Source organism: Acinetobacter sp. YH12231 (genome assembly GCF_013417755.1).
Classification (GTDB): Bacteria; Pseudomonadota; Gammaproteobacteria; order Pseudomonadales; family Moraxellaceae; genus Acinetobacter; species Acinetobacter amyesii.
In genome coordinates this window covers 1-42,397 of record NZ_VPDJ01000023.1, presented here as the reverse complement: position 1 = coordinate 42,397, position 42,397 = coordinate 1, and the positions used below count along the sequence as shown (strand labels likewise).

The 42,397-nt window shown below is 40.5% G+C and carries 41 protein-coding genes, 1 rRNA gene and 1 pseudogene; 22 read left to right on the top strand and 21 right to left on the bottom strand.

Annotated elements, in window-relative coordinates; translation table 11 throughout:
- Positions 1–266 precede the first annotated feature (266 nt).
- Positions 267–611 carry a hypothetical protein gene (locus tag FTV11_RS13895; RefSeq protein WP_257223261.1) on the top strand — a complete coding sequence of 115 codons (345 nt, stop codon included), beginning with the start codon at positions 267–269 and terminating at the stop codon, positions 609–611.
- 129 nt (positions 612–740) lie between these two features.
- Here the strand turns inward: FTV11_RS13895 and FTV11_RS13890 are convergent, their stop codons facing one another.
- Positions 741–1,079 carry a DMT family protein gene (locus FTV11_RS13890; RefSeq protein WP_180074186.1) on the bottom strand — a complete coding sequence of 113 codons (339 nt, stop codon included), beginning with the start codon at positions 1,077–1,079 and terminating at the stop codon, positions 741–743.
- Positions 1,080–1,353: 274 nt separating this feature from the next.
- On the opposite strand from FTV11_RS13890, the gene mpl reads away from it, so the two are divergent.
- Positions 1,354–2,718 carry a UDP-N-acetylmuramate:L-alanyl-gamma-D-glutamyl-meso-diaminopimelate ligase gene (gene mpl / locus FTV11_RS13885; RefSeq protein ID WP_180074185.1) on the top strand — a complete coding sequence of 455 codons (1,365 nt, stop codon included), beginning with the start codon at positions 1,354–1,356 and terminating at the stop codon, positions 2,716–2,718.
- 59 nt (positions 2,719–2,777) lie between these two features.
- On the opposite strand, the gene FTV11_RS13880 is transcribed toward mpl, so the two are convergent.
- The 4 genes from FTV11_RS13880 to FTV11_RS13865 all read right to left on the bottom strand — a co-directional run bounded on the left by FTV11_RS13880 (position 2,778) and on the right by FTV11_RS13865 (position 4,795).
- Complete coding sequence (locus FTV11_RS13880) at positions 2,778–3,248, bottom strand: BLUF domain-containing protein (RefSeq protein ID WP_180005550.1); 471 nt, start codon at positions 3,246–3,248, stop codon at positions 2,778–2,780.
- Positions 3,249–3,408: 160 nt separating this feature from the next.
- Positions 3,409–3,594: a hypothetical protein gene (locus FTV11_RS13875; protein WP_180005551.1), complete on the bottom strand. Its 186-nt coding sequence runs from the start codon at positions 3,592–3,594 to the stop codon at positions 3,409–3,411.
- Positions 3,595–3,849: 255 nt separating this feature from the next.
- Entirely contained in the window at positions 3,850–4,176 is a 327-nt protein-coding gene (locus FTV11_RS13870; protein ID WP_257223260.1) for a GNAT family N-acetyltransferase, read from the bottom strand.
- Between the two features lie 313 nt (positions 4,177–4,489).
- Positions 4,490–4,795, bottom strand: coding sequence for a GNAT family N-acetyltransferase (locus tag FTV11_RS13865; RefSeq protein WP_373684168.1), 306 nt, complete (start codon positions 4,793–4,795; stop codon positions 4,490–4,492).
- 132 nt (positions 4,796–4,927) lie between these two features.
- Here FTV11_RS13865 and FTV11_RS13860 point away from each other — a divergent pair, with 132 nt between their 5' ends.
- Positions 4,928–6,121: a sugar transporter gene (locus tag FTV11_RS13860; protein WP_180036059.1), complete on the top strand. Its 1,194-nt coding sequence runs from the start codon at positions 4,928–4,930 to the stop codon at positions 6,119–6,121.
- A gap of 302 nt (positions 6,122–6,423) precedes the next feature.
- On the top strand, positions 6,424–7,389 hold the full coding sequence (locus FTV11_RS13855) for a TerC family protein (RefSeq protein ID WP_078189519.1): 966 nt from the start codon (positions 6,424–6,426) through the stop codon (positions 7,387–7,389).
- Positions 7,390–7,453: 64 nt separating this feature from the next.
- Here the strand turns inward: FTV11_RS13855 and FTV11_RS13850 are convergent, their stop codons facing one another.
- Positions 7,454–8,044 (bottom strand): nucleotidyltransferase family protein, encoded by a 591-nt coding sequence (locus FTV11_RS13850; RefSeq protein ID WP_180074183.1) that lies wholly within the window; start codon positions 8,042–8,044, stop codon positions 7,454–7,456.
- A 254-nt stretch (positions 8,045–8,298) separates the two neighbouring features.
- Between FTV11_RS13850 and guaD the strand changes: the two genes are divergently transcribed.
- The 3 genes from guaD (at position 8,299) to FTV11_RS13835 (ending at position 10,804) form a co-directional block, all read left to right on the top strand.
- Entirely contained in the window at positions 8,299–9,615 is a 1,317-nt protein-coding gene (gene guaD, locus FTV11_RS13845) for a guanine deaminase (RefSeq protein WP_180074182.1), read from the top strand.
- A gap of 225 nt (positions 9,616–9,840) precedes the next feature.
- On the top strand, positions 9,841–10,368 hold the full coding sequence (hpt, locus tag FTV11_RS13840) for a hypoxanthine phosphoribosyltransferase (RefSeq protein WP_180074181.1): 528 nt from the start codon (positions 9,841–9,843) through the stop codon (positions 10,366–10,368).
- A 178-nt stretch (positions 10,369–10,546) separates the two neighbouring features.
- Entirely contained in the window at positions 10,547–10,804 is a 258-nt protein-coding gene (locus FTV11_RS13835; RefSeq protein ID WP_078189516.1) for a GlsB/YeaQ/YmgE family stress response membrane protein, read from the top strand.
- Positions 10,805–10,881: 77 nt separating this feature from the next.
- On the opposite strand, the gene FTV11_RS13830 is transcribed toward FTV11_RS13835, so the two are convergent.
- Together FTV11_RS13830 and dmeF are read right to left on the bottom strand one after the other, a co-directional pair.
- On the bottom strand, positions 10,882–11,580 hold the full coding sequence (locus FTV11_RS13830; RefSeq protein ID WP_180074189.1) for a DsbC family protein: 699 nt from the start codon (positions 11,578–11,580) through the stop codon (positions 10,882–10,884).
- Positions 11,581–11,696: 116 nt separating this feature from the next.
- The gene (gene dmeF, locus FTV11_RS13825) at positions 11,697–12,647 is read right to left on the bottom strand and encodes a CDF family Co(II)/Ni(II) efflux transporter DmeF (RefSeq protein ID WP_180074180.1); all 951 of its coding nucleotides are present in this window, start codon (positions 12,645–12,647) and stop codon (positions 11,697–11,699) included.
- Between the two features lie 56 nt (positions 12,648–12,703).
- On the opposite strand from dmeF, the gene FTV11_RS13820 reads away from it, so the two are divergent.
- Together FTV11_RS13820 and FTV11_RS13815 are read left to right on the top strand one after the other, a co-directional pair.
- The gene (locus FTV11_RS13820) at positions 12,704–12,970 is read left to right on the top strand and encodes a metal/formaldehyde-sensitive transcriptional repressor (RefSeq protein ID WP_180074179.1); all 267 of its coding nucleotides are present in this window, start codon (positions 12,704–12,706) and stop codon (positions 12,968–12,970) included.
- A gap of 115 nt (positions 12,971–13,085) precedes the next feature.
- Positions 13,086–14,267, top strand: a complete 1,182-nt coding sequence (locus FTV11_RS13815) for an MFS transporter (RefSeq protein WP_257223259.1) — start codon at positions 13,086–13,088, stop codon at positions 14,265–14,267.
- A gap of 15 nt (positions 14,268–14,282) precedes the next feature.
- On the opposite strand, the gene FTV11_RS13810 is transcribed toward FTV11_RS13815, so the two are convergent.
- The 6 genes from FTV11_RS13810 to rpmH form a co-directional block, all read right to left on the bottom strand.
- A complete protein-coding gene (locus tag FTV11_RS13810; RefSeq protein WP_180036054.1) occupies positions 14,283–14,723 on the bottom strand; it encodes a hypothetical protein in 441 nt (146 codons plus the stop codon).
- Between the two features lie 13 nt (positions 14,724–14,736).
- Positions 14,737–16,092 (bottom strand): tRNA uridine-5-carboxymethylaminomethyl(34) synthesis GTPase MnmE, encoded by a 1,356-nt coding sequence (gene mnmE / locus FTV11_RS13805; protein ID WP_180036053.1) that lies wholly within the window; start codon positions 16,090–16,092, stop codon positions 14,737–14,739.
- Between the two features lie 92 nt (positions 16,093–16,184).
- On the bottom strand, positions 16,185–17,951 hold the full coding sequence (yidC, locus tag FTV11_RS13800) for a membrane protein insertase YidC (protein ID WP_180036052.1): 1,767 nt from the start codon (positions 17,949–17,951) through the stop codon (positions 16,185–16,187).
- 5 nt (positions 17,952–17,956) lie between these two features.
- Complete coding sequence (yidD, locus tag FTV11_RS13795) at positions 17,957–18,277, bottom strand: membrane protein insertion efficiency factor YidD (protein ID WP_078189510.1); 321 nt, start codon at positions 18,275–18,277, stop codon at positions 17,957–17,959.
- 9 nt (positions 18,278–18,286) lie between these two features.
- On the bottom strand, positions 18,287–18,679 hold the full coding sequence (rnpA, locus tag FTV11_RS13790) for a ribonuclease P protein component (protein WP_078189509.1): 393 nt from the start codon (positions 18,677–18,679) through the stop codon (positions 18,287–18,289).
- 31 nt (positions 18,680–18,710) lie between these two features.
- Positions 18,711–18,845 carry a 50S ribosomal protein L34 gene (gene rpmH / locus FTV11_RS13785; protein WP_000831329.1) on the bottom strand — a complete coding sequence of 45 codons (135 nt, stop codon included), beginning with the start codon at positions 18,843–18,845 and terminating at the stop codon, positions 18,711–18,713.
- A 660-nt stretch (positions 18,846–19,505) separates the two neighbouring features.
- Between rpmH and dnaA the strand changes: the two genes are divergently transcribed.
- The 5 genes from dnaA to FTV11_RS13760 all read left to right on the top strand — a co-directional run bounded on the left by dnaA (position 19,506) and on the right by FTV11_RS13760 (position 26,311).
- Positions 19,506–20,891 carry a chromosomal replication initiator protein DnaA gene (gene dnaA, locus FTV11_RS13780; protein WP_180074178.1) on the top strand — a complete coding sequence of 462 codons (1,386 nt, stop codon included), beginning with the start codon at positions 19,506–19,508 and terminating at the stop codon, positions 20,889–20,891.
- A 108-nt stretch (positions 20,892–20,999) separates the two neighbouring features.
- Complete coding sequence (gene dnaN, locus FTV11_RS13775; RefSeq protein WP_078189507.1) at positions 21,000–22,148, top strand: DNA polymerase III subunit beta; 1,149 nt, start codon at positions 21,000–21,002, stop codon at positions 22,146–22,148.
- 23 nt (positions 22,149–22,171) lie between these two features.
- Positions 22,172–23,254 carry a DNA replication/repair protein RecF gene (gene recF, locus FTV11_RS13770; protein WP_180074177.1) on the top strand — a complete coding sequence of 361 codons (1,083 nt, stop codon included), beginning with the start codon at positions 22,172–22,174 and terminating at the stop codon, positions 23,252–23,254.
- Between the two features lie 43 nt (positions 23,255–23,297).
- A complete protein-coding gene (gene gyrB, locus FTV11_RS13765; protein ID WP_180074176.1) occupies positions 23,298–25,766 on the top strand; it encodes a DNA topoisomerase (ATP-hydrolyzing) subunit B in 2,469 nt (822 codons plus the stop codon).
- 170 nt (positions 25,767–25,936) lie between these two features.
- Complete coding sequence (locus tag FTV11_RS13760; RefSeq protein ID WP_180036050.1) at positions 25,937–26,311, top strand: hypothetical protein; 375 nt, start codon at positions 25,937–25,939, stop codon at positions 26,309–26,311.
- Between the two features lie 529 nt (positions 26,312–26,840).
- Here FTV11_RS13760 and FTV11_RS13755 read toward each other — a convergent pair.
- On the bottom strand, positions 26,841–28,778 hold the full coding sequence (locus tag FTV11_RS13755; protein WP_180074175.1) for an ATP-binding cassette domain-containing protein: 1,938 nt from the start codon (positions 28,776–28,778) through the stop codon (positions 26,841–26,843).
- A gap of 196 nt (positions 28,779–28,974) precedes the next feature.
- Between FTV11_RS13755 and FTV11_RS13750 the strand changes: the two are divergent.
- The 4 genes and pseudogenes from FTV11_RS13750 (at position 28,975) to erpA (ending at position 32,925) form a co-directional block, all read left to right on the top strand.
- Positions 28,975–29,978: pseudogene (locus FTV11_RS13750) on the top strand (putative solute-binding protein).
- 257 nt (positions 29,979–30,235) lie between these two features.
- The gene (locus FTV11_RS13745; RefSeq protein WP_180074174.1) at positions 30,236–31,246 is read left to right on the top strand and encodes a putative solute-binding protein; all 1,011 of its coding nucleotides are present in this window, start codon (positions 30,236–30,238) and stop codon (positions 31,244–31,246) included.
- Positions 31,247–31,447: 201 nt separating this feature from the next.
- Positions 31,448–32,455, top strand: a complete 1,008-nt coding sequence (locus FTV11_RS13740) for a putative solute-binding protein (protein WP_180074173.1) — start codon at positions 31,448–31,450, stop codon at positions 32,453–32,455.
- Between the two features lie 134 nt (positions 32,456–32,589).
- Positions 32,590–32,925: an iron-sulfur cluster insertion protein ErpA gene (erpA, locus tag FTV11_RS13735; RefSeq protein ID WP_078194440.1), complete on the top strand. Its 336-nt coding sequence runs from the start codon at positions 32,590–32,592 to the stop codon at positions 32,923–32,925.
- A gap of 68 nt (positions 32,926–32,993) precedes the next feature.
- On the opposite strand, the gene FTV11_RS13730 is transcribed toward erpA, so the two are convergent.
- The 4 genes from FTV11_RS13730 to grpE form a co-directional block, all read right to left on the bottom strand.
- Positions 32,994–33,371: a hypothetical protein gene (locus tag FTV11_RS13730; protein WP_171263823.1), complete on the bottom strand. Its 378-nt coding sequence runs from the start codon at positions 33,369–33,371 to the stop codon at positions 32,994–32,996.
- 120 nt (positions 33,372–33,491) lie between these two features.
- Positions 33,492–34,403: a matrixin family metalloprotease gene (locus tag FTV11_RS13725; RefSeq protein ID WP_180074172.1), complete on the bottom strand. Its 912-nt coding sequence runs from the start codon at positions 34,401–34,403 to the stop codon at positions 33,492–33,494.
- A 215-nt stretch (positions 34,404–34,618) separates the two neighbouring features.
- Complete coding sequence (dnaK, locus tag FTV11_RS13720; RefSeq protein WP_078194438.1) at positions 34,619–36,559, bottom strand: molecular chaperone DnaK; 1,941 nt, start codon at positions 36,557–36,559, stop codon at positions 34,619–34,621.
- Positions 36,560–36,713: 154 nt separating this feature from the next.
- Positions 36,714–37,253: a nucleotide exchange factor GrpE gene (gene grpE / locus FTV11_RS13715; protein ID WP_111885723.1), complete on the bottom strand. Its 540-nt coding sequence runs from the start codon at positions 37,251–37,253 to the stop codon at positions 36,714–36,716.
- 939 nt (positions 37,254–38,192) lie between these two features.
- Between grpE and FTV11_RS13710 the strand changes: the two genes are divergently transcribed.
- On the top strand, positions 38,193–38,420 hold the full coding sequence (locus tag FTV11_RS13710; protein WP_228144800.1) for a hypothetical protein: 228 nt from the start codon (positions 38,193–38,195) through the stop codon (positions 38,418–38,420).
- 181 nt (positions 38,421–38,601) lie between these two features.
- On the opposite strand, the gene FTV11_RS13705 is transcribed toward FTV11_RS13710, so the two are convergent.
- A complete protein-coding gene (locus FTV11_RS13705) occupies positions 38,602–39,171 on the bottom strand; it encodes a hypothetical protein (protein WP_180074171.1) in 570 nt (189 codons plus the stop codon).
- A 201-nt stretch (positions 39,172–39,372) separates the two neighbouring features.
- On the opposite strand from FTV11_RS13705, the gene FTV11_RS13700 reads away from it, so the two are divergent.
- The gene (locus tag FTV11_RS13700; protein WP_180005530.1) at positions 39,373–40,443 is read left to right on the top strand and encodes an alpha/beta hydrolase; all 1,071 of its coding nucleotides are present in this window, start codon (positions 39,373–39,375) and stop codon (positions 40,441–40,443) included.
- A gap of 63 nt (positions 40,444–40,506) precedes the next feature.
- On the opposite strand, the gene FTV11_RS13695 is transcribed toward FTV11_RS13700, so the two are convergent.
- Positions 40,507–41,178, bottom strand: coding sequence for an acetoacetate decarboxylase family protein (locus FTV11_RS13695; RefSeq protein ID WP_180074187.1), 672 nt, complete (start codon positions 41,176–41,178; stop codon positions 40,507–40,509).
- A gap of 101 nt (positions 41,179–41,279) precedes the next feature.
- Here FTV11_RS13695 and FTV11_RS13690 point away from each other — a divergent pair, with 101 nt between their 5' ends.
- Both FTV11_RS13690 and FTV11_RS13685 read left to right on the top strand, forming a co-directional pair.
- Complete coding sequence (locus FTV11_RS13690) at positions 41,280–41,849, top strand: peptidylprolyl isomerase (protein WP_180005529.1); 570 nt, start codon at positions 41,280–41,282, stop codon at positions 41,847–41,849.
- 423 nt (positions 41,850–42,272) lie between these two features.
- Positions 42,273–42,397 (top strand): 16S ribosomal RNA (locus FTV11_RS13685); the annotation flags it as partial.

Sequence of the window (42,397 nt, the reverse complement as noted above, 5' to 3'; positions counted from 1 at the left end):
TGTCTTTTATACGTAATTTAAGGGTTTTCATGTACTTATATTAACAATCAAAACTCAAGGAAAATAGTCCTTAGTTAAATCAAACGACACTTCATGTCGTGTCGCTTATATCTCTGACCTGAAGGACAGAGTTTTACGCTCCATTTGATAAAATTTAACGGTTGTCTTTAAAGAGAAAACTCCATAATATTTTTATAAAATTATTTTTATTTTTTTCAATTTTATAAAAACTTTTATTAAATCAATATTTATAAGACACTTTAAACATGAAAAAGATCATTATCTTGCTCACTTTAGCCCTAAGCTCTCCGAGTTTTGCCCAACTCGTTCAACTCAATACAAGCCAATTTGAAAAAGACTTTAACCTCTTACAGAAACAAAAAGGCTATAACGGCCAAATTAAGAGTAATGGCTACATCCACGAAAAATTTTTAGTCACCGGAAAATCTATTATTGATGAACGTAAGCCGGTCAAGATGACAGGCTATTACAAAGCAGATGATGGCCGCGATAAAATGTATTCAATTTCAGAATATCGTGTGTATTGTGATGACCAAAGCTTTGGTTTTGCACTCATGGACTTTGAAGCAGACGGTCAAAGACTGTACTAACCAATGAGAGTGATTATGCCTTTGACTATGAAGATCCCACTCCACGAGACCGTGAGTTTAGTAAAGTCCTCAAAAATGCCTGCAAACACGCCTCACTTAAATGATCAGAGCCATGCAGCATTGGATCAGTTAAGCACTGCGAAACACGAAATAGACACATCCAAAAAGGCATAAACCTGCCCACAAATAGTCCAACTTAAAGGGTTGTTTAAAAAGGAAAATCATAAATGGAACGAAGACCAATAGCGTCACGACTTCTTGTGTGATTTTCATTTGACCCAAAGACCACCCATGTTTGGCCAACAGTCGCGTTGCTGGGATCATAAAACTATATTCGAGTAATGCTATAGCCCATCCAAATAAAATCGCTTGCCAAAGCGGTGCATCATGTAAAAACTTCAGATGTCCATACCAGGCCAAAGTCATAAAAAAGTTGGAAATAATCAATAAAAACAGGGCAAGTGACATAAGCAATCAAGATCGCAAAAAATTGCGCATATTGTACGTTTTTCATCAGGATTTCGCGCCTATTTTCCGTGTTTTTATCATTAAGAAAATCACACACATTTGATCAGTTACGAGCTCAATCTTTTTATACGATCTCATACAAAAAAATCTATCTTTTCGCTAAGACCCTTGCTATGGTTGCTCTCAAATGAAATTAACTTTTTCAACCAAATCTATAATGACAACACCACAATAACAAAGTGATGTGTCGGTAAAAGCAGTGGAGTTAGAACGAATGCATCTGCATATCTTGGGTATTTGTGGCACCTTTATGGGTTCATTGGCGCTCTTGGCGCGCGATTTAGGACATAAGGTCACGGGTTCAGACCAAAACGTTTACCCACCAATGTCTACCCAATTGGAAAATGCAGGCATTACCTTAATGCAAGGCTATGACCGTAGCCATCTTCAACCACATCCAGATCTCGTGATTGTCGGCAATGCCATGAAACGTGGTATTGATGCTGTGGAATACATGTTGAACGAAGGCCTGCCTTATATTTCTGGCCCACAGTTCCTTGCAGACCACGTCCTACAAGGCAAACATGTGTTAGGTGTTGCAGGCACACATGGTAAAACCACAACCACAACCATGCTGGCGTGGGTGCTCGATCAAGCAGGTTTAAATCCAGGCTTCTTGATTGGCGGCGTACCTTTAGGCTTTAGTGAAAGCGCTCGCTTAGGTGGTGGTGAATATTTCTGTGTAGAAGCCGATGAATATGATTCGGCATTTTTCGACAAACGTTCTAAGTTTGTGCATTACCATCCTAAAACAGCGATTTTAAATAACCTTGAATTTGATCATGCCGACATCTTCGATGACTTGGCTGCGATTCAAAAGCAATTCCATCATCTAGTGCGTACTATTCCAAGTGAAGGCCGTATCATTGCGCCCATCACTGAAACAAATATTGATGAAGTCTTGGAAATGGGCTGCTGGACACCTGTGGTGCGTACATCTTTAGATGCCAATGACAAATCTGAATTGTATGCAGAACAATTGTCTGCTGACGGTTCACATTTCAAAGTGCTACAGCATGGTGTCGTGAAAGGCGAAGTCAAATGGAATATGACTGGGCAACACAGTGTAGCCAATGCTTTGGCAACCATTGCTGCGGCTGAACATGTCGGTGTTTCGATTGAAACGGCGTGTGAGGCACTTTCAAATTTTGGCGGTGTAAAACGTCGTATGGAGCTTTTGGGCACAATCCGTGGCATTGAAGTTTATGACGACTTTGCACATCACCCAACGGCGATTGATACCACACTGGAAGGTGCACGTAAGCGTCTCGGTGAGCGTAAATTGTGGGCAGTAATTGAACCGCGTTCGAACACTATGCGTATGGGTAGCCATAAAGATGGGCTTGCACATTCTGCACGCTTAGCAGATGAAGTGATTTGGTATCAACCTGAAGGTTTGGATTGGGATTTACAACCTGTGATTGAAGCTGCTGCGAATAAAGCTGTGGTGGCTCGTTCACTGGATGAGATCATTCAAACCATCGTAAGCGAGGCAGGCGAGGGCGATGCTGTGGTGATTATGTCGAATGGCGGTTTTGGTGGTTTACATCAGAAGTTGATCAGTGCATTAAAAGCCTAAACCCACTAGATAAAATAAAAAAAGCCCGCTGCGCGGGCTTTTTTTTATTCACACTCAGCTTAAAAATAATGCTGATAGCCTCGGTTTTTATAGCCTGAATCCAGCTTAACCGGCTGTTCAACATTTTCTAATCTTAACAATGTCGTTAAAAACGCCTGAATTTGTTCCGTATTAAGCAGGTTTGGTTGAAAGCTTGAATGTCCAAAGCGCTGGAATAAACTGGCAATTTCACTATGTCGATTTACATATTTCATCGACCATTTTGAAAAATCGATTTGATCAATAGTTTGATCAGGATAACGCACAATATCCCGATGCCGCGTATCTTGCATAATATGCTGAAAAAGCTGTTCGAGTGCCGCTTGCTCACCTTGCAGGCATTGGAAGAACCGGCCTTCTGCATAGTACAGCACGCCAAAAATATTTTTTTCAGTATTAAAGCTGCGGGCTCTCACCAAAATATCACTTAAATCTTGTATTAAATCAAATTGTTGTTCTACACGTGTACTGGCATAACAGAGTTGTATCATTGTGTTTATTCTTAAAGTATTTGCACGATTTTAACGTAGAAAGTTCTACAGGATGAGTAAATATTTGTATATTTTTTAATCAAATGTGCTTTTTAACTTACAACAGAAAACCAAGATCACGTATACCGATATCACCTTCATTTTTTTAAACTTATACATATTAAAACAATGAAATTATTTCCATTTGAAGATGAATAAAGAGGCCGACCATGCTTAAAAATTTACTCATTTTTTTATCGATCACTTGTGTATATTTTGCTGCCTTGATCATACTGAATAATTTTGGCGTTTCAGATTTTTTTAATGTCGTTATTTGCTCATTTATTTTAGGAATAACACTGCGCACCGTGATTCCTCACTATCTTATTTATTTATTAATGATGATGACCATTGGCAGTATTTATTTCGTGCTGAATGATTTTGCTTTATTAAATATCATGTGTTTAAGCTTGGTTTTAGGAATATTGATCTGCTCGATTTTGTTACAATTGTGGCCACATATCGTCAAAACACCATCAACGGTGTTGAAACTCAAGCTCAATTGAGCACAAAGCAGTTTTTAAATTTTCATACTGATAAAACGCCCGCATCGCGGGCTTTTTTAGGCTTGAACATCGGCTAATGTCTTGTCTCGGCGAAACATCACCTCTACATAAGAACAGGTTGGGATAATTTTTAAGTGTTTGTCACGAGCAAATTCCACCAAATGATCCAATAACACACGAGCAACCCCTTGCCCGCGTAAGGAATCATCTACCCACGTGTGATTTGCCACAATGCTGTGTTCATCACGCCATAGATAACTCATTTCTGCGAGGCGTACACCCTCAGCATTTAACTGAAAAAATTCACCTTTTTGACCATTATCTTGATGTTGCATAGTCACTGTTTTTTCTTCCTTTTTATGAAAAAATACACCGTGTAACAAACGAGAAAGTGATTGGTACAGAACTTAAACGACCTATATTCAACTGTAGGTGATAATAAATCCGTACACCTTTCACATTAATTAAAAAACAATTAAATCACATTTGCCGGATATTTTTATTATGGACCTTTATATCATCGCCATCTTTGTATTACTGATTGCTGCAGCATGCTTGGTTGTATCGCTGTATAAATCACGATCTTAATTCAACTTCACAACTAGATTTCAAATAAAACAGCCTGATTGCAATACGATCAGGCTGTTTTTATTTATCCAAATGATTAATTCACATCACGCTATACAATTTAGCGTATTAGCGTAGAACATCACGAATCGATTCATCTTTATCAAATACAGATTTTGCAAAAGGGCAGAGCGGAATAATTTTCACGTTCTTTTCCCGAGCAAAATTCACTGCTGCATCGAGGAGATGTCGTCCAACACCTTGTCCTCGCAAGCTGTCACTGACATCGGTATGATCAATAATAAATTTATCATCGCCTGCCCATGAGTAAGTCATCTCTGCCAAACGGTCCCCATCTTGCTCAACAAAAAAAGCTCCTTTTTTTTGATCATCATCTTGTTGTACAAACATCTTAAATTTCCTCCATTTTTTTATAAATTGGCATGTAATGCAGGTCAACTCTGTTGTTTTTGTATTAATTTAAACCGCATGCACAGGGCTTAAATCTGTTCCTGCTCGTGTATAGAGCATAGTAAAATAAGCCACTTTATTTATTTGAAGACACTCATGTCTGCCTCTCCCTCCGAAACGGCTTCTTCTGGCTCTTGGACGGCTGTGATTGCTTTGGCTTTCGCAGCATTTATTTTTAATACCACTGAATTTGTACCTGTCGCTTTACTCAGCGATATTGGCAAAACCTTTAGCTTGGCAGCGACCGATGTCGGCATCATGATTACGCTCTATGCATGGGTGGTTGCTCCGATTTCTTTGCCGATCATGTTATTGACCAAAAATATTGAACGTCGTTCACTCCTGATTTGCTTATTTATGGTGTTTATTGTCAGCCATATTCTGTCGTATTTCGCATGGAGCTTTAATACTTTATTGCTCAGTCGAATTGGCATTGCTTTCTCGCATGCACTTTTTTGGTCAATTACTGCGTCGCTGGCAGTTCGTGTTGCACCGAAAGGCAAAGAATTTCAAGCCTTGGGACTTTTAGCCACAGGCACAGCTTTGGCAATGGTTCTCGGTATTCCGTTTGGGCGTATGGTCGGAGAAGCCTATGGTTGGCGAAATACCTTTGCTCTGATTGGCATTGGCGCCAGTATCGTTTGCCTGATTTTAGCCAAAACGCTGCCGATACTGCCGAGTTTGAACTCTGGCTCGCTGAGCAGCCTAAAACAGTTTATTCGCCGTCCAAGCTTAATGATGGTCTTTGCATTAACCATTATCGTAATTAGCGCGCAATTTACCGCATATAGCTATATCGAACCGTTCTCGCTCAACATTGCTGCATTCAGCTCCATGCAAACCACCACGTTGTTATTAATCTTTGGTGCAGCAGGCTTTCTAGGTTCTTATCTCTTTGGAAAATTTGGTGGGAAATATCCCAAAGTTGCGATTCCTTTAAGTACAGCCACACTGGCTTTATCCATGCTGCTGTTGCTTCCTGTTTCTTTCAGTTTTGCAGGTGTAAGTGCAGTGTGCTTATTGTGGGGCATGAGTATCATTGGATTTAGTCTCGCATTACAGTCAAAGACACTACATCTCGCATCCGACGCCACCGATGTCGCCATGGCTATTTATTCGGGACTTTATAATGTCGGGATTGGCGGTGGTGCACTCTTGGGCGGTATCGTCAGCGTTCATTTCGGTTTGAGTTATATTGGTGTGATCGGAGGAATCATCGCCGTGATCGGCACACTTTTAGCCTTAGCGTTAGTACACCGTGGTGATTTTAACCCTCCTGTGGCACATTAAATGAATTCGCAAATTGCCGATTGCACTTTGTACTAAAAACTGTCATGCTTTGCCGCATATTTGGACAGTGTCCAAAACAAAATTTGAACAAGGGGAGTAGCCTCCTCCAAACGTAAACCTTGTTTTACGTGTCAGAATATCGTCATTACACTTTGCAAAAAGTCGGTATCTGAGCATCGCTGCTGCAAATCATTACAGTACGATGTAGGCAAGACCTTGATCATGTTGTCTCAGGCGTTTTATTTCGTCTGGCAACTGGTCGAGGTTTTTTTATGGCTGGTTGTTAGATGTGGAGAATACACATGGAAACGATTGGCTCATTATGGCTATATCTGGCATTTTTCGGTTTAGTCACCATCATGCTACTCATCGACTTTTTAGGCTTTAAAAATAACAAAGGCCAAGAAATCAAAGTCAAAACCGCTGCCTATTGGAGTATTGCATGGGTCTCTGTGGCTACCTTATTCGGTGGTGCACTGTGGCTCTACTTACAGCAAACCGCTGGTGTCGCTGTTGCAAACACCAAAGTCATGGAATATTTCGCTGGTTATCTGCTCGAAAAATCACTCGCAATTGATAACGTTTTTGTCTGGCTCATGATCTTTGCTGCCTTTGCCATTCCACCTGCTTTGCAGCGTAAACTGTTACTCTACGGTGTCCTTGGTGCAATTGTGCTGCGTACCATCTTTATTTTTATTGGGGCATGGTTCGTTCAAGAATTCTCTTGGGTGCTGTACTTCTTCGGTGCGTTCTTGGTGTATACCGGCTTTAAATTCCTTAAGGGTTCAGACGAAGACGACAAAGATATCGAAGATATGGCAATTTTGAAGTGGCTACGTAAACACATGCGTATTACCCCTCAAATGCATGAAGATAAATTCTTCGTTCGTCAAAATGGTGTCTTGTGGGCAACGCCGCTCTTTTTAGTGTTGATCTTGGTTGAAGCATCGGACGTGATTTTTGCGGTGGACTCAATCCCAGCAATCTTTGCGGTTACCTCTGACCCGTTTATTGTACTGACTGCAAACTTGATGGCGATTTTGGGTCTACGTGCCATGTTCTTCCTCTTGTCTGGTGCTGCATCGAAAATGCATTACTTGCCGTATGGTCTGGGCATTATCCTGGTGTTTATTGGCGCTAAGATGCTGTTGCTCGATGTGTTCCACATGCCAATTTGGATTTCACTCGGCTTTATTGTGGTGACCTTAACCATCACTGCGTGGTTATCGATCCGACACAGCAAGAAGTACCATGAAACCACGCTTTAAAACACTTAGATGATTAAAAGCCTTCTTTCGAGAAGGCTTTTTTATTCTGCAACGAAAACTTGGACTAAGCTTCAGGCGTCATCAAGAGTTTGAGTTTCGGCCAGCGCTGTAAAAATTGTTTTTGCTGCACACGCTGCAAAAAAGTCGCCTGACTGACTAAGCGTGGGTTCCAGCGGACATTTAACTCAAATAAATCATCTAAGCCCAAAGGAGCAATCAGCTGTATTTGCTGTTGATCATCCAATTTAACAGCGATGGCAGTAGCAGTTTCTGGCCACAACGATAGGGCATGCTCAATCGACTTGAGCGCCTGTATCGGCTCACCATTTTCCAAGCGATACCACTGGTGTACTGTCGCTTGGTTGGTGACATCCCAATGAATGTGAGGAAAATCCAACTGCATCTGCTGTTGAATTCTTTGACCCTGTGTTCCATCATCATGTTCCGCATAATAAATCACATCCACTTCTGTGCCTTCCAGTGCATAGTTTTGTTGATGTCGCTGTGACCAAATCAAATTACGAACTACGCCTGCAGCCAAATAAGCCTGTGTATCTATGGCATACAGGGCATGTAAAATCTGCATGATGCCTTGATGCTGAAGCAGGTTATGCTTTAATTGGTCTGAATAGCTCATGTTCACTAAAGGGTTCATTATCGTTTTTTAAAGGGCGCTCTTGAGATCAATATAGCAAGCGTTGCGACTCATGGTCTTTATTCATTCATCGATGCAATGTATACAGCTCAATGCTTTTGTATTATTCAAATCAAATACAATGAACAAAAAAACAGAATCACTCATAAACATCTGTTCTATTTTTTAGAACACATTTTCACAATTACTCTAACGGTATTTTGAACCAAATTGGGCTACAATCAACCGAAAAAATTCTAAACTGCAGGTATGTCATGTCTTCTGTTATCGCATCTACAGCGATCCGTGGTCGCTTTCTAGATATTCAGAATACAGTTGCCCAAGCACGTGAAATTCACGACCAAGTGCGCTATTTCGAAGATGGTTTGCTGATTACGCAAGCCGGAAAAATTCAATGGTTCGGTCCATGGTCTGAGGGACAACACCATCTCCCAGATCAGGTTGACGTACAGCATTATCCAGATCAATTGATTGTTCCGGGTTTCATCGACACCCACATCCATTATCCACAAACGGAAATGATGGGGGCTTATGGTGAACAACTGCTGGAATGGCTTGATACTTATACCTTCCCAACCGAAATCCAATTTGAAGATCCGGCTTATGCAGAGCAAATTGCACAGTTCTTCGTAAACGAGTTACTCAAAAACGGAACCACAACAGCCTTGGTTTTTTGTACCGTTCATCCACAATCGGTCGATGCTTTATTTAAGGCTGCAGAACAGCATCAGATGCGCTTAATTGCCGGTAAAGTGATGATGGATCGACATGCACCTGAAGCATTATGTGACACTGCAGAGAGTGGCTATAACGACTCCAAAGCACTCATCGAAAAGTGGCATGGCAAGGGCCGTAACCTTTATGCCATCACGCCTCGCTTTGCCCCAACCTCAACGCCTGAACAATTGGCACGGGCAGGGGAGCTAAAAGCCGAGTATCCTGATGTTTATGTACATACGCATTTGAGTGAAAATAAAAATGAAATTGCGTGGGTCAAATCATTATTCCCTGAGCAAAACGGCTATTTAGACGTTTATCATCATTATGGTCTGACCGGATCACGTTCCGTGTTTGCACACTGTGTGCATTTGGAAGATGCTGAATGGGACTGTATGCATCAGACCAACTCTGCCATTGCGTTTTGTCCAACCTCGAATTTGTTCTTAGGCAGTGGTTTATTTCCATTAAAGAAAACATGGGAAAAACAGGTGAAAGTCGGCTTAGGCACAGACATTGGTGCAGGCACCTCATTTAACCAACTACAAACCATCAATGAAGCCTACAAAGTTCAACAACTTCAAGGCGATAAACTGTCCGCATTTGAAGCGCTGTACCATGCCACGTTAGGGGGGGCAAAAGCCTTAGACCTAGAGGACAAACTTGGAAACTTTGATTTGGGCAAAGAAGCAGATTTTGTGGTGCTCGATTTAAAAGCCACGGCTCTACAAGCCCTACGTCAACAACGTGCCAAAAATCTGGAAGATGCTTTATTTGCCCTGATGCTGATGGGTGATGATCGTAATATCCATGCCACCTATGTGTTTGGACAATGTGCCTATGTCAAAGCATAAAACGGCTCGACCAAGACGAAAAACAGCGTTGAAAATTGGACTGATTGCCGTCGCTTGTCTGTGCTTACTCAAGCGTGACAGCACTTCCAAGAAAAACTGATTACATTTTCAACGGCAAAAAAGATGCATCTGCGAGCCAGATGTATTAAAATTGGTTCATCTTTAGAGGTGTTGCAAGTCAACACCTTTTTTATTTTTTTGATTTGCTTTTTTAGGTATCTACCCATGTCTGTTCAAATGAGCGTACTGATTTCCACTGAAGAAATTCAAGCTAAAGTGAAAGAGCTTGGCGCAAAAATTGATGCATACTATGCTAACAGCGACAAAGAGTTGGTGTTAATCGGTCTATTACGTGGTTCCGTTATTTTTATGGCTGACCTTTGCCGCGCGATTTCAAAACCGCATGAACTCGATTTCATGACCGTTTCAAGTTATGGCGGTGGGACCGTATCTACTCGTGATGTAAAAATCTTAAAAGATTTAGATGGCGACATTAAAGATAAAGATGTCTTGGTGGTTGAAGATATTATCGACTCAGGCAATACCTTAAGCAAAGTCTTAGAAATTTTACAGACGCGTAATCCAAACTCAATTGAGCTTTGTACTTTGGTCAGCAAGCCTTCACGTCGTGAAATTGACCTCGATGTAAAATTTTTAGGTTTTGAAGTCGAAGATAAATTTATCGTGGGTTATGGTCTGGACTATGATCAAAAATATCGTCATATTCCTTTTATTGGCGAAATTGGTCTCTAAGCAAGATCAGATACTTAAGAGTGGCCGAAGGCCACTTTTTTTTATTTTTTGGTTTGTTTTGAACAAAAAAACAACAGTTTTTTGCATGTTTAGGCTATAGCTATGCGCAGTTTTGATTAAAGATAAAGATTGAACATGTCGTAAAAAACAAATACATGATAACAAAAGGAGAGTTACTATGTGGTCACTCATTGTTGCGATTGTTGTTGGTTTTATTGCTGGTTTAATTGCACGTGCGATCCATCCTGGAGATGACAAAGCGGGTTTCATCATGACCACCATTCTCGGGATAGCAGGTTCCTTACTTGCGACCTATGGCGGACGTTTATTAGGTCTGTATGGAGAAAATTCTGCTGCAGGATTTATCGCTTCCGTCATTGGTGCGATCATCGTGTTATTTATCTATAACCTTGTAACGAAAAAAACCCGCGTCTAGTTTTTTATAACGCCATTAAAATACCCGCCTATAGACGGGTATTTTTTTTATATTTTATTCATGCCGTACAGCTGAAATTATTTGATCTCTTTTAACATCGATTCTAATTCAGCAGCAGGGTAAGCACCAGTTAAGATCGAACCGTTGGCAAAAACGATTCCCGGTGTACCACCTAGTTTTAAGCTTTTAGCTAATTTTAAATTTCGCTCAATCGGGTTTGCACAGCTTTTCGCTGACTTCGGTTGAATTCCCTTATTGATTAAATTATTCCAGGCCATAGCAGGGTTTGACTCACAAAAAATCTGCTTCGATGGCGCCAACGACTGTGGTTTTATCGCTGTGACAAAAGTATAAATGGTCACATAATTGAGTTTTGCCAGTTCTACTTCAAGCTTCTTACAATATGGGCAATTTGGGTCAGAAAAGATCGCGATTTGGCGCTTCCCATTCCCCCTGACTGTTTTAATCGCATCTTGTAATGGAAGTTTATTCCACTCAGTTTTTTGCTGACTGAGGATCAATTGTTTGGTCAGATTTTTTTGATCTTTTAAACGAATCATAGAACCTGCGATCACATAATCCGCATTTTCACTCAAATACAAAACTTGATCTTCAACAAAGCCACTATATATGCCCGGCATTTCGGTACTTTGAATATTTTCAATTTTTAAACTGGGGTGCTTTTCTGCCAAGAGCTTTTGAACCTGTGCCGCATCTGCTAAAGCAAAAGTCGAAAGGGTGGTACTCAACGCCAACGCACATATTTTTTTCAACATAGACCGAACAACTTCAACATTTAATTGATTCAGCATTCTAAGCCTTAACACGTGAAAGTCTTGGGCTTTTTTCAGTTCATTACGCAATAGCTACATGCCGTTTCACGTGGAACATATTAAGCTGCATCAGGTGAATTAATTTCAACAGACACATGTACTATTTCTTCATGAATCGACAGCTCTTGACGCACTTCATCTGCGCTCAATGCCTGACTGGTTTCTAAAGCCACAATACATGAAAACTGACCTTTACCCACTTTCCACACATGTAAATCGGTCACATCGACGTCGACAGGCAATTGCATTAAAACTTCTCGAATCTCATCAACGACAGGGTGATCCATTTCCGCATCCAGTAATGTTTGTCCAGTTTCTTTCATCAAGCCAATGGCCCATTTGCCAACTAGAACTGCACCGACAATCCCCAATAGCGCATCTAAAAAACCCCAGCCCATCCATTTTCCGGCAAATAAAGCCACAATCGCCAACACCGAAGTCACCGCATCAGCAACCACATGCATGAAGGCTGCTTTCTGATTGAGGTCGTGATGATGATCATGCTGCTCCTCATGGCTATGCTCATGATGGTGATGGTGATGGTGATGGTGATGGTGATGGTCATCATGCAATAACCAAGCACAGATCAAGTTCACCACCAGACCTAAAATCGCAATAGGGATTGCTTCGTTATAATGAATTTGGACCGGGTTGAATAAGCGTTCCACCGAATGAAAAGCCATAAATGCAGCAACAACCATCAATAATATCGCGCTGCTATAGCCTGCCAAAATTTCAATTTTCCAAGTCCCAAAGCTAAAACGAGCGTCTTGGGCATAGTGGCGTGCCGCACGATAGGCAAAATAGGCCAAGCCTAATGCCAACATATGTGAACTCATATGCCAGCCATCTGCCAATAATGCCATCGAATTAAAAATCCATCCGCCAATGACTTCTAACAACATCATGACTGCCGTTAAAATAGTGGCAATTAAGATCCGTTTTTGTGCGAGTGGATTACCTTCATCAAATTGATGATGATGAATTCGGATGGATGGGGAAGTTTTCATTAGGTTCTATGCTTAAATATACTCCCCCATAGTATATTTATTTTCGGGAGAAAGTGTTGAGTCATTTACATCAGGACAAAAAGATTTTAAATCGGGTTAAACGTCTACAAGGTCAGGTCAATGCGGTTGAACTGGCTTTACAGCAACCCGAAGCAGGGTGTATCGAGGTTTTACAACAGGTTGCGGCCATCAAAGGTGCTGTAAATGGATTAATGAATGAACTCATCGAAGCACATTTACGCCATCATGTATTGCCTCAAGATGTTGAAATCAATGAAGTAGAACTGGAAGAATTTGTAAAACTGCTTAAACGCTATGGATAAAGTTACATCTGTGATTTGACCATGGAAAACAATCGGCATTAAACTGAGCCCATATTTCCTTCTTTCTCATGCAGCACAATATTGACCCTATTGACTGTACCTCTGCGACTTTAAAATGACCACATCTCCCTCTTGGCGACCGTTTATCATGGTGAGCCTTGCACTCTGTATGGGCACTATTGGTACAGCGCTAGCTAGTCCTCTGTATCCCATTTATCAGCAACTTTGGGGACTGCTGCCGAGTCATATCACCTATATCTTTGTTGCCTACATGTTTGGTTGCCTAGCGACCTTGCTGTTTTTAGGTCGTACCAGTAACAGTTTTGGTTTTTTAAGAACCCTGCAAATCGGTATGGCGTGCATCATCTTAGGTTTAAGCTTGTCGGTGTTTGCCAGTAATGCGCTGTGGTTATCTATCGGGCGCTTTATTATCGGGATTGCCTCGGGTTTAATCAGCACCTCAGCCATGCTGGGCTTGGTCTATACCATTCCTGAACAGCATAAAAATAATGCTCCACAGTTGAGTTCAATCATAACCGTGATTGGTTTTGGTCTTGGCCCATTTATTGGTGGAGTGATTGCTCAATTTTCGGAACAGCCTTTAGTCACCCCTTATATCCCTGTGATCTTTGGGGGTTTGGCGTGTCTAATAGGGTTATTTTTTATTCGCACACCGAATTTTGAGCCACAGCCTTTTTCAGTGGCACCACATTTGGAATTGCCTGAAAAGCGTGATCATTCACGATTTTATATCGCCGGACTGACTGCCTTTTGTGCCTTTGGCTCCTTCAGCTTATTTGCATCACTCGCACCCTCTTTCGTTAAAGATGCAATCCCATGGCATGGCCCTTTGGTCAGTGGTAGTGCCATTGCAAGTATCTTGCTGGTTTCCGCTGTCGTGCAATTTATGGCGAAATCGATTCCTTCTGCAAAATGTGTAAATACCGGCTTAATGGTATTAATACTGAGCTATGCGCTCCTTGCGCTATGTATGACCCAACACTGGAGTGCATTGTTTTTTATTAGCGATATTCTAGTCGGTGTAGGGCATGGCCTGGGGCTTTTAGGCGCATTTGGCTTAGTTCATCAAATGACCAACAATCAAAACCGTGCTGCGGTGATCTCGACCTATTTATTTATTGGATATCTAGGCACCATTATTCCAATTATTGCAGCCGGCTATTTATCTGATCATTTTGGTTTAATCACAGGGGTACTGGGCTTTTGTATTGGTGTCGGCTTGCTGTGTTTATATTTACTGTATCAAAATTTATCGATGAAGAAATTTACAGTATGAAACCCTTAGATACGATTAATTTTCTTCTCTATACATCCATGCCTGTTCAGGAGGAATTTCATCTATTTGATCCTGAATGTAAAAAATCAAATTTTTAGTTTTTGATATTGCGGTCATTTTTTTATAGTCAACCTGCATTTCAGGATCTTCTTCCCATTGTTTTAAAAAGGATTCTTTGGGGTTCTGTTCGGTTGTTTCATGAAAATAAACCACACCACCATCAGATGTTTGTGGATCATGGTTGCCATCTAAAGATAAAATTTTGACATGAATAAAATATGCTTTTAATTCAGAATTTGTATCTTTAGTAGCGTTAGCAAGATTAGGATCTATATCCATTTGATGCTGAGTTTGTATCTGTGTTGATGTTGCAACATCATCAACAGAAGTTAAAGCCGCTTCCTCCTGAGAACAAGCGGCAAGCATCCATGCAAAACAAATCATGATTTTTTTCATATTTTTAGCGCATTTATTTACCAATACAAAACGATCCGAAGATCTTGCCGAGTAAATCATCCGCACTAAAGTCACCCGTAATTTCACCTAAAGCATTTTGCGCCAACCGTAGAGACTCGGCTACCAACTCACCCGCATGATAAACTACCAACTGCTCACGTGCTTCTGCAAGATAGCGCTGAGTGCGCTTCATTGCATCTAAATGGCGTGTTCGAGCAATAAAGGTATCTTCTTCTGGTTGAAAGCCTGCATGCGCTGTAATCGCATCAATAAGCGCTTGAACGCCAGTTTCTTGTTTAGCCGAAACCCTAATATGTCGAAAACCGTTTAAATCGGTAATTTCCGCGGTAGATCCCGTCAAATCGCATTTGTTACCAATCAACATCAACCGCTTCGGTTCAATATGATCGGCAAAGTATGCTTGAGCCAATTGTAGTGGATCTTCGCCCTGACTTAAGTCATAGACCAAAAGTAACAAGTCAGCTTGCTCAATTTCTTTAATTGCGCGGCGAATCCCTTCTTTTTCGACGATATCACCGGTTTCACGTAAACCTGCAGTATCGGTCAAGGTAATCGGCAAACCATTGAGGCTGATTTTTTCATGTAAAACATCACGTGTCGTACCCGCAATATCCGTCACAATCGCACGTTCAACACCCGCTAAAGCATTGAGTAGAGAAGACTTACCTGCATTAGGTTTGCCGGCAATCACCACTTGTAGACCTTCACGCAGTAGCTGACCTTGACGGGCAGACTGCTGCACAGCATGGACCGAGCTTGCAACTTCATCTAATAAGCCCAAAATCTTACCATCTGCCAAAAAATCGATTTCTTCTTCAGGAAAATCAATCGCTGCTTCCACATGCAAACGCAAATGGATAAGTTTTTCTAGCACTGTATTGACCTTGCTCGAAAAAGCACCTTGTAATGAACGTACCGCAGAACGTGCCGCCGCTTGAGAGGTAGCATCAATCAGGTCGGCAATCGCCTCGGCTTGCACCAAGTCCATTTTGCCATTTTCAAAGGCACGCATCGAAAATTCGCCCGCTTTTGCAGCAATAGCACCCAATTCAAGTAACCGTGCCAATAATGCATTTTGAATAACCGGTCCGCCATGACCTTGAAGTTCAACAACATCCTCACCCGTAAACGAGTGCGGATTTGGAAAGCAAATCACCAAACCTTCATCCATGATTTCATTCGATGCATCATAAAACTTACGGAAACCAGCAAAACGTGCTTCTGGTAAGGATTGCTGCGTTAATGCTTCTGCAATGGCATAAGATTTGGGACCAGACAGGCGAATCACGCCGACACCACCACGACCCGGCGGTGTGGCAATTGCTGCGATGGTGGTTCGGTTTAACATAAAATTTACCTAAAAATTTTCAAACGACAGATAAAGAAAAATCCGCCTAAGATTACCATCTTAAGCGGATTTATTCAGCCCATCAGCAATGCTTAGTTTGCTGAGTCAGCTGCTTCACGTTTTAAACGTTCTTTTTCAACAGATTTGTTAATCAAACCTTGTTGAAGAATAGTAATACTGTTGTTACAGATCCAGTAAAGCACAAGGCCCGCAGGGAAGAACAACATAAATACCGTAAAGATCACTGGCATGATTTTGAAGACTTTCGCCTGCATTGGATCAGCCGGTTGTGGGTTCAAACTTTGCTGAATGAACATGGTCAAGCCCATTAATAGCGGCAAAATAAACCATGGATCCATCGCAGATAAATCTTGAATCCAACCTAACCATGGCGCATGACGTAGTTCAACAGACTCCATCAATACCCAGTACAAAGCAAGGAAGATCGGCATTTGGAGCAATAACGGCAAGCAACCTGATAGTGGGTTCACTTGTTCACGTTTATACAATGCCATCATTTCTTGCGAGAAGCGCATACGGTCTTCACCGAACTCTTCTTTCATGCGTTGCATTTCAGGTGCAATCACACGCATTTTCGCCATAGAGCGGTAGCTCTTCGACGACAATGGCCACAAGATCAGTTTCACCAGAATCGTCAATAGAATAATTGACCACCCCCAGTTACCCACTAAACCGTGGAAAAACTCAAGACCGACAAACAATAATTTCGCAATAGGCCATAACCAACCGTAGTCTACAGTTTGGTTTAAACCAACCGCCAATTCTTTTAATTCAGATTGGATTTTTGGACCTGAATAGAACGTTGCATCTACTTCTGCCACAGTTCCTGCAGGAACATTGATTGCAGGTGAAGTGAACTGAATAATGTTCATATCATCGGTAGATTTACGTGACTCAAGTTTCGCAGCATAAGGTTGACCATTGGCTTGCGTTAATTTGATCTGTCCAGGAATCCACGCACTCACGAAGTAATGCTGAACCATTGCAACCCAACCGCCAGTTGCTTCAACATTCAATTTTTCTTCATTGAAGTTAGCAAATTTAAGTTTGTTGTAATGTTCTTCAGGCGAACCCCATGCACCACCAAGGAATGTACCTAAAGTGAAAATACCTTGATCAGATTTACCTGGATCTTCAGAGTTGTCGCGTTTAAGCTGACCAAACATCTGACCTTGCCAGTTCTGAGCACTGCGGTTCACGATTTTATGATTCACGACAACAGGGTATTCACCTTCAGTGAAGTTAAAGGTTTTAATAACCTCTACACCATCTGCTGTTTTATAAACCATTGGTACTGACAAAACTTTTGCTGTTTGGCCATCTTTACCCTTCACAGCTTTTGCGTCATTCAACGTATATGAAGATTTTTCAATCTCATACGTCGGACGTCCTTTCGGATTGCTGTCCGGGCCATTGAGACCAATTAAGCCAGACTGAGCAACATAAGTCCGTTTTGCATCGCTTTCAAGCATTACAAACGGTTCGTCGCTGTCTTTATTTTTGTCATGATTGAGTAATTCAATACGAACAATATCGCCACCCTTTGGATTAATCCAAAGATGGTAAAGGTCAGTTTGTACTGAAATTAACTGTTGACTAACAGGTGCAGTGGCATCTGTTGTTTGTTGTGTAGCAGCATTATTTGCTTGCGGCACATCAGTAGCAGCCGTAGCTGTCTGGCCATTTGGTAAATCGGCAGATACTTCATGCGTTACCACCGCAGCATTTTGCTGAGGTTTTTGTTCCGCATTTCCATAATCTTTCTGCCAAGCCAAAATGAGCAAATATGCGACAACAAACATGGCCCCTAGAATTGCAATCCTGGCCCATTGTTGCATAGGTATTACCCCAAGTGGTTAGAGTGATTTTGGTTCAATAAACGTTCACGAAAGGGTACAGCAACGTGAAGCGTTTGAGAATCTATTTGCTGAAATGAAATAAAACGAATTGCTTTTGATGGAACAGGATCATAGCCTGAACCGCCCCAAGGATGACAACGGCAAATACGCTGAACAGCTAGACACACTCCACGTACAGCACCATGTTGATGGACTGCTTCCAAAGAATATTGAGAACATGTTGGAATATAACGACAGCGTGGTCCCAATAAAGGACTAATCGCAATCTGATAGAAACGAATGAGCCAATGCAGTAAACGAACCATTGGTCATCTCTACGCTTGTGGGGAGGTAGCTATTTTTTTATGCTTATTTGCAAGGCGCTGCAATTTTTGCCAAGCAAATTGTAATTGCTGATGTAACTCTGCATTCGGTACGGCCTCTATGCCCATTTTTGGCATAACGACAATATCTAATACATTAGACTGCTGTTGATGCAGGCGAAAACTTTCGCGTGCAAGTCGTTTTACTCGATTTCTTTCATGTGCGCGGCGCACTTTTTTCTTAGCAACAACAATACCCAAACGGCTATTCGGCTGTTCGGAGATTTTTGCTAGAAATAAGAAATGGGGTTGATGCACTTTAAAAAGCGCACCATCGAACACACTTTTATAATCGGCAGCACAGTGTATTCGCACATCTGTGCTAAAGCCGTAAAGTGTTGTCATAACACCCAAGTCTTGACAGTCTTAACTGAAATTAAACAGTTAAGCTGTGACGACCTTTTGCACGACGACGCGCTAATACTTGACGGCCAGCTTTAGTAGCCATGCGAGCACGGAAACCATGAACGCGTTTACGTTTCAACTCAGAAGGTTGGAAAGTACGTTTCATATCGAAACTCCAAAAATGATCTTTCAGTAAAGGTTCGCGATTTTAGTGCTCATTGCTTGAGCTGTCAATGAAAAACACGCTTTCTTTCAAAATCTAGGCTGTGATATATCAAGATAATATAAGGATTAGAAATCAGTCAGAAAGTTTTAAATTAAAATATTCACAAACTAAATCATTGTATATGTTAATTATTTAAGTTATCTTCAAGTTTACTCACAGATTTATCCACAATCCCAAATTTGTGAATTGGTTTTTATGAATTTAAATTTGAATTTAAACCAACCATCAAGTTATCCCCAGAATGGGTCAATCTTATAAATAAATTCAAATTTTAAAATTTAAATTTATTACTATTAGTGTTGATATTTTCTGTGGAAAACGCATTTTTAGATTTAAAAAACAAATAATTAAATTGTGGATAACGATGTTTTTATAATTTTGATAGTTTGTGGATAACTTTGTGCTACAATTTATCCACAGCTTGCGGATAAACTTATCCACACGTGATTTAAATTTAAATTTAAACTCAATTTGCGTTTTTTTGATCGATTTCGACTGATTTGTTCATGACAGATGTGGATAAGATGGTTAGAATGGCTGCCCGCTTAGGCGGGGTTGAATTATTTTTTTACGTACAATGGACTGAAATAGGGGTTTCACATGCTTTGGACAGACTGCTTAACTCGCTTGCGACAAGAGCTTTCAGGAAATGTCTATACAATGTGGATACGCCCACTAGTGGCAGAAGATGCAGGTGATACTTTAAAACTCTATGCACCGAATCCGTATTGGACACGCTATATTCAAGAGCACCATTTAGAACTGATCTCTATTTTAGCGGAACAGTTGTCTGAAGGTCGGGTACGTAAAGTCGAGATTTTGGTTGATTCACGGCCTGGTGCAATTTTATCTGCAGCTGAACAACCTGCAACAACCACCGCAGCATTAGAGTCAACGCCGCAAGTGTCTGCACCGAATCGTCCTAAAAAAGAAAAAGAAGAGACGTCTTCAAAAAATAACCGTAAGCGTCAGCTTAACCCATTATTTACCTTTTCCTTGTTTGTTGAAGGCCGTTCCAATCAGATGGCGGCAGAAACCTGTCGTAAAGTTTTGACGCAGCCCGGTGCTTCACAGCATAACCCGTTATTTTTATATGGACCGACTGGTTTAGGTAAAACCCATTTAATGCAAGCCGTAGGTAATGCATTATTACAAGCGAAGCCGAATGCACGTGTGATGTACATGACGGCTGAAAGTTTTGTACAAGACTTTGTGAGCTCGTTACAGCAAGGTAAGGTCGAAGAATTTAAGAAAAATTGTCGTTCGCTAGATTTGTTATTGGTGGATGATATTCATTTGTTGGCGGGTAAAGAGGCCAGCTTGGTTGAGTTTTTCTATACCTTCAACGCGTTATTAGATGAATCTAAGCAAATCATTTTAACTTCGGATCGTTATCCAAAAGAACTGACTGAGTTGGATCCACGTTTGGTTTCACGTTTTTCGTGGGGCTTATCGGTGGGTGTGGAACCACCAGATATCGAAACTCGTATTGAAATTTTACTGAAAAAAGCGGAAAGCAATGGCGTGGAACTTCCACGTAATTGTGCGCTGTTTATTGCTCAACAGGTGGTTGCCAATGTTCGTGAACTAGAAGGTGCGCTGAATAAAGTTGTAGCCATTTCTCGTTTTAAAGGTACCCCAATCGATCTAGATGTAGTGCGTGAATCGTTAAAAGATGTGTTGGCGATTCGTGCGCGCACCATTAGTACTGAAAATATTCAGCGTGTGGTGAGTGAATATTTCCGTATTCCACTGAAAGAATTGGTTGGTCCAAAACGTACACGCATTTATGCACGTCCACGTCAGTTGGCTATGGGGCTAGCACGTGAGCTGACAGGGGATAGTTTCCCTGAAATTGGTATGGCTTTTGGTAATCGTGACCACAGTACTGTGATGCATGCCTGTGAAAAAGTACAAAGCCTGCGTGAAGAAGATCCAATCTTCAATGAGGACTATAAAAACTTGCAACGTCTGCTGCAAAGTTAAGTCTTTTCGTTCAAATTCTGTTCTTGCAATGCGGTATATTCTGCCGCATAGTACACTGCTAAAAAATTAATTTATTTTGTCTGTCTTCAGTTTTTAGAGGAATGTATTGTGCGTTTAAAAATCGCGAAAGAAAGCTTACTGAATGTTCTATCACATGTCGTAGGAGCGGTTGAACGTCGCCATACCTTAAATATCTTATCCAATGTCAAAGTACAGGTAACAGAGCAAGCTTTGACCATTACCGGTTCAGATCTTGAAGTTGAACTGGTTGCAAGTACACCACTTACTGAAGGTGCATGTTTACAAGCAGGGGTGACAACTGTTCCTGCACGAAAATTGATGGATATCTGTAAATCATTACCGTCAGCGGCATTGATTGATTTGCAAATCACTGAAGATCAGCGCTGTATTTTAAAATCTGGAAACAGTCGTTTTGTATTGGGTACTTTGCCTGCAGAAGACTATCCATTATTAACCACTGAAAATACTCAAGGCACTCAAGTCGGTGTGACTCAACGTGAGTTAAAGCGTTTATTTGAAAAAACGTCTTTTGCTATGGCGGTTCAAGATGTGCGTTTCTATTTGACGGGTACTTTACTTGAAATTGATGAGAATCAATTGCGTGCAGTAACGACCGATGGTCACCGTTTGGCGATGTGTGAAACAGCGGCAAGCTCGAATGCGACACAAGCAATGCAAGCAATTGTTCCACGTAAAGCCGTAGGTGAATTGCAGCGTCTATTGAGTGTTGAAGACGAGCAATTATCGTTGTTAATTGGTCGTGAATTATTAAATGTAACGATTACCATTGCCAGTCGTGACAAAGAGCAGGGTGATATTACCGTGAGATTTACTACAAAATTGATCGATGGTAAATTCCCAGACTACCGCCGTGTGATTCCACGTGGTGGCGATAAAAACGTGCGCATTGCACATGATGTATTTAAACAATCACTACAACGTGTAGCGATTTTAAGTAATGAAAAATTGCGTGGCGTATTCTTGAAGTTTGATGCGGACACTTTACAACTTCGTGCCAATAACCCTGAGCAAGATGAAGCGATCGAAGATCTTGCGATTCAATATGCAGATGCACCGATGGAAATGTCGTTTAATGCACAGTACTTATTGGAAGTTCTGAATGTATTGGATGGTGATGATGTTGCAATGACCATGACAGAAGCGAACCAGTCGGTATTGGTACAAGATCCACAACAACAAGATCAAACCTATGTTGTGATGCCAATGCGTGTTTAATTCGGACTGACGTCTCAATTATTATGCATATCACGCGTTTACATGTAGAACGTGTTCGAAATTTAAAGACGGTTGCACTCTCTGGGTTGCAGCCGTTTAATGTCTTTTATGGGCAAAATGGTTCTGGCAAAACTTCTGTATTAGAAGCAGTACATTTGCTGGCAACCGGCCGTTCTTTTCGAACCCATATTCCGAAAAACTATATTCAAAATAATAGCCCTGACGCTGTTGTCTTTGCGCAGTCTGCAACAGACCGCATTGGTATGCAAAAAATGCAGTCGGGCGAGCAAGTGATTAAAGTCAATGGCGACCTTGTGGGGACACAAGGGCAGTTGGCTAAGATTTTACCACTACAACTCATCGACCCACAAAGTACCGATATTATTGATCATGGTGCGAAGCCACGACGTCAACTTTTAGATTGGTTGATGTTCCACGTGGAACCGGAGTTTTACCATGCATGGCAATATTATGCGCGGGCATTAAAACAGCGGAATAGTTTGCTGAAATCACGACGTCATTTGAGTTTGTCTGACTTAGAACCGTGGAACAAAATGCTCAGTGACTATGGTGAGATATTACATAGTCTACGCAGCAATGTGGTGGAACAGTGGACTCGATATTTTCAACAAGATCTTGAAGCATTATTGCCTGATTTAACAGTGACATTGGAATATAGTGCAGGCTTTCATGCTGAAACAGGACTGCTGAATGATCTGACCAATCAGCATTTTAAAGACTGCGAGCGTGGCTTTACTGAGTATGGTCCGCACCGTGCAGATTTAAGGTTAAAAACTGCTATGGGTGATGCAGATGTTGTGCTCTCTCGTGGGCAAAAAAAGTTATTGATCATGGCGTTAAAACTGTCACAGATTGCAATGCTACATGCTTGTAATAAGGAAACTGTGGTATTATTAGATGATCTGACAGCAGAATTAGATTTAACCGCACAACAGCGTTTAATTGAGCGTTTAAGCCATCTTGGTAGTCAAGTTTTTATTACCACTTTAGACCATGATTCAGTGCAAAAACACTTACATGATTTATCTATTTCTTATCAATTATTCAAAGTTGAAAATGGTACGGTGCAGGCTGTTGTGCAATGAAATACCACCTTTGGATAGACCTATTTTTCACTAGGGAGAAACCATGAGTTCAGAAGATCAAGCTGCTTCTCAAACAGAACAAACCATAGAAAAAGCTTATGATTCCTCTAGCATCAAAGTATTACGTGGTCTAGACGCTGTACGTAAGCGTCCGGGCATGTATATTGGTGATACTGACGATGGTACTGGCCTACACCACATGGTGTTTGAAGTTGTCGATAACTCAATTGATGAAGCGTTGGCAGGTCATTGTGACGAAATTCAAGTCACCATCCATGAAGATGAATCTGTAAGCGTATCGGATAACGGCCGTGGTATTCCTACCGACATTCACCCAGAAGAAGGTGTTTCTGCAGCAGAAGTGATTTTAACGATTCTGCATGCGGGCGGTAAATTTGACGATAACAGTTATAAGGTTTCAGGTGGTCTTCACGGTGTTGGCGTTTCAGTTGTAAACGCTTTATCAGAAAAGCTCCTATTAAATATTCGTCGTGCGGGTAAGAGCTATGAGCAGGAATATCGCCATGGCGATCCTGTCTATAAATTACGTGAAACTGGTGTGACTGAAACTTCAGGTACAACAGTCCGTTTTTGGCCAAGTTCTGAAACCTTCAGTCAAACGATTTTTAATGTCGATATTTTGGCGCGTCGTTTACGTGAATTATCTTTCCTGAATGCAGGTGTGCGAATTGTACTACGTGACGAACGTATCAATTTAGAACACGTTTATGACTATGAAGGTGGTTTGTCTGAGTTTGTAAAATATATTAACCAAGGCAAAACCCATCTGAATGATATCTTCCACTTTACTACTCAAGCGGATAATGGCATTGGTGTAGAAGTTGCATTGCAGTGGAATGATTCTTATCAGGAAAATGTTCGTTGCTTTACCAACAACATTCCACAAAAAGATGGTGGCACGCATTTAGCGGGTTTCCGTGCTGCATTAACTCGTGGCTTAAACAGCTACATGGAAAGCGAAAACTTACTCAAAAAAGAGAAAGTAGCAGTTTCTGGTGATGATGCACGTGAAGGTTTAACTGCGATTGTTTCGGTGAAAGTGCCTGATCCAAAATTCTCTTCGCAAACCAAAGAAAAATTGGTGTCGAGCGAAGTGAAAACTGCGGTTGAGCAAGCGATGAATAAATCATTTGCTGAATATCTTTTAGAGAACCCACAAGCCGCTAAATCGATTGCAGGCAAGATTATTGATGCAGCACGTGCGCGTGATGCAGCACGTAAAGCACGTGAAATGACTCGTCGTAAGAGTGCGCTTGATATTGCAGGCCTGCCAGGTAAATTGGCCGATTGTCAGGAAAAAGATCCTGCATTGTCTGAACTTTACTTAGTCGAAGGTGACTCTGCGGGCGGTTCTGCAAAACAGGGCCGTAACCGTAAGATGCAAGCGATTTTGCCGCTGAAAGGTAAAATCCTCAACGTGGAACGTGCACGTTTTGACAAGATGATTTCTTCTCAAGAAGTGGGAACATTGATTACCGCTTTAGGCTGTGGTATTGGCCGTGAGGAATATAACCCAGACAAACTGCGTTATCACAAAATCATCATCATGACCGATGCCGACGTCGATGGTTCGCACATTCGTACGCTACTGTTGACCTTCTTCTTCCGTCAAATGCCAGAACTTGTGGAACGTGGATATATTTATATTGCACAGCCACCGTTGTATAAGCTGAAAAAAGGCAAGCAAGAACAGTACATCAAAGATAATGATGCGCTTGAGACTTACCTGATTTCAAATGCAATTGATGAGCTTGAATTACACATCAGTGCAGAAGCACCAGCCATTCGTGGTGAGGCTTTAGCGGGTGTGATTGCGGATTATCAAACCTCTCAAAAGAGCTTGCATCGTCTGACTGTACGTTATCCTGCAAGTGTGTTGGATGGTTTATTGGCAGTAGAAGGCTTTAAGTTAGATCAAGCAAATAACCAAGACTATGTACAGACTTGGGGTGAGCAACTACGTGCCAATATTGAGAAAACTCAACCTAGCCTACGTCCTGAATTAAGCTTAGAAACTTTTGAGCATGAAGATACTGAAGGCAATAAGTCAGCGACCTATTTCCCGCGTATTACCATCTATGTTCATAATTTACCGCACCAATACTTGTTAGATTCAGGTCTATTGGGTTCAGGTGAATATGCGCGTTTACTCAAAAATTCGAAGAGTTGGTTCACCTTATTGGAAGAAGGTGCTTACCTACAAAAAGGCGAGCGCAAAATTCCAGTGAGCAGCTTCCATCAGGTTTGGCAAAACATCTTACAAGACTCACGCCGTGGCATGATGATTCAGCGCTATAAAGGTTTGGGTGAGATGAATGCTGAACAGCTTTGGGAAACTACAATGGATCCTGAGAACCGTAACATGCTGCAAGTAACGGTACAGGATGCGATTGAAGCTGATCGTATGTTCTCTTGCTTGATGGGTGATGATGTGGAACCACGTCGTGCTTTCATTGAAGAAAATGCGTTAAATGCGGATATTGATGCCTAAATTCTGATTACAGAATCATTCAAAAAAGCACTCTTCGGAGTGCTTTTTTTTGTGCTATCTTAAATAAAATTGAATATTAAATCGCCAATTTGTGTTTTATTAAATTGACTTATTCTGATGCTAAGCTCAAATCAATTTGAACTTAGCAGCTAAAAATAAGAGGTCTATATATGATGGACAATCAACTTGAACACATTCGTGACATTTGGGTAAATGCATTTTTTACCGGAAATTATACTGTTTTAGCCGAATACGAAGATGAGCACTTTAAGGTGGTTTATGAGCAAGACGGGCGTGTCGAAAGTAATTATGTCCGCTATGAACGTATTGCACATGCAGTGAAAAATGGGGTTTGGAAACCACAAAAACCAGACGTAGAATTTGAAGATTATGAGTTTAATCGTGACCAAACTGAGTGCAAAATTTTAATTGGTTTAGCTGAAACACAGCAGCAAATACAGGAAATCTGGCATTTTGATCAGACCTGGAAAATACAAGAATTACGTTTTTTAAAGGCAAAAACCCATCCTTCTGCCTTATCTTAAACAATAAAAAGTTTAAATTGATGTCGTGAGTGGAGATAAAATGCATCCATCTTGCAAATGTGGATAAGTTTTGTGAATTTTCACATTTAATAGTGTTCAACATCAAAGTCATTTATAATTGTGGATAACATCATTTAAAAATATTTATCCACAAAAAGGTGGTTCGATATTTTGAATTTAAAAAATAAAAATGAATTTAAAACTAAGATTTGAATTTAAAAATGGCTTTTGTGGATAACTGCGGCAATGAGTTTGATGTGAAGTATATTTTTTGAATTCATTTACAAAATTAGGGTAATAGCGATCGCTGAATTTTTAGATTCTTTCCGAATAGAAATGCCTAACGATGCAATAACCAGTTGGATATGAACATTCGATTTTTTAAATATTTTTTAGATTTATAGTGTGATTATTATTGTGAAGTATAAATAAAAAATCGCCGTGGAACATTTAAACTTCACGGCGATTGATTTTTTGAGCTTAAGTTAGGTTTTCTTAATAATGCAAATCTAGGGTTTTGCTTTTTAAATTAAGCTTCAAAACTACTTTCCATTTCTTCTAATTCCATCATTAATTCAAGCATTTGCTCTTCGACAGATTCAAGTTTGGCTTTTAATTCTGTTTGCTCATTCATTAGTTTGAGTAAGTCATCTTTACGACTGGCTTCATATAAAGCACTGTCTGCCAATAATTCCTCGATTTCGTTTAAGCGTGGCTGAATTTTGCTGATTTGCGCTTCATTTTTTTCAATGTTTTTACGAATCGGGCGGGTCAATTCACGCTGACGTGCAGCTTCTTTACGTTGCGCTTCTTTATCGACTTTAGAAATCGTCTGTTTAGTTTCAACTTGAGATTTGATGGGAGTCGGGGCTTGTTGGCTATTTTTCATCATGTCAATCCGTGCTTGACGCAGCCAATCGGCATAAGCCACAAGGTCGCCATCAAATTCACGACATTTTCCATGATGTACCAACAATAATTCGTCACAAACACTAGCAATCAATTGACGTTCATGCGAAACCAAAACCACAGCGCCTTCAAAGTCTTGTAATGCCATAGTCAGGGCATGACGCATATCAAGGTCTAAATGGTTGGTCGGTTCATCTAGAATTAAAACATTGGGGCGCTGCCAAACAATCAAAGCCAAAGCCAATCGTGCTCGTTCACCGCCTGAAAAGCCTTCACTTGGCGTATCCATGCGTTCGCCACTAAAACCAAAGCTACCTAAGAATGAACGTAATGCCGCTTCACTGATTTTTTTGTCAGCAATTCGAGATAATTGCAACATAGGGCTGGCATTGCCATCTAAAGCATCCATTTGATGCTGCGCAAAATAGCCAATATTCAACAGTTCCGAGGCTTTGCGTGTCCCTTGTAATAAGGGAAGGTCTCCAACCAAGGATTTAATTAAGGTTGATTTACCCGCACCATTCATTCCCAGTAAACCAATGCGACTGTTTGGGGTAATCTGTAAATTTACATTGGTGGCAATCAGTTTGTCACCATAGCCAATATCGACATGTTCCATTTGTAACAGTGGTGAGCTCATTTTGGTTGGCTCACGGAAACTAAAGGTAAATGGCGTATCGACATGTGCGGCAGAAAGTTCTTGCATGCGTTCTAATTGCTTAATACGGCTTTGCGCCTGCTTAGCTTTAGTCGCTTTGGCTTTAAAACGGTCAATAAATTTTTGGAGATGCGCACGGGTTTCGAGTTGTTTTTCATAGGCTTGTTGCTGTTGTGCCAAGCGCTCAGAACGGGTGCGTTCAAAGGTCGAATAGTTGCCGGTGTAAAGCGTCAGCTCTTGATTTTCGATATGTAAAATATGATCAGTCACCGCATCTAAGAAATCACGGTCATGTGAAATCAAGATCAGTGTGCCTTCATAAGCTTTTAACCAATCTTCTAACCACAAAATCGCATCTAAGTCTAAGTGGTTGGTTGGTTCATCGAGTAATAATAGGTCAGAACGGCTCATCAGGGTACGCGCAAGGTTTAAACGCATACGCCAACCACCAGAAAAGCTTGAAACATTGAGTTGGGACTGATGTTCAAAGAAACCCAGGCCGGCCATCAGTTGTGAGGCTTTTGATGGAGCTGTATAGCCATGGATTTCATCAAATCGGCCATATAAGTGTGCCAGCGCTTCATTGTCTAATTGTTCTGGATGTTCAAGTTTATGTTGTATTTCCCAATATTCTTCATCGCCTGAAAGAACGAAATCAATCGCTTTCATATCGAGCGCTTTGATTTCTTGCGCCATATGCGCGACGGTCCATACCGCAGGACGAGTTAATGAACCACCATCAGATTCCATTCCACCTAAAAGTGCAGAAAAAAGAGTCGATTTACCTGCACCATTTACACCGGTTAAGCCGATTTTCCAGCCTGGATGCAATTGCATAGATGCTTTTTGAAATAAAACACGCCCACCGCGACGAATGGAAAGTTGGTCTAACTGAATCATGGAACTAACTAAACAAGAAGAATGTGAGGCTATTCTAATGGATGGCTTTGCAAAAGAAAAAACAAAGCATCGCAACCATCTGAAAAAATGTGACAGATTCCACGTATTTAGGTATATTGAATGGGCTTTAGTATTAAAAAAATATTTCAAGTTGTTGTTTTAAATGGATTAATAAAACATATTGGGAATATAAGAAATGAGAAAAGGAATTTTAATTTTATCGCTTCTTTCAGGTGTGATGTCTGCACAAAGCTATGCCAATCAGAAGGTCTGTGTGTTCGATTTACTTGGAAAAGCAGGGGAATCTTATAAGCTAATGGAAGAGTGGTCTCTAGCCAGTAAGGCATGGGAGCACAAGTTCAACTGATTTCATATCAAGATGAATCCAAAGTCGATAAAGATTTTAAAGAAGGGAAATGTGACGCATTTTATATGACCTCGATGCGGGCACGTGCGTATAACAAATTTGCTGGTTCGATTGATGCCATTGGCGGTGTACCGAACAATACCATCGCACAAAAAGCCATTACCTATGTCTTAGATAAGCGGAACAGTAAGCGACTGATTACCAATTCAGGTAAAGATAGTTATGAAGTGGCAGGGATTGGGCAAATTGGTTCAGCCTATATTTTTGTCCGTGATCGCAATATCAATAATTTAGAAAAAGCTGAAGGTAAAAAATTTGCCATTTTGCATTATGACTATGCACAAAAAGTGATGGTCGACCGTGTCGGTGCTGTGCCAGTCATGTCTGAAATTTCCAATTTTATTCGCAAGTTTAATCAGGCTGAAGTTGAAATTGTGGCTGCGCCGGCTTATGCCTTCAAGCCACTCGAAATTTCAAAAGGCTTAGGTACTACTGGGGCGATGGTGAATTTTCCTGTGGTGAATGTAACGGCAGACTTGATTATTCGTAATAATAAATTCCCAGAAGGTTTTGCAGAGCCTTCTCGGTAATGGTTCGTTAAGCAATTACCAAAAAGTTTTGCCATGGTAAAACGCATGGAAGCTGAAATTCCTGCCAAATATAAGATGAATCTCAGCAAAGATGATCAGTTGAAATATCAGAAAATATTGCGTGAAGGACGGATGGATTTAACCAAACAAGGGATCTATGACTCCACTATGATGACGGTACTAAAAAAAGCCCGTTGTACGATTGAGCGAACCAATTTTGAGTGTTCAGTGGCGGGTGAATAAGCTTTTTTCTGTATTTCTTTGTAAATTTTGATGCAATCGCTGTAAATGTAAAAAGCCTTTTTTGCAAATATAAGATGATGATTATATTTATAATTTCACTTTGAATAAAAAGTGATATGCATCACAGAAAAACAGAATATGCCAAAATGACATAAATAAATGGAGTAAATGCTCTATTTTTTTTAAATTAACTTGCTTAATATCGGCGTTGTGTAAGGACACCTCTGAACCATAAAAAGATTTGAAAGGAAAATAGAATGAAAAAAACGCTCCTATCATTGGCTACATTTGCTGCAATTGGCTTTGCTGGTTCAGCTCAGGCAGCAAAAGTAGATATCTGTGTATTTGACTTACTGGGTAAGTCAGGCGAGTCATATCAAATGGCTCAGGAATGGGCGCTTGCAGCAAAAGGCTGGGGTGCTGAAATTAACTTAATTCCGCGTCAAGACGAAGCAGTAGCTGATAATGACTTTAAAGCGGGTAAATGTGATGGTGTATTTATGACGGCGATGCGTGCCCGTCAGTACAATAAATTTGCAGGTTCGATTGATGCGCTTGGTGGCGCACCGAGCAATGCAATTGCGCAACGTGCGATTACCTTTGCATTAGACCAACGTAATGCTGCAAAAATGGTCAGCAACCTAGGTGGTAAGAAATACGAAGTGGCGGGTATTGCTCCACTGGGTTCAGCATTCATCTTTGTCAAAGACAAAAAAATTGACTCAATTGAAAAAGCAGCAGGTAAAAAGTTTGCAGTATTAGGCTATGACGAAGCACAAAAAATTATGGTGCAAGGTGTCGGCGCTCAAGCTGTGGTTTCAGATGTATCTAACTTTGTGGCGAAGTTTAATAATGGTCAGGTCGATATGGTGGGTGCGCCTGCGTATGCCTACAAACCATTAGAGATTTATAAGGGTTTAGGTACCAATGGTGCGATGTTTAACTTCCCAGTTTTACAAGTGACCGCGGACTTTATTATTCGTCCTGATCAGTTCCCAGCAGGCTTTGGTCAAAAATCTCGTGATTGGTTTGTGAAACATTTACCGAAGAGTATTGCGATGATTAACCGTTTAGAGGCGGGTATTCCTGCGAAATATAAACTTAACTTAAGTGCAGAAGATAAAACCAAATATCAAAAATTATTGCGTGAAGGTCGTATGGATATGACGAAACGTGGCATTTATGATGCGGGCATGATGTCAGTATTGAAAAAGGCACGTTGTTCTGTCGATAAAGCCAATTTTGAATGTTCACTTAGCGGCGAATAAACTGATATTTAAAGAAAAAAGCCTGGATTTATCCGGGCTTTTTTTCGCAAATGCATAGGTCATTTTCGCCATTGAGTCAGCAAAATATTCAGGTAATCTAAATTGAAATCGAGGGCTGTGAGTATATTTAATCATACTCCGCATGACCCAAAAATCAAAAAATGGTTAAAACAAAAACAGTAAAAAACAAGGAAAGTCAGTATGAAACAATGGACAAAGGCATTGAGTATTGCTGCTGCGTTAATGGCGGTGAATGGCGTAGCTCAAGCAAAGCAAGTGGTGTGTGTATTTGATTTGGTTGGTAAAAATGGTGATGTTTTTACCCTGATGAGAGATTACCAATTGGCGGCAAAAAACTGGGGCGCAGACATTGAGCTCCGCGTCAGTCAAAATGAAGCGGTGATTGCGGAAGATTTTAAAGCCGGTAAATGTGATGGGATCAGTGTCACAGGTATGCGTGGTCGTCAATTTAATAATTTTACCGGTTCTTTAGATGCGATTGGTGCAATTCCAGATTTGAAACTTGCGGTTAAAGTGATGCAAGGCCTTGCGAGTCCAACGTTTGCAAAGAGCATGGTCAATAGTAAATATGAAGTGGTAGGTGTGATTCCTGTAGGTGATGCCTACCTGTTGGTGAATGACCGTAGTATCAATACTGTCGCTAAAGCAGCAGGTAAAAAAATTGCGGTGCTTGATTATGATGAAGCGCAGAAAATTATGGTGCAACAGGTGGGGGCTCAAGCGGTCAGTGCTGACGTGACCAATTTTGGCTCTAAATTTAACAATGGTCAGGTGGATATTATTGGTGCACCTGCAGCGGTGTTTAAACCCTTGGAGTTACATAAAGGTTTAGGTAGTAAAGGTGCAATTGTTAATTATCCAATTTTACAAGTGACGGGAAATATTATTATTCGCCCAGATAAATTCCCAGCGGGGTATGGGCAAAAATCACGTGATTGGGTCAAAACACAATTACCTCGTGCATTCACGATATTAGGCAAAATGAAGTCAGAAATTCCAGCCAAATATTGGATGGATGTTCCAACAGCAGACAAAGCTGGTTATCAAAAAATGATGCGTGAAGCGCGTATCGATTTGACTAAACGTGGTATCTACGACAAGCGAATGATGAAACTATTATGGCAATTCCGCTGTAAACAAGACCCTAAAAACTTCGAATGCGCATTACAGGAAGAAAACTATAAATAAGTTTTAAATGAATCTTGAGAAAAATACTCTGATTTAACTTTAAACTGTGAAGACTGACCATATATTGAGTATGTTATACTTGAAATATGGTCTTTTCTTTTTAAAGACACCCCAATGACTCAGAGGAATCCATCATGAATGCTCAAGCACTTGTGCTGACTGACAATGCTGCCAATAAAGTACGCCAATTGCGTGAGAGTGAAGGTAATCAAGACCTTATGTTACGTGTATATGTGACTGGTGGTGGTTGTTCAGGTTTCTCATATGGGTTTAATTTTGCTGAAAGCCAAAACGAAGATGATGCTGAATTTATCAATGGTGATGTGAAGATGTTGGTTGATTCACTGAGCTATCAATATTTAGTTGGTTCAACAGTCGACTATATTGAAGGTTTAGAGGGTTCTCGATTTGTGGTTCAAAACCCGAATGCGACAACCACGTGTGGATGTGGATCTTCATTCTCGATCTAATCGCGATGATGAATTGAGCCATAAAAAAGCCCTCATTTAGAGGGCTTTTTTAATGTTTAAAATCGATATTAGGCTTCAAATTTTAGTGCTTCTAATAGATCTAAAATTACGGTAGTCACGTCTTGAGTCAATTGATAATTATTAAAAATTTCATATGCCGTAATGGTGACATCGGTATCACTCGGAAGCAGGCGTTGTTCTTCTTCGATGAGGTCACGGATCGGCAATAGGGTTTGTTTGACCTGTAAATGCAAGACATCTTTAAACTCAAGATTTTCGTCTTCGAGCTCAATTAATTGCTCATTAAAAAAGGGTAAAAGTACCGCATGGAGATAAGGTTGAATGTCTGTAATATCAAAAATCTCAATATCACGGGTTTGTTCAATCGTGCTGATGTGGTCATTCACTTCAATTAAGATATGGTAGTAACTCACATTGCTCTCCACGTAAGATGTCATTGATATAAGGGAATTATTGCAAATCAACAATAACATGAAATGCTAATTATTGTTGGTGAATCCTATAATATCCTTATAGATTGTATGGTTTTTTTTGCTCAGGGTGTTCTAACGATAATATAGTAAGCCTTGGTCTGCTGGCATCAGTTTAAAGTTTTCTAATTGTTGCGCGCCTAAGATTGGGTACATTAATGCAGCAGGGTCATTATGGTGAGATAAGCCGAGAGCATGTCCGAGTTCGTGGGCAAGGGTAAGGCGTAAATCATCTTCGGCATCAAATTGATAAATCTGAATCTGATCGCCCATAAAGACACCTTTATGAAACTCTCGAGCAGGAAAGCGCTGACTGGCTTGTATCACGCCTGCATTATATTGATCGATTTGCTGGTTATAGCTTAAGACTTGTTGGTTAAATTGATCATTTTGCTGATTAAATCGATCTATTTCTTGGTCTAATTGCATCGCTTGTGCTTTAACTTGCTCAAGTTCTCTTTCAACGCGTTGCATATTGGGGCCTTGTGCATGCTCTATTCGGCTCCAATTCATACGTTCTTGCGACAGCTGTGCGATTTCCGCACGAATCATGGCTTGTTTTGATCGGAGCTGTTGCTCATTCATCTCCAGACCTTTTCTCGAATTTGCTAAGTTCTCGGCATATAAATCATTACGGGCTTTATCTGCGGCTAAGGTCTTTTGGACTTGCTTATAGGCATTGTATTGTTCTTGGCGATCATCATAAATTAGATGGATCGCCAGTTGTGCATTTGGGTCATAGATAAATAACGGTTTGAGTGTCCCTTTATGCCATATCTCTGCGGCTTCTTGGCTAAGTTGAATGACTTGTTGCTGGCTTAATCCAAAACGCGGATCGACATCAGCAACCCGATAACGCAAACGGGTATCGAGAGGGTGTAAAATTCGATCTGAAATTGAATTAAATTTCAGTTGAGGATGCTGCTTGGTTTGAAAGATCCAGCAAGTACTCAAAACGATGACAACAATAATTAAAATCAAACGCATAGCGTCGCAAAACTTGATTATTTTGCATTAATTTAACTGAAATTTAGTGCTATGCAAATCTAAGTTTAGATTGATAGTGAGTCGAGAAGAATGTGGCTGTTTGAACGTTTGCGTGTTATTTGAATATTGCCTGATGCAGATAAAATCATCCACAAAAAAAACCGCGCTTTCGCGCGGTCTTTTTGAGCTTTGAAAGACTCAGTTAAAGCGACAAATTATTTTTTGTCATCTTTCACTTCAGTGAACTCAGCATCTACAACGCCGTCATCTGCTTTTTGAGCTTGACCTTCAGCGCCTTGGAAAGCGTTAGGATCAAAACCTTCAGCACCGCCTTGACCTTGTGCAGCTTCATAAGCACGTTGAGTGATCGGCATAATGATGTTTTGAAGTGCTTCAGTTTTCGCTTTGATTGCATCTACATCGTTTTCTTTAGTCGCTGCTTCGAGCTCAGCTACAGCAGCATCGATTGCAGATTTCTCATCAGCAGTTACCTGTTCGCCAAGATCTTTTACTGCTTTTTGAGCAGAAGAAACAAGTGCATCAGCTTCGTTACGTGCTTTTGCTAATTCTTCAAATTTACGATCTTCTTCAGCATTCGCTTCAGCATCTTTGATCATCGCTTCAATTTCAGCATCGCTCAAACCAGAGTTAGCTTTAATTTGAATTGATTGCTCTTTACCTGTGCTCTTATCTTTTGCAGATACTTTCAAGATACCATCAGCGTTGATGTCAAATGATACTTCAATTTGTGGTACACCACGTGGAGCAGGTGGAATATCGCCCAATTGGAAGTTACCCAACAATTTGTTTTGTTGAGCCATTTTACGTTCACCTTGGTAAACTGAAATGTCTACAGCTGGTTGGTTGTCTGCAGCAGTTGAGAACACTTGAGATTTCTTCGCAGGAATCGTCGTGTTTTTCTCAATGATCGCTGTTAACACGCCACCCATTGTTTCAATACCAAGTGTAAGCGGAGTTACGTCAAGAAGAAGTACGTCAGTTTTATCACCTGAAAGTACTGCACCTTGAATCGCAGCACCCATCGCTACAGCTTCATCTGGGTTCACGTCTTTACGTGGCTCACGGCCGAAGAACTCTTGTACTTTTTGTTGTACAAGTGGCATACGAGACTGACCACCCACCAAGATTACGTCAGAGATGTCAGAGGTTGAAAGACCTGCATCTTTAAGTGCAATCTTACATGGTTCAATTGTACGAGCAACCAATTCAGCAACTAAACCTTCAAGTTTAGAGCGAGTCACGTTGATCACTAAGTGTTTAGGACCAGTCGCATCTGCTGTGATGTATGGAAGGTTGATTTCTGTTGCATTCGAAGAAGAAAGCTCGATTTTTGCTTTTTCAGCAGCTTCTTTTAAACGTTGAAGTGCAAGCGGATCTTGTTTCAAGTTTACGCTTTGTTCTTTCTTGAACTCTTCAACCAAGTATTCAATTAATGCATTATCGAAGTCTTCACCACCAAGGAATGTATCACCGTTTGTAGACAATACTTCGATTTGTTGGTCGCCATCAAGGTCAGCGATTTCAATGATTGATACGTCGAAAGTACCACCACCTAAGTCGTAAACCGCAACTTTACGGTCGCCTTCTTTTTTGTCCATACCGAACGCAAGTGCAGCAGCCGTTGGTTCGTTGATGATACGTTTAACATCTAAACCAGCAATTTTACCTGCATCTTTAGTCGCTTGACGTTGAGCATCGTTAAAGTACGCAGGAACAGTAATTACCGCTTCAGTTACTGTTTCACCAAGGTAGTCTTCAGCTGTTTTTTTCATCTTTTTCAAGATTTCAGCAGAGATTTGTTGTGGTGCAAGTTTCTTGTCGTTTACATCAACCCAAGCATCGCCATTGTCAGCTTTGATGATTTTGTAAGGTACAAGGCCGATATCTTTTTGCACAGCTTGGTCTTGGTACTTACGACCGATCAAACGTTTGATTGCAAATAATGTGTTTTTAGGGTTAGTCACTGCTTGACGCTTAGCAGATTGACCGACAAGGATCTCGCCGTCTTTATACGCAATAATAGATGGGGTTGTACGAGCGCCTTCAGCGTTGTCGATTACTTTTACTTTGTCGCCTTCAAGTACTGCTACGCAAGAGTTTGTAGTACCTAAGTCAATACCAATGATTTTCGCCATTTGGATGTTTCCTCTAAAATTCTTTTATTCCCAAACTCTTCCCTTTCTCAAAGGGAAATAAAAAGGGATTTACTTGTTATCCGATATGAGAGTCAATCAAAAATTTTCAAGTAATATTGGTTAAAATTTTTAATTCGTCTCAGAAAATTTGGGTTTATGCACCAACCATAACCATAGCTGGACGTAATAGACGACCGTTTAAGCTATAGCCTTTTTGCAATACTGTCCCGATTTCATTCGATTTGGCATTTGGATCGATGCCCACAGCTTGGTGAAGATCTGCATTGAAACCATTTGCAGTATCCACAGCAACCACACCAAATTTTTCTAAAGTGCTGAGCAATGATTTCAGTGTAAGTTCTACACCTTCAGATAAACCTGATTTTTCATCACCTGCCGCAGCAATCGCGCGTTCAAGGTTATCAACTGACTCAAGCAATTGTTTTGCAAATTTTTCCAGCACAGTATCTTTATGCTTTTCAGATTCGCGTTGAATACGCTCTACACTTTTTTGCGCTTCATATACGGCATTTGCAGTACGTGCTTTTTCAAGTTTTAAGCTTTCTTCTAAATTGGTGATTTGTGCTTGTAAATCTTCAACTGAAACTTCAGCTTGCTCGTTTTCAGCTTGAGTTTGCTGTTCTGCTTGCTCTTGTTGAAGATCTTGAGCGTCTTGGTTTTGCTCAGTCGCCATTGATTTACTCCGTTTAAATGGGTTCTTAAACATGTTCAGTCCTTATAGCTGTGCGTTCAAACGACATCGATGCGTAACTGCCATGCGTTTTGAATTCATGATTAATAGAAGAAATCGGGGCGGGGGATAAAAATTCAAGCGAAGTCAGCGATTAAATGCAGTTTTTTATTCAAAAAAACGGTTTTTCAGCCAAATATCGACTGCAAAATTATATTCTGTAAAAATATAAATTATTGATTTGAATGTATAATCATGTTTTGATCGGATTTATAGATTTTCATCATAAATTTTAACGGTTTCTCTTTGTGCCTGAAAATTTGCATAATTTATCTATCGGAAGTGACCATATCCACTGGAGAGAGGGATATGGTGACTACCTCTAGATTTTAGAAACACTTTTCCATGCTGATTTCCCAAGAATCAGCATTTTTTTTTGCCTCAAAAAATAGTGGTTAATATTTATACATAAAAACTCTTAGTATCAGTTTTATTAAATATTTCACAAAAAATGATCAGCACAGTATTCTTTGTTTCAGATTCTATCGCTGTAGTTTCTTAATTTATTTCAAATGTGTTTTTCATGGCCTGCTTCTCTCATAAGCAGGCTTTTTTTTGCATGAAATTTATAAAAACAGCCACTTAAGTAACTGAGTTGCAAGTTTTGTTGAACTTTGTTGTATTCAAAAGCTGTGATCACGCTTTATTCAAAAATCATTTATATTTATTTTTTTAATAAAAAACAAAGCACTTGAGTTAAAAAAATGATGTAAAGCCTCAATATAAAAGAAAACTGCCTGATTAATAAAACATTTCATAAGCTGTACCGTGCCTCGTACAAAGTACAACTCAGAAGGTGGGAACTTCACAGAATTATTTTCCATTATGACTCGGGCAAAGTTGAGCTTTGCTTTTAATGATTCAATGAAGGAAATAATGAAGATGAAAAAAATTGGTTTATTCGCTGTCGCAGTTTTAGGTTTTGGTTTAGCTGCGGTGGGTTGTACTTCTCAAGAAACTGTAGAATCTCCGGAAACCGCACAAGTAACGTCTGCAACTGAAGCATCTGTAACAACAGAGCAATCGGGTGCTGTGGTTCAAGCAGATCCATCAGCTCAAGGTGCTGAAGTTCAATCTGCGCCTGCACCGCAACCTACAGTTCAGCAATAAGATTGTTTAATGCTCTCTGACCTGTAACAACAGGCAGTCAAGAATAGACAGAAGATAGGATGCCTCTTCTGTCTATTTTTTTTCTATTGCTTTTTTTTACCTTTTCTATTTTTAGTGAACGAAAAAAAAGCCCATCATGTAGATGAGCTTTTTACTTTTAACCGATCTGCAAAAACAACAATTAACGGCGATTTTCCCACGCGCGACGACGTTCTTCAGCCGCTTTACGTTGTTGATCTGATGCCTTTCTTAAATCTTGAAAATTTTTTTTGCGCTCTTGCTCAATTTGTTTTCTACGATCTTGACTGGCTTTACGGCGCTGTTCTTCTAAGCGCTGACGCTCTTTGCTGACTTTTTGACGATCTTGTTCAGCACGTTTACGACGTTCAGCTTCAGAGTATTTACGCTGTTGTTCTAGACGTTGACGTTCGAGTTTGTTTTTACGACGATCCCACTCTTGTTGATTTTTACGATTCTGTTCCCAGTTACGCTGGTCAAGTTGCTGCTTTCTACGTTCGAGCTCTAAACGATTACGTTGTTGTTGCTGACGTTCCCATGTACGGCGGTCTTGTTCATAACGACTGTCGTAACGGCGATCATAACGATTATCATAGCGTCGATCATTATGATCATAACGGCGGTCATAACGTTGATCATAACGTCCATCGTAGTAACCATCTTCAGGGAATGCTACGCAGCCTACAGCCAAAAAAGCAGTCGCAAAAGACAGAAGGATGATCTTTTTAGCCATGGTGAGTATCCTTTATCGAGAATGGGTTAGCATAATCAACCCATAAAACTTGGGTAAATTGTCAATGACAACTCTATAAAAGAAGATTAGCTTAACTAGGTCTGTACTATGTATGTCGATGTTGAGACTTATATGTGAATATGGTCACATTTGACCTAGATCATGTAGAAAGTATGAAGAGCATAATTCGAAGGATAGAGCATGTTTGCATTGAATGAATCACTTAAAAATATGAAAGATAAAGGCCAAGGTACGGCTGCTCGGTTACTTGATCGTCTTCCTAACTTTGCCAAAGAAAGCCTCGCAAAACGTCTCGATTATCCGTTTATTTTTCCAGAATTAGATCCGCTGGTGAAATGCATGATGGCGGCTCAACTCAAGCAAGGTAAGTCAGGCTTTGTGACCGAAGACTATGTGAAGTCTCGTAAATTATTTGATTTACAGATGGAGTCGATCAAGACCAAGCCGACCTTTGTGAAACAAGTGCAAGATATACGTCTACCTTTACAAAGTGCAACGCTGTTTGCGCGTCATTATCATCCTGCTCCAAATAAAAAATTACCGATGATCGTGTTCTATCACGGTGGTGGTTTTGTGGTGGGTGGTCTAGACACGCATGATGAAGTTTGTCGTTTATTGGCCGTGCATGCCAAAGCACAAGTTTTAAGTATTGATTATCCTTTAACACCAGAAGCCAGCCCAGCTCAATTAATGCAAAGTTGTCAAGATGCATTGGCTTGGACTTATCAAAATAGTCGTCAGTTTAAAATTCTAAAACATCGAATTGCGGTGGCAGGGGATAGTGCAGGCGGCAATATTGCTACTGCGGTTGCACAGCGCAGTGCTCAAAAAGTTTTTGCCCCGCAAGCTCAACTATTAATTTACCCAGTAGTGGATTTCAAGAGTCGCCACCCATCTTTCTATGCTTATAAAGATGGTCTAGTTCTGACTGAAAAAGATATTGATGTCGTAACGGCTTTATATGCAGAACAACATGCAGTGGCCTTAGATGATCCATTAATTTCACCAACCTATGGAAAATTGGCAGGTATCGCACCCGCGTATATCGTGACAGCAGGGCATGACGTTTTACATGACGAAGGTGAAATTTATTCGCATAAACTCCGTCAGCAAGGGGTGAAAGTGTTTTATCAAGAATATACCGATCAAACCCATGGTTTTATCAATTTAACCCCGGTTTCGCACCGAGCTAAAAAATACGTGATTGAGATCAGTACGAAGTTCCGTAAATTTTGGGATAAACGTAGTTAATCATTCCTTTATATAAAGTAAACTCAGTGTTTCACGTGAAACACTGGGTTTTTATTTATTGGGTTATTTATCTTGGATTTTTGCAGCAGGAAATACGAGGCTAAATTCTGGGACATAAAAGCTTTGCAATAATCGTGCTTCGGCAAAATTTGGAAAGATCTCCTGCGTGTTGTGCCATTCTACCTGTTTCAGTTTAGAGAGCCGTCCACGAAACTTCGGTGAAAATTGATAACGCTTACCTTCCCACGCTTGTCTGATTTGCAACATCGCTGCAGGGATATGATGACTATTAATATAGAAAGAACGCTGTGAACGTGATTTTTTTAAATGGATCTGCATTTTGTGTTGTTCAACTTCTATAGTACAGACCACTTCATTGTCATGTTGTTGCCATTCAAACTTTGCCAACTCTTTAGGAATACCCCAGAGTTTTTGACCATGAATGACAGAGATATCTGTCGAAACATAAATCTTAGGAATCGAACTTAACCTTTTCTTACTCCATAAAGGGTGATCTAAAATTAGCAATTCGTCATAAGGGCCCACAGGTGAATCATGGTATCGGACCAATAACACCTGAACCACACGACCTAAAGGCGATGTCGCTAAACGGAACATCTGCGCTTGTTGGATAAAACTCGGAGAGATCCAATAATTCAAAATAAAAGCATCGCCACGCAGTTGCCAAGGCGGTAAATGTGTCAATGCAGTGTCCGACGGTATTATTTGCGTCATCATTGTTCTCGTTTTAATAATGGCAGAATAATTACTTTTTAATCATCAAAGACTAATATACAGTCAATAACAAGTACGAGATCAACCAGAAGAGTTAGCAAATGTTAAAACAGATTTTATTTACCGCAGCACTTGGCTGTGTGAGCTTAAGCAGTTTTGCTGCCAATACTATTGTCGAAATGAAAACCTCTCAAGGCAATATTGAAATTGAGCTATTCAATGACAAGGCACCTATCTCAGCTAAAAACTTTGAAAGCTATGCAAAAGAAAAATTTTATAACGGCACGATCTTTCATCGCGTGATTCCTGGATTTATGGTTCAGGGTGGGGGCATGGATGTCAAAATGCAGGAGAAGCCAACAAAAGCGGCTATTAAGAATGAATCAAGTAATGGCTTGAGCAATAAGCGCGGCACATTGGCAATGGCACGGATGAATCATCCTGATTCAGCAAGTAGTCAGTTCTTTATTAATGTTGCAGACAATGACTTTCTCAATAAAAGTGCAATGAATGCGGGATATGCTGTTTTTGGTAAGGTCACTAAAGGGATGGATATCGTCGATAAAATCGTAAAAGTTCCAACTGCGAACTATGGAATGCACCAAAATGTCCCTGTAAACCCAGTGGTTATACAGAGTGTGGTGATTAAAGCAGCACCTGTAAAAAACTAAGCACACAAAATAGGAAAAATATTTTACATGATATTTGTAATAAATATCATGTATTTATGTGAATAAAGTGTGTTTTTTGAACCATAATGGTGCATAAAAATGAAACACTCATGTTCTTTGTGAGTGAAAAGCACTTGCACGTGTAAGAAATTGCCCTATAATGAGCACCATACCGACGAGATAGACGGAAACGAACGAAACGCGAAGCGTTGAGTTTGTCGAAGTCCAGCTTCTAGCACTGACGAGGTGTTAGAAAGATCATTAAGAGATTATGAAGAACAACTTGTGTGGATTTTTACTGATTGATCGATCGAAATTATTTTCATTGATTGATGGTAGAAATTACTCGAAGTTTATTTGAGCAAATTTTTGTCAGTAATTGATGAGCCAAGATTGGCACCCTTTAAGGTGCTACAAAGTATTAAACTGAAGAGTTTGATCATGGCTCAGATTGAACGCTGGCGGCAGGCTTAACACATGCAAGTCGAGCGGGAATAGGTAGCTTGCTACCGATTTCTAGCGGCGGACGGGTGAGTAATGCTTAGGAA

What these genes read in the sequence shown, in the direction of transcription:
- FTV11_RS13745 (WP_180074174.1), top strand. Translation starts at nt 30,236, where the DNA reads ATGAAAAAAACGCTCCTATCATTGGCTACATTTGCTGCAATTGGCTTT.
- recF (WP_180074177.1), top strand. Translation starts at nt 22,172, where the DNA reads ATGCATATCACGCGTTTACATGTAGAACGTGTTCGAAATTTAAAGACG.
- rnpA (WP_078189509.1), bottom strand. Translation starts at nt 18,679, where the DNA reads ATGACAACACTTTACGGCTTTAGCACAGATGTGCGAATACACTGTGCT.
- dmeF (WP_180074180.1), bottom strand. Translation starts at nt 12,647, where the DNA reads ATGAAAACTTCCCCATCCATCCGAATTCATCATCATCAATTTGATGAA.
- FTV11_RS13695 (WP_180074187.1), bottom strand. Translation starts at nt 41,178, where the DNA reads ATGACGCAAATAATACCGTCGGACACTGCATTGACACATTTACCGCCT.
- hpt (WP_180074181.1), top strand. Translation starts at nt 9,841, where the DNA reads ATGTCTGTTCAAATGAGCGTACTGATTTCCACTGAAGAAATTCAAGCT.
- FTV11_RS13880 (WP_180005550.1), bottom strand. Translation starts at nt 3,248, where the DNA reads ATGATACAACTCTGTTATGCCAGTACACGTGTAGAACAACAATTTGAT.
- FTV11_RS13710 (WP_228144800.1), top strand. Translation starts at nt 38,193, where the DNA reads ATGAAAAAAATTGGTTTATTCGCTGTCGCAGTTTTAGGTTTTGGTTTA.
- grpE (WP_111885723.1), bottom strand. Translation starts at nt 37,253, where the DNA reads ATGGCGACTGAGCAAAACCAAGACGCTCAAGATCTTCAACAAGAGCAA.
- FTV11_RS13705 (WP_180074171.1), bottom strand. Translation starts at nt 39,171, where the DNA reads ATGGCTAAAAAGATCATCCTTCTGTCTTTTGCGACTGCTTTTTTGGCT.
- FTV11_RS13690 (WP_180005529.1), top strand. Translation starts at nt 41,280, where the DNA reads ATGTTAAAACAGATTTTATTTACCGCAGCACTTGGCTGTGTGAGCTTA.
- erpA (WP_078194440.1), top strand. Translation starts at nt 32,590, where the DNA reads ATGAATGCTCAAGCACTTGTGCTGACTGACAATGCTGCCAATAAAGTA.
- mnmE (WP_180036053.1), bottom strand. Translation starts at nt 16,092, where the DNA reads ATGTTAAACCGAACCACCATCGCAGCAATTGCCACACCGCCGGGTCGT.
- FTV11_RS13810 (WP_180036054.1), bottom strand. Translation starts at nt 14,723, where the DNA reads ATGAAAAAAATCATGATTTGTTTTGCATGGATGCTTGCCGCTTGTTCT.
- FTV11_RS13890 (WP_180074186.1), bottom strand. Translation starts at nt 1,079, where the DNA reads ATGTCACTTGCCCTGTTTTTATTGATTATTTCCAACTTTTTTATGACT.
- FTV11_RS13830 (WP_180074189.1), bottom strand. Translation starts at nt 11,580, where the DNA reads ATGTTGAAAAAAATATGTGCGTTGGCGTTGAGTACCACCCTTTCGACT.
- FTV11_RS13755 (WP_180074175.1), bottom strand. Translation starts at nt 28,778, where the DNA reads ATGATTCAGTTAGACCAACTTTCCATTCGTCGCGGTGGGCGTGTTTTA.
- FTV11_RS13700 (WP_180005530.1), top strand. Translation starts at nt 39,373, where the DNA reads ATGTTTGCATTGAATGAATCACTTAAAAATATGAAAGATAAAGGCCAA.
- guaD (WP_180074182.1), top strand. Translation starts at nt 8,299, where the DNA reads ATGTCTTCTGTTATCGCATCTACAGCGATCCGTGGTCGCTTTCTAGAT.
- FTV11_RS13860 (WP_180036059.1), top strand. Translation starts at nt 4,928, where the DNA reads ATGTCTGCCTCTCCCTCCGAAACGGCTTCTTCTGGCTCTTGGACGGCT.
- FTV11_RS13835 (WP_078189516.1), top strand. Translation starts at nt 10,547, where the DNA reads ATGTGGTCACTCATTGTTGCGATTGTTGTTGGTTTTATTGCTGGTTTA.
- dnaK (WP_078194438.1), bottom strand. Translation starts at nt 36,559, where the DNA reads ATGGCGAAAATCATTGGTATTGACTTAGGTACTACAAACTCTTGCGTA.
- yidD (WP_078189510.1), bottom strand. Translation starts at nt 18,277, where the DNA reads ATGGTTCGTTTACTGCATTGGCTCATTCGTTTCTATCAGATTGCGATT.
- mpl (WP_180074185.1), top strand. Translation starts at nt 1,354, where the DNA reads ATGCATCTGCATATCTTGGGTATTTGTGGCACCTTTATGGGTTCATTG.
- FTV11_RS13725 (WP_180074172.1), bottom strand. Translation starts at nt 34,403, where the DNA reads ATGCGTTTGATTTTAATTATTGTTGTCATCGTTTTGAGTACTTGCTGG.
- FTV11_RS13740 (WP_180074173.1), top strand. Translation starts at nt 31,448, where the DNA reads ATGAAACAATGGACAAAGGCATTGAGTATTGCTGCTGCGTTAATGGCG.
- FTV11_RS13760 (WP_180036050.1), top strand. Translation starts at nt 25,937, where the DNA reads ATGATGGACAATCAACTTGAACACATTCGTGACATTTGGGTAAATGCA.
- FTV11_RS13895 (WP_257223261.1), top strand. Translation starts at nt 267, where the DNA reads ATGAAAAAGATCATTATCTTGCTCACTTTAGCCCTAAGCTCTCCGAGT.
- FTV11_RS13855 (WP_078189519.1), top strand. Translation starts at nt 6,424, where the DNA reads ATGGAAACGATTGGCTCATTATGGCTATATCTGGCATTTTTCGGTTTA.
- dnaA (WP_180074178.1), top strand. Translation starts at nt 19,506, where the DNA reads ATGCTTTGGACAGACTGCTTAACTCGCTTGCGACAAGAGCTTTCAGGA.
- FTV11_RS13815 (WP_257223259.1), top strand. Translation starts at nt 13,086, where the DNA reads ATGACCACATCTCCCTCTTGGCGACCGTTTATCATGGTGAGCCTTGCA.
- gyrB (WP_180074176.1), top strand. Translation starts at nt 23,298, where the DNA reads ATGAGTTCAGAAGATCAAGCTGCTTCTCAAACAGAACAAACCATAGAA.
- yidC (WP_180036052.1), bottom strand. Translation starts at nt 17,951, where the DNA reads ATGCAACAATGGGCCAGGATTGCAATTCTAGGGGCCATGTTTGTTGTC.
- rpmH (WP_000831329.1), bottom strand. Translation starts at nt 18,845, where the DNA reads ATGAAACGTACTTTCCAACCTTCTGAGTTGAAACGTAAACGCGTTCAT.
- FTV11_RS13850 (WP_180074183.1), bottom strand. Translation starts at nt 8,044, where the DNA reads ATGAACCCTTTAGTGAACATGAGCTATTCAGACCAATTAAAGCATAAC.